54 protein-coding genes and 1 pseudogene (1 of these 55 cut by a window edge) are annotated in these 57,441 nt (G+C 50.7%); 34 read left to right on the top strand and 21 right to left on the bottom strand.

Going from position 1 to position 57,441, the window contains the following annotated elements; all coding sequences use genetic code 11:
* From N7268_RS21975 to N7268_RS21985, 3 genes are all read left to right on the top strand, one after another.
* Nucleotides 1–240 carry the 3' portion of a carboxypeptidase M32 gene (locus N7268_RS21975; RefSeq protein WP_260864474.1) on the top strand. 1,248 nt of this gene lie to the left of the window's left edge, so the window shows 240 of its 1,488 coding nt (coding positions 1,249–1,488); its start codon lies off the left edge, out of view; the stop codon is at nt 238–240.
* 137 nt (nt 241–377) lie between these two features.
* Complete coding sequence (asr, locus tag N7268_RS21980; RefSeq protein ID WP_260864709.1) at nt 378–773, top strand: acid resistance repetitive basic protein Asr; 396 nt, start codon at nt 378–380, stop codon at nt 771–773.
* 270 nt (nt 774–1,043) lie between these two features.
* Nucleotides 1,044–1,865, top strand: coding sequence for a trypsin-like serine peptidase (locus N7268_RS21985; protein ID WP_260864475.1), 822 nt, complete (start codon nt 1,044–1,046; stop codon nt 1,863–1,865).
* 35 nt (nt 1,866–1,900) lie between these two features.
* Here N7268_RS21985 and mdtI read toward each other — a convergent pair whose 3' ends face one another.
* Nucleotides 1,901–2,230, bottom strand: a complete 330-nt coding sequence (gene mdtI / locus N7268_RS21990) for a multidrug/spermidine efflux SMR transporter subunit MdtI (RefSeq protein ID WP_260864476.1) — start codon at nt 2,228–2,230, stop codon at nt 1,901–1,903.
* Complete coding sequence (gene mdtJ / locus N7268_RS21995; protein ID WP_260864477.1) at nt 2,217–2,579, bottom strand: multidrug/spermidine efflux SMR transporter subunit MdtJ; 363 nt, start codon at nt 2,577–2,579, stop codon at nt 2,217–2,219. Before mdtJ ends, mdtI begins: the two co-directional genes overlap by 14 nt.
* 420 nt (nt 2,580–2,999) lie before the next feature.
* Here mdtJ and N7268_RS22000 point away from each other — a divergent pair, with 420 nt between their 5' ends.
* Entirely contained in the window at nt 3,000–4,034 is a 1,035-nt protein-coding gene (locus N7268_RS22000; protein WP_260864478.1) for an AI-2E family transporter, read from the top strand.
* Between the two features lie 76 nt (nt 4,035–4,110).
* Here the strand turns inward: N7268_RS22000 and pntB are convergent, their stop codons facing one another.
* Together pntB and pntA are read right to left on the bottom strand one after the other, a co-directional pair.
* Nucleotides 4,111–5,499: a Re/Si-specific NAD(P)(+) transhydrogenase subunit beta gene (gene pntB, locus N7268_RS22005; protein ID WP_260864479.1), complete on the bottom strand. Its 1,389-nt coding sequence runs from the start codon at nt 5,497–5,499 to the stop codon at nt 4,111–4,113.
* A gap of 10 nt (nt 5,500–5,509) precedes the next feature.
* Nucleotides 5,510–7,039, bottom strand: coding sequence for a Re/Si-specific NAD(P)(+) transhydrogenase subunit alpha (gene pntA, locus N7268_RS22010; protein WP_198904265.1), 1,530 nt, complete (start codon nt 7,037–7,039; stop codon nt 5,510–5,512).
* A gap of 524 nt (nt 7,040–7,563) precedes the next feature.
* Here pntA and ydgH point away from each other — a divergent pair.
* From ydgH to folM, 3 genes are all read left to right on the top strand, one after another.
* Nucleotides 7,564–8,508 (top strand): DUF1471 family protein YdgH, encoded by a 945-nt coding sequence (ydgH, locus tag N7268_RS22015; RefSeq protein ID WP_260864480.1) that lies wholly within the window; start codon nt 7,564–7,566, stop codon nt 8,506–8,508.
* Nucleotides 8,509–8,774: 266 nt separating this feature from the next.
* Nucleotides 8,775–10,157, top strand: coding sequence for an amino acid permease (locus tag N7268_RS22020; RefSeq protein WP_198904267.1), 1,383 nt, complete (start codon nt 8,775–8,777; stop codon nt 10,155–10,157).
* Nucleotides 10,158–10,194: 37 nt separating this feature from the next.
* A complete protein-coding gene (folM, locus tag N7268_RS22025) occupies nt 10,195–10,917 on the top strand; it encodes a dihydromonapterin reductase (RefSeq protein ID WP_260864481.1) in 723 nt (240 codons plus the stop codon).
* Here the strand turns inward: folM and N7268_RS22030 are convergent.
* Complete coding sequence (locus N7268_RS22030; RefSeq protein ID WP_016153026.1) at nt 10,914–11,249, bottom strand: GlpM family protein; 336 nt, start codon at nt 11,247–11,249, stop codon at nt 10,914–10,916. The genes folM and N7268_RS22030 overlap by 4 nt on opposite strands.
* A gap of 126 nt (nt 11,250–11,375) precedes the next feature.
* Here N7268_RS22030 and rstA point away from each other — a divergent pair, with 126 nt between their 5' ends.
* Both rstA and N7268_RS22040 read left to right on the top strand, forming a co-directional pair.
* Nucleotides 11,376–12,110: a two-component system response regulator RstA gene (gene rstA, locus N7268_RS22035; RefSeq protein WP_260864482.1), complete on the top strand. Its 735-nt coding sequence runs from the start codon at nt 11,376–11,378 to the stop codon at nt 12,108–12,110.
* A gap of 285 nt (nt 12,111–12,395) precedes the next feature.
* The gene (locus tag N7268_RS22040; protein ID WP_260864483.1) at nt 12,396–13,736 is read left to right on the top strand and encodes a cation:dicarboxylate symporter family transporter; all 1,341 of its coding nucleotides are present in this window, start codon (nt 12,396–12,398) and stop codon (nt 13,734–13,736) included.
* Nucleotides 13,737–13,802: 66 nt separating this feature from the next.
* Here N7268_RS22040 and N7268_RS22045 read toward each other — a convergent pair whose 3' ends face one another.
* Nucleotides 13,803–14,831: a HoxN/HupN/NixA family nickel/cobalt transporter gene (locus tag N7268_RS22045; protein WP_260864484.1), complete on the bottom strand. Its 1,029-nt coding sequence runs from the start codon at nt 14,829–14,831 to the stop codon at nt 13,803–13,805.
* A gap of 462 nt (nt 14,832–15,293) precedes the next feature.
* Here N7268_RS22045 and N7268_RS22050 point away from each other — a divergent pair, with 462 nt between their 5' ends.
* The 3 genes from N7268_RS22050 to tus all read left to right on the top strand — a co-directional run bounded on the left by N7268_RS22050 (nt 15,294) and on the right by tus (nt 19,215).
* Nucleotides 15,294–16,658 carry a GGDEF domain-containing protein gene (locus N7268_RS22050; RefSeq protein WP_260864485.1) on the top strand — a complete coding sequence of 455 codons (1,365 nt, stop codon included), beginning with the start codon at nt 15,294–15,296 and terminating at the stop codon, nt 16,656–16,658.
* A gap of 252 nt (nt 16,659–16,910) precedes the next feature.
* Nucleotides 16,911–18,212, top strand: coding sequence for a two-component system sensor histidine kinase RstB (gene rstB, locus N7268_RS22055; protein WP_260864486.1), 1,302 nt, complete (start codon nt 16,911–16,913; stop codon nt 18,210–18,212).
* A gap of 73 nt (nt 18,213–18,285) precedes the next feature.
* Nucleotides 18,286–19,215 carry a DNA replication terminus site-binding protein gene (gene tus, locus N7268_RS22060; protein ID WP_260864487.1) on the top strand — a complete coding sequence of 310 codons (930 nt, stop codon included), beginning with the start codon at nt 18,286–18,288 and terminating at the stop codon, nt 19,213–19,215.
* On the opposite strand, the gene fumC is transcribed toward tus, so the two are convergent.
* Both fumC and fumB read right to left on the bottom strand, forming a co-directional pair.
* Entirely contained in the window at nt 19,212–20,615 is a 1,404-nt protein-coding gene (gene fumC / locus N7268_RS22065) for a class II fumarate hydratase (RefSeq protein ID WP_260864488.1), read from the bottom strand. The two genes, tus and fumC, sit on opposite strands and share 4 nt — an antisense overlap.
* Nucleotides 20,616–20,757: 142 nt before the next feature.
* Nucleotides 20,758–22,404: a class I fumarate hydratase gene (gene fumB / locus N7268_RS22070; RefSeq protein ID WP_260864489.1), complete on the bottom strand. Its 1,647-nt coding sequence runs from the start codon at nt 22,402–22,404 to the stop codon at nt 20,758–20,760.
* A gap of 263 nt (nt 22,405–22,667) precedes the next feature.
* Between fumB and manA the strand changes: the two genes are divergently transcribed.
* Both manA and N7268_RS22080 read left to right on the top strand, forming a co-directional pair.
* Nucleotides 22,668–23,843 carry a mannose-6-phosphate isomerase gene (gene manA / locus N7268_RS22075; protein ID WP_260864490.1) on the top strand — a complete coding sequence of 392 codons (1,176 nt, stop codon included), beginning with the start codon at nt 22,668–22,670 and terminating at the stop codon, nt 23,841–23,843.
* Nucleotides 23,844–23,950: 107 nt separating this feature from the next.
* Nucleotides 23,951–25,459 carry a YdgA family protein gene (locus tag N7268_RS22080; protein ID WP_260864710.1) on the top strand — a complete coding sequence of 503 codons (1,509 nt, stop codon included), beginning with the start codon at nt 23,951–23,953 and terminating at the stop codon, nt 25,457–25,459.
* 58 nt (nt 25,460–25,517) lie between these two features.
* Here N7268_RS22080 and N7268_RS22085 read toward each other — a convergent pair whose 3' ends face one another.
* The gene (locus N7268_RS22085) at nt 25,518–26,546 is read right to left on the bottom strand and encodes a Mal regulon transcriptional regulator MalI (protein ID WP_260864491.1); all 1,029 of its coding nucleotides are present in this window, start codon (nt 26,544–26,546) and stop codon (nt 25,518–25,520) included.
* A 171-nt stretch (nt 26,547–26,717) separates the two neighbouring features.
* On the opposite strand from N7268_RS22085, the gene malX reads away from it, so the two are divergent.
* The 3 genes from malX (at nt 26,718) to N7268_RS22100 (ending at nt 29,814) form a co-directional block, all read left to right on the top strand.
* Nucleotides 26,718–28,310 (top strand): maltose/glucose-specific PTS transporter subunit IIBC, encoded by a 1,593-nt coding sequence (gene malX / locus N7268_RS22090; RefSeq protein ID WP_260864492.1) that lies wholly within the window; start codon nt 26,718–26,720, stop codon nt 28,308–28,310.
* 10 nt (nt 28,311–28,320) lie between these two features.
* On the top strand, nt 28,321–29,493 hold the full coding sequence (locus N7268_RS22095; RefSeq protein WP_260864493.1) for a MalY/PatB family protein: 1,173 nt from the start codon (nt 28,321–28,323) through the stop codon (nt 29,491–29,493).
* A 150-nt stretch (nt 29,494–29,643) separates the two neighbouring features.
* Nucleotides 29,644–29,814 carry a YnfU family zinc-binding protein gene (locus N7268_RS22100; protein WP_260864494.1) on the top strand — a complete coding sequence of 57 codons (171 nt, stop codon included), beginning with the start codon at nt 29,644–29,646 and terminating at the stop codon, nt 29,812–29,814.
* A gap of 194 nt (nt 29,815–30,008) precedes the next feature.
* On the opposite strand, the gene cspA is transcribed toward N7268_RS22100, so the two are convergent.
* Nucleotides 30,009–30,224: an RNA chaperone/antiterminator CspA gene (gene cspA / locus N7268_RS22105; RefSeq protein ID WP_260864495.1), complete on the bottom strand. Its 216-nt coding sequence runs from the start codon at nt 30,222–30,224 to the stop codon at nt 30,009–30,011.
* Between the two features lie 301 nt (nt 30,225–30,525).
* Between cspA and cspH the strand changes: the two genes are divergently transcribed.
* Nucleotides 30,526–30,738 (top strand): cold shock-like protein CspH, encoded by a 213-nt coding sequence (gene cspH / locus N7268_RS22110; RefSeq protein WP_198904279.1) that lies wholly within the window; start codon nt 30,526–30,528, stop codon nt 30,736–30,738.
* A 27-nt stretch (nt 30,739–30,765) separates the two neighbouring features.
* Here the strand turns inward: cspH and N7268_RS22115 are convergent, their stop codons facing one another.
* From N7268_RS22115 to N7268_RS22125, 3 genes are all read right to left on the bottom strand, one after another.
* A complete protein-coding gene (locus N7268_RS22115; RefSeq protein ID WP_260864496.1) occupies nt 30,766–32,379 on the bottom strand; it encodes a mechanosensitive ion channel family protein in 1,614 nt (537 codons plus the stop codon).
* A gap of 111 nt (nt 32,380–32,490) precedes the next feature.
* Entirely contained in the window at nt 32,491–33,540 is a 1,050-nt protein-coding gene (locus N7268_RS22120; protein WP_260864497.1) for a diguanylate cyclase, read from the bottom strand.
* A 40-nt stretch (nt 33,541–33,580) separates the two neighbouring features.
* Nucleotides 33,581–35,554 carry an alkyl/aryl-sulfatase gene (locus N7268_RS22125; protein ID WP_260864498.1) on the bottom strand — a complete coding sequence of 658 codons (1,974 nt, stop codon included), beginning with the start codon at nt 35,552–35,554 and terminating at the stop codon, nt 33,581–33,583.
* 567 nt (nt 35,555–36,121) lie between these two features.
* On the opposite strand from N7268_RS22125, the gene N7268_RS22130 reads away from it, so the two are divergent.
* Both N7268_RS22130 and N7268_RS22135 read left to right on the top strand, forming a co-directional pair.
* Nucleotides 36,122–36,412 (top strand): Bor family protein, encoded by a 291-nt coding sequence (locus tag N7268_RS22130; RefSeq protein ID WP_260864499.1) that lies wholly within the window; start codon nt 36,122–36,124, stop codon nt 36,410–36,412.
* A gap of 463 nt (nt 36,413–36,875) precedes the next feature.
* On the top strand, nt 36,876–37,958 hold the full coding sequence (locus N7268_RS22135; protein WP_260864500.1) for an FUSC family protein: 1,083 nt from the start codon (nt 36,876–36,878) through the stop codon (nt 37,956–37,958).
* 259 nt (nt 37,959–38,217) lie between these two features.
* Here the strand turns inward: N7268_RS22135 and N7268_RS22140 are convergent, their stop codons facing one another.
* Complete coding sequence (locus N7268_RS22140) at nt 38,218–38,499, bottom strand: hypothetical protein (RefSeq protein WP_260864501.1); 282 nt, start codon at nt 38,497–38,499, stop codon at nt 38,218–38,220.
* A 315-nt stretch (nt 38,500–38,814) separates the two neighbouring features.
* On the opposite strand from N7268_RS22140, the gene add reads away from it, so the two are divergent.
* Nucleotides 38,815–39,816, top strand: coding sequence for an adenosine deaminase (add, locus tag N7268_RS22145; protein WP_260864502.1), 1,002 nt, complete (start codon nt 38,815–38,817; stop codon nt 39,814–39,816).
* A 46-nt stretch (nt 39,817–39,862) separates the two neighbouring features.
* Here the strand turns inward: add and N7268_RS22150 are convergent, their stop codons facing one another.
* A complete protein-coding gene (locus N7268_RS22150; protein WP_260864503.1) occupies nt 39,863–40,903 on the bottom strand; it encodes an oxidoreductase in 1,041 nt (346 codons plus the stop codon).
* A 241-nt stretch (nt 40,904–41,144) separates the two neighbouring features.
* Here N7268_RS22150 and blr point away from each other — a divergent pair, with 241 nt between their 5' ends.
* The 12 genes and pseudogenes from blr to gstA all read left to right on the top strand — a co-directional run bounded on the left by blr (nt 41,145) and on the right by gstA (nt 51,492).
* A complete protein-coding gene (blr, locus tag N7268_RS22155; protein WP_198904285.1) occupies nt 41,145–41,270 on the top strand; it encodes a division septum protein Blr in 126 nt (41 codons plus the stop codon).
* A 298-nt stretch (nt 41,271–41,568) separates the two neighbouring features.
* Nucleotides 41,569–41,784, top strand: coding sequence for a transcription modulator YdgT (ydgT, locus tag N7268_RS22160; protein ID WP_045442575.1), 216 nt, complete (start codon nt 41,569–41,571; stop codon nt 41,782–41,784).
* A gap of 91 nt (nt 41,785–41,875) precedes the next feature.
* A complete protein-coding gene (locus N7268_RS22165) occupies nt 41,876–42,316 on the top strand; it encodes a DUF2569 domain-containing protein (RefSeq protein ID WP_260864504.1) in 441 nt (146 codons plus the stop codon).
* Nucleotides 42,317–42,392: 76 nt separating this feature from the next.
* Nucleotides 42,393–42,974: an electron transport complex subunit RsxA gene (gene rsxA / locus N7268_RS22170; RefSeq protein WP_005121199.1), complete on the top strand. Its 582-nt coding sequence runs from the start codon at nt 42,393–42,395 to the stop codon at nt 42,972–42,974.
* Nucleotides 42,974–43,552: an electron transport complex subunit RsxB gene (rsxB, locus tag N7268_RS22175; RefSeq protein WP_260864505.1), complete on the top strand. Its 579-nt coding sequence runs from the start codon at nt 42,974–42,976 to the stop codon at nt 43,550–43,552. Before rsxA ends, rsxB begins: the two co-directional genes overlap by 1 nt.
* Nucleotides 43,545–45,659, top strand: coding sequence for an electron transport complex subunit RsxC (rsxC, locus tag N7268_RS22180; RefSeq protein ID WP_260864506.1), 2,115 nt, complete (start codon nt 43,545–43,547; stop codon nt 45,657–45,659). The genes rsxB and rsxC overlap by 8 nt, the downstream gene beginning before the upstream one ends.
* Nucleotides 45,660–46,712 (top strand): electron transport complex subunit RsxD, encoded by a 1,053-nt coding sequence (gene rsxD / locus N7268_RS22185; RefSeq protein ID WP_260864507.1) that lies wholly within the window; start codon nt 45,660–45,662, stop codon nt 46,710–46,712.
* A 9-nt stretch (nt 46,713–46,721) separates the two neighbouring features.
* On the top strand, nt 46,722–47,342 hold the full coding sequence (gene rsxG / locus N7268_RS22190) for an electron transport complex subunit RsxG (protein WP_198904290.1): 621 nt from the start codon (nt 46,722–46,724) through the stop codon (nt 47,340–47,342).
* A 3-nt stretch (nt 47,343–47,345) separates the two neighbouring features.
* Nucleotides 47,346–48,041 (top strand): electron transport complex subunit E, encoded by a 696-nt coding sequence (locus tag N7268_RS22195; protein WP_260864508.1) that lies wholly within the window; start codon nt 47,346–47,348, stop codon nt 48,039–48,041.
* Entirely contained in the window at nt 48,038–48,673 is a 636-nt protein-coding gene (gene nth, locus N7268_RS22200) for an endonuclease III (protein WP_198904292.1), read from the top strand. Before N7268_RS22195 ends, nth begins: the two co-directional genes overlap by 4 nt.
* 614 nt (nt 48,674–49,287) lie before the next feature.
* Complete coding sequence (gene dtpA, locus N7268_RS22205; protein WP_260864509.1) at nt 49,288–50,793, top strand: dipeptide/tripeptide permease DtpA; 1,506 nt, start codon at nt 49,288–49,290, stop codon at nt 50,791–50,793.
* Nucleotides 50,794–50,897: 104 nt separating this feature from the next.
* Nucleotides 50,898–51,492 (top strand): annotated as a pseudogene (gene gstA / locus N7268_RS22210) (glutathione transferase GstA).
* Nucleotides 51,493–51,539: 47 nt separating this feature from the next.
* Here gstA and pdxY read toward each other — a convergent pair.
* The 5 genes from pdxY to anmK all read right to left on the bottom strand — a co-directional run bounded on the left by pdxY (nt 51,540) and on the right by anmK (nt 56,120).
* A complete protein-coding gene (pdxY, locus tag N7268_RS22215; protein WP_260864510.1) occupies nt 51,540–52,400 on the bottom strand; it encodes a pyridoxal kinase PdxY in 861 nt (286 codons plus the stop codon).
* A gap of 64 nt (nt 52,401–52,464) precedes the next feature.
* Entirely contained in the window at nt 52,465–53,739 is a 1,275-nt protein-coding gene (gene tyrS / locus N7268_RS22220; RefSeq protein ID WP_260864511.1) for a tyrosine--tRNA ligase, read from the bottom strand.
* 126 nt (nt 53,740–53,865) lie between these two features.
* The gene (gene pdxH / locus N7268_RS22225; RefSeq protein ID WP_260864512.1) at nt 53,866–54,522 is read right to left on the bottom strand and encodes a pyridoxamine 5'-phosphate oxidase; all 657 of its coding nucleotides are present in this window, start codon (nt 54,520–54,522) and stop codon (nt 53,866–53,868) included.
* 59 nt (nt 54,523–54,581) lie between these two features.
* A complete protein-coding gene (gene mliC, locus N7268_RS22230; RefSeq protein ID WP_198904298.1) occupies nt 54,582–54,911 on the bottom strand; it encodes a C-type lysozyme inhibitor in 330 nt (109 codons plus the stop codon).
* Nucleotides 54,912–54,998: 87 nt separating this feature from the next.
* Nucleotides 54,999–56,120: an anhydro-N-acetylmuramic acid kinase gene (gene anmK / locus N7268_RS22235; RefSeq protein WP_260864513.1), complete on the bottom strand. Its 1,122-nt coding sequence runs from the start codon at nt 56,118–56,120 to the stop codon at nt 54,999–55,001.
* 275 nt (nt 56,121–56,395) lie between these two features.
* On the opposite strand from anmK, the gene slyB reads away from it, so the two are divergent.
* Entirely contained in the window at nt 56,396–56,863 is a 468-nt protein-coding gene (gene slyB, locus N7268_RS22240; protein ID WP_260864514.1) for an outer membrane lipoprotein SlyB, read from the top strand.
* 47 nt (nt 56,864–56,910) lie between these two features.
* On the opposite strand, the gene slyA is transcribed toward slyB, so the two are convergent.
* Nucleotides 56,911–57,351, bottom strand: coding sequence for a transcriptional regulator SlyA (gene slyA / locus N7268_RS22245; RefSeq protein ID WP_260864515.1), 441 nt, complete (start codon nt 57,349–57,351; stop codon nt 56,911–56,913).
* Nucleotides 57,352–57,441 lie beyond the last annotated feature (90 nt).

A 57,441-nucleotide genomic window follows, 5' to 3' on the forward strand; every position in this document is an offset into this window, starting at 1 on the left:
CCTTCTTATACCCTGGGAGCCATGTATGCAGCACAGTTGTTTAGTGCAGCGAACCGCGCATTGCCCGGTTTAGAACAGGCCATCGCACAAGGGGACTACAGCGGACTCTTTGAGTGGCTGCGCCAGAATATCTGGCAGCATGGCAGCCGTTTCACCACCGAACAACTCATTACTCAGGCCACCGGAGAGCCTCTGAACAGTCGTTATTTCCGCGCGCATCTGGAAGCCCGCTATTTGTAATCTCATACCGTGAGTCGTTGTACATATCGTTACACGCCGATACCAATGACTCACGGAAGCCCTGTGATAACAGCGATATAGTTATTTCAACGGCCCCGCAGTGGGGTTGAATGAAAAACCAAATCGAGGGTATGAGAATGAAAAAAGTATTAGCTCTGGTTGTTGCCGCTGCTATGGGTCTGTCTTCTGCTGCTTTTGCTGCTGAAACAACTGCTACCACTACTCCGGCTGCAGCTGCAACCACCAAAGCAGCACCGGCAAAAACCACACATCATAAAAAACATCACAAAGCCGCTGAGCAGAAAGCCCAGGCCGCTAAAAAGCACACCAAAAAAGCAGCAACTAAACCTGCTGTAGAACAAAAAGCACCAGAGCAGAAAGCTCAGGCTGCTAAAAAACACCATAAAAAAGCAGCCACTAAACCTGCTGTAGAGCAAAAAGCACCAGAACAGAAAGCGCAGGCTGCTAAAAAACATACCAAAAAAGCCGTAAAACACGAAGCCGCTAAACCCGCTGCTCAACCGGCTGCATAAGTCTGATGTAACAACCCTGGCGCCCCCCGCGCCATCGCATACGGCGCTAAATCGTCCTGATTTAGCGCCGCCTTTCGGAGGGTAAAATGGTGTCACATTACCGCTTTGAGTTCATTTTTATTACACTGATAATTTGTGCCCTGATCGCCACACATTTTTATCTTTCCTGAGTGTAGTTGACTGATTTTGCTCCCACTTTCCCACCGTCCCGTCTATAGTATTCATTGAGGGTTTGCTTTTAATAATCATAATTCCCCACCAGAGTGTGATATGCATAAAACCACTGCGGTATTACTGGGTTCAATTTGTTTTCTTCCTGTCGTTGCACATGCGGATCAGCCCGCAACGACCAGCACTGATGCTGATGACATAAAAACGCTGTTCTTTGGGCATGACGATCGCGTTCAAATCCCGGACCCAACACAGTCCCCCTGGGACGCCATCGGACAACTGGAGACCGCCAGCGGTAACCTGTGTACGGCCACGCTTATTTCACCTCATCTTGCCCTGACTGCCGGACACTGCCTGTTAACCCCACCGAAAGGCAAGCCGGATAAAGCCGTTGCACTGCGGTTTGTGTCAAAAAAAGGCGTCTGGCGCTATGAGATTCACGGTATTGAAGGACGCGTTGATCCTTCGCTCGGCAAGCGTTTAAAAGCGGATGGTGACGGCTGGATTGTTCCTCCCTCAGCAGCACCCTGGGATTTTGGTCTGGTGGTCTTACGTTACCCGCCATCAGGGATCACACCACTTCCTTTATTTGAAGGTGATAAAACGGCGTTAACTGCGGCATTGAAAGCTGCAGACCGTAAAGTGACTCAGTCAGGCTACCCGGAGGATCATCTGGACGATCTGTATACGCATGAGAATTGTGTTGTTACCGGTTGGGCGCAAAAAACGGTGTTGTCACATCAGTGCGACACGCTTCCCGGCGACAGCGGTTCCCCATTGATGCTGAAAACAGAGTCCGGCTGGCAATTGATTGGCGTTCAAAGCTCCGCACCGGCGGCAAAAGATCGCTGGCGGGCCGATAATCGCGCAATTTCGGTGACCGGATTTCGCGATAAACTGGAAGAACTGGCGAAAGAATAACACGATGCTGCCTGCGTTTGCAGGCAGCACGGGAATCAGGCAAGTTTAATCATAACCATGCCGGCCAGAAGCAATGCCACGCCAATCCAGCCTTTATTATTCAGGCGCTGGCCGAACAATACCCATCCGGCAGCCAGCGTTGCGGCGATCCCAAATCCGCCCCACAGTGCGTACGCAACCGAAAGGTCGATCCCCTTTACGGCCTGGGACAGCGCGCTAAACGCGGCAAGTACGGCAGCCAGCGACAGCACGCCATATGTTTTGCGGCGAAAACCATCCGAAAACTTCAAAAAGACGTTAGCGGCAATTTCCAGGACGATGGCTAATCCTAACCAGGCGCCGTGAACCCACTCAAACTGCTGCATGAGTCACCTCATTTCTTGCTTTCGTCGGCTTACGCGTACCGGATTTAATCAGCACAATACCTAACACCAGCGAAACCAGACCGGCTACCTTCATCGCAGATAACGTTTCATCAAATAACAGCACGCTAAACAATGTAATAAATAAAATACCGATGCCTTCCCATAAAGCATAGGCTACGCCAAGGGCGATTTTCTTAACGGCAAAGCTGAGAAAAATATATGACAAGGCGATCATGACCAGCATTAAAATAAAACCAGCATGACCATTACCGACGCTCGCCCATTTCATTGACAGCGTTCCGGTAATTTCAGCCGCAATGGCCAGACCTAATAAAATCCAGTAAAACATGGTGCTTCTCCTGCTTGAGAATAAAATCCTTTGGGCCTACTGCACGCAGCAAACCAAAAAATAAAATGAGATAGCTCAGCGCATAACGCCAGCTCAGGCAGAAGAAGGGACTAAAGCGCGTTGCGCCAGTGTTGCTCACCCGCAAGCAGGAAAGTGGAAGAGGTACGAAGAAGTGTAGGTAAACGCAAAAACATCCTGAACATATTGTCCATAATATTACAATTATCCGCAGTGTTGCTTCTCGTCATCGCGGATGATAATTGTCCTCGGTAGTTAAACACAGCAGATTTGTATCATAGCTTCAATACGAACTCAAAACCTTTTCACTTCTTTACCCGGTCCGTTTGATTTTTGTTAGAACTGTTCGAGGCAAGTCACATTATTATTTCGGGTATATTGAGGAAAAATTCAGGAATAAACATGGCGAAACCGATCATCACTCTTAACGGCCTAAAGTTAGTCATCATGCTGGGTATGCTGGTTATCATACTGACCGGCATCCGCTTTGCCGCCGATATCATCGTCCCCTTTATTCTGGCGTTATTTATTTCCGTGGTACTCAATCCCGTGGTGCAACGCATGGTGAAACTGCGTGTCCCTCGCGTATTAGCGGTATCATTGCTGATTGTTATTATTGTCATGCTAATGGTGCTGCTTTTGGCTTATTTAGGGACATCCTTAAATGAACTGGCGCGCACGTTGCCGCAATACCGTTCTTCGTTAGTGATCCCGTTAAAAAATATTGAGCCCTGGCTACAGCGCGCAGGCATCGGCGTTTCCGTGGATGAGCTCGTCAAATATATCGATCCTAACGCGGCCATGACGCTGGTGACCAATTTGTTGGCACAACTGTCCAATGCCATGTCGTCGATCTTTTTACTGCTACTAACGGTGGTGTTTATGCTGCTGGAGGTTCCACAACTCCCCTGCAAGCTCAAACAAATGATGAATCGACCACTCGAAGGAATGGCGGCTATTCAACGCGCCATCGACAGTGTATCGCACTACCTGGTGCTCAAAACGGCGATCAGCATTGTCACCGGACTTGTCGCATGGGGGATGCTGGCCGCGCTCGACGTCCGTTTCGCATTTGTCTGGGGATTACTGGCTTTCGCCCTGAACTACATACCTAATATCGGTTCCGTACTGGCGGCGATTCCGCCCATTGCACAGGTGCTGGTATTTAGCGGATTTTATGATGCGCTGGTGGTGCTGGCGGGCTATCTGGTGATTAACCTGGTCTTCGGCAATATTCTCGAACCGCGCATTATGGGACGTGGGCTGGGGTTATCCACGCTGGTGGTATTCCTGTCTTTGATCTTTTGGGGCTGGCTACTGGGGCCGGTGGGAATGCTGCTTTCGGTACCGCTGACCATCATTGTTAAAATTGCACTTGAGCAAACCGAAGGTGGGCAAAGCATCGCCGTACTGCTGAGCGATCTCAACAAAGCCTGACATAACGCTCAACTGTCATTTACAGGGGAAGTAAACAGACTAACGGCCTCCGGGGAGGCCGTTAGTCTGACAAGCATTACAGCGCTTTTAGAATGGCATCCACGCTGGCTTTGGCATCACCAAACAGCATATGGGTGTTATCTTTGAAGAACAGCGGGTTCTGCACACCAGCATAGCCGGTATTCATCGAACGCTTGAACACAATGACGTTCTGCGCCTTCCACACTTCCAGCACCGGCATGCCAGCGATAGGGCTGCGCGGATCGTCTTGCGCCGCCGGGTTTACCGTATCGTTCGCGCCAATAACCAGTACCGTGTCGGTCTCGGCGAAATCTTCATTGATCTCATCCATTTCCAGCACAATGTCATACGGCACTTTGGCTTCCGCCAGCAGCACGTTCATGTGACCAGGCAGACGCCCCGCCACCGGGTGAATACCGAAACGCACCTTGATGCCACGCGCGCGCAGTTTCTCGGTAATTTCTGCAACCGGATACTGCGCTTGCGCCACAGCCATGCCGTAGCCTGGGGTGATGATCACAGAGTGTGAATTCTTCAGCATATCCGCTGTGTCTTCCGCACTAATTTCGCGATGCTCACCCGCTTCTTCCGCGTCGCCTGTAGAAGAACCATCGGTGCCAAAACCACCGGCAATCACGCTGATGAACGAACGGTTCATCGCCTTACACATGATGTAAGACAGGATCGCACCCGAAGAACCCACCAGCGCGCCGGTGACGATCAACAGGTCATTGCTCAGCATAAAGCCCGCTGCCGCTGCTGCCCAACCTGAATAGGAGTTCAGCATTGAAACCACAACCGGCATATCCGCACCACCGATTGACGCCACCAGATGCCAGCCGAACGCCAGGGCAATAATGGTCATCACCAGCAGCGCCAGTACCTGCAGCCCAACGCTTTCAGTACGAACAAACACCACCAGCAACAGGAACGATACCACCAGCGCCGCCAGGTTCATTTTGTGACGATTTGGCAGCATCAGCGGCTTAGAGGAGATCTTGCCGCGCAGTTTACCAAACGCCACCACAGAACCCGTGAACGTCACCGCACCGATAAAGATGCCCAGGAACACTTCCGTCAGGTGAATGTTCACCAGAATCGGTTCCAGACCGGTATCGTGATACAGGTAGCTGTTAAAGCCGACCAGCACCGCAGCCAGGCCGACGAAGCTGTGCAGAATCGCCACCAGCTCCGGCATCTCGGTCATCTCAACTTTCTTCGCCAGGCGAATACCAATCGCGCCGCCGATGATCATTGCGACCAGAATCCACGCAACGTTGCCGGTATCCGGGCCAAAAATCGTCGCGATCAGCGCAATCGCCATCCCGGCGATACCGAAGTTGTTACCCTGCTGGGACGTTTCGTGTTTCGAAAGTCCTGCAAGGCTGAAAATAAACAGGATCGCGGCAACAATGTATGCAGCTGTAACTAATCCTCCAGACATGTGTTACCCCTTAGTTTTTCCGGAACATTTTCAGCATGCGCTGAGTCACGGTGAAGCCACCGAAAATATTAATGCTGGCAATAAGCACCGCGATAAAGCTCAGGAAACTCACCCAGCCCCCCTGGCCGATCTGCAATAATGCCCCCACAACGATAATCCCTGAAATGGCGTTGGTTACCGACATCAACGGCGTATGCAGCGCATGCGACACGTTCCATACCACGTAATAACCCACCACGCAGGAGAGCGCGAACACGGTGAAGTGACCGAGGAACTCTTTTGGCGCGACATCCGCAAGCCAGCCAAACAGAATAACCACCAGCGCCATCAGCGCGTATTTGCGCCATGGGGATACTGGTTTCTTCTCTTCTACGGGTGCAGGCGCTGCTTTTGGCGCAGCCTGAGGCTGAGCTGAAACCTGGATAGGTGGCGCAGGCCATGTGATTTCACCTTCGCGAACCACTGTCACGCCGCGCACGACAACGTCGTCGAAATCAACGGTGATATTGCCGTCTTTCTCTTTGCACAACAGCTTGAGCAGGTTAACCAGGTTGGTACCGTACAGTTGCGAAGACTGCGTCGGCAAACGTCCCGGAAGATCGGTATAGCCGATAACCTTGACGCCGTTTTCGGTAGTGGTGACCTGGTTGGCAACGGTGTACTCACAGTTACCGCCGTTTTGCGCCGCCAGATCGACAATGACGCTACCCGATTTCATGGAATCAACCATTTCGCGCGTGATCAGTTTCGGCGCAGGTTTGCCCGGGATCAACGCGGTCGTCACGATAATATCGACATCTTTCGCCTGAGCGGCAAACAGTTCCATCTCAGCTTTGATAAACGCTTCAGACATGACTTTGGCATAACCATCGCCACTGCCCGCTTCCTCTTTGAAATCCAGCTCGAGGAATTCAGCGCCCATACTCTGAACTTGTTCTTTCACTTCCGGGCGCGTATCAAAAGCGCGAACAATCGCGCCAAGGCTGTTTGCCGCACCAATTGCAGCAAGCCCCGCAACACCGGCGCCGATAACCATCACTTTCGCAGGCGGAACTTTACCGGCAGCGGTGATTTGGCCAGTAAAGAATCGGCCAAACTCATGCGCGGCTTCAACAATGGCACGATAACCCGCGATGTTGGCCATCGAACTTAAAGCATCCAGAGACTGCGCACGCGAAATACGCGGTACCGAGTCCATCGCCATGACCGTTACATTTCGTTCAGCGAGCTTCTGCAACAACTCAGGATTTTGCGCAGGCCAGAGAAAACTCACCAGCGTGGTACCCGGATTCAACAACGGAATTTCGAACGCTTCCGGCGCATTTACCTTCAGGATAATCTCTGACTGCCAGACGGCATCCCCGTCAACAATTTCTGCGCCCGCCTGCACAAACGCCTTATCGTCAAAACTTGCCAGTTGACCTGCGCCGCTTTCAACCGCGACGCTAAAACCCAGCTTCAGCAGCTGCTCAACCGTCTTCGGCGTTGCTGCGACACGGGTTTCATTGGTTAACCGTTCTTTTGGTATGCCAATTCGCATAATGTTCCCTTCCATCTGTATTTTTGATGATGGTTTATCAATGTTCGCAAGTGGCATATGCGCACTTACGTAAGAGGTAAGTTTTACCTCAACAAAATAAAACAGTAACAAACTCTGTATAACGTACTGAAATTAGCGCCTGTGATCTAGCGCCAAAAAACAGTATTTATTATGAAATTCGTAAAACAGGGATGAATTTACCCGTAGACAGGGATAATGCCCATGAAATAGCCCACAAAGGCCGATAATTCGCTCAAGCGAAGCGGCAAAACATGATTAAGCGCCATCCAAAAACAATTAATTAACATTAAATTAACTTATGAAATTCAACTGCTTTATCAGTTTTGCTGTCAAACGCCCAATTTTTGGACATTTAAGCAAATGTTATCGCTGTTGTTACTTCACCTGGCACGATGAGTGAAAAATGACGCAGACACTGACACAATTTAAATGCAATAATCAGCCACGTTTCTAGTCAATAACAATACCAGTACCTGGTTTGCGCAAGGCGAAGGATTATTTTTATGAAGCTTAAGAACACTCTCCTGGCGTCCGCACTTCTTTCTGCGACTGCTTTTTCTGCAAGTGCAGCAACAGAATTGACGCCGGAGCAAGCGGCTGCCCTGAAACCCTATGACCGCATTGTGGTTACCGGTCGTTTTAACGCTATCGGCGACGCGGTTAACGCAGTTTCCCGCCGTGCAGATAAAGACGGTGCAGCCTCATTTTATGTTGTTGATACCTCAGACTTTGGCAGCGGTGGTAACTGGCGCGTTGTGGCCGACGTCTATAAAGCCGACGCTGAAAAAGCGGAAGTCACCAAAAATCGCGTGATCAACGGCATTATCGAATTACCAAAAGATCAGGCCGTTCTGCTGGAACCTTTTGATACCGTTACGGTGCAGGGTTTCTACCGCAGCCAGCCAGAAGTCAATGACGCCATTACTAAAGCAGCAAAAGAGAAAGGCGCGTACTCTTTCTATATCGTTCGTCAGGTTGATGCCAACCAGGGCGGCAACCAGCGTATTACCGCATTTGTCTATAAAGCCGATGCGAAAAAACGTGTTGTCCAGAGTCCTGATGCCATCCCGGCGGATTCCGATGCAGGTCGCGCAGCATTAGCGGCGGGCGGCGAAGCAGCGAAGAAAGTTGAGATCCCGGGCGTTGCGACGACCGCTTCTCCAAGCGCTGAAGTGGGACGCTTCTTCGAAACGCAGTCAACCAAAGGCGGACGTTACACTGTCACGTTACCGGATGGGACTAAAGTCGAAGAGCTGAACAAAGCGACCGCTGCCATGATGGTGCCGTTCGACAGCATCAAGTTCACCGGTAACTACGGCAACATGACCGAAGTGTCCTATCAGGTTGCCAAACGTGCAGCGAAAAAAGGCGCGAAGTACTATCACATTACCCGCCAGTGGCAGGAACGTGGTAACAACATGACCATCAGCGCCGATCTGTATAAATAAAACCTGATCGCCGGATGACGGTATTAATGCCTTATCTGGTCTACAGTCCTCTGTAGGCCAGATAGTTCGTCAAGGCAAGGCTATCCGCCAGGGCGAAAACATCACAATTAAGACAACTTTTCACACTATCAGTCACAAATATCTTCATCCCCATTGCATGCGCTCCCTTCTCTCCGTAAAATCCCGCGCCTTAGTGGCTTTCACCATTTTTATGCGGTTTGCCAAAATAATTATTCTTCCACACTCGTTTTTGTCACTGGATACAAATGGAAAAGAAATTGGGTCTGAGCGCACTGACCGCGCTGGTTTTAAGCTCAATGCTTGGCGCGGGCGTTTTCAGCCTGCCACAAAATATGGCAGCCGTCGCCAGCCCGGCCGCACTGATGATTGGTTGGGCGATTACCGGCGCGGGAATACTTTTGCTCGCGTTTGCCATGCTTATTCTGACGCGCATCCGCCCGGATCTGGATGGCGGTATTTTTACCTACGCACGTGAAGGCTTTGGTGAACTGATCGGTTTCTGCTCCGCGTGGGGATACTGGCTGTGCGCTGTTATCGCTAACGTCTCTTATCTGGTTATCGTTTTTTCCGCCCTCAGTTTCTTTACTGACACCCCTGAATTGCGACTTTTCGGCGACGGCAACACCTGGCAGTCTATTGTCGGCGCATCGGTGCTACTGTGGGTGGTGCATTTTCTGGTTCTGCGCGGCGTACAGACAGCAGCCAGTATTAACCTGGTTGCCACGCTGGCGAAGTTATTACCGCTGGGTCTGTTCATTGTGCTAGCGTTTATGCTGTTTAAGCTCGACACCTTTCGCCTGGACTTCACCGGAGTGAAGTTGGGCGTCCCCGTCTGGGAACAGGTTAAAAACACCATGCTTATCACGCTGTGGGTGTTCATCGGCGTGGAAGGTGCGGTCGTCGTCTCAGCCCGCGCACGTAACAAACGCGATGTAGGTCGTGCCACGCTGCTGGCTGTCCTCGCCGCGTTGGGTGTTTATCTGCTGGTGACCCTGCTTTCTCTTGGCGTTGTCGCTCGTCCTGAACTGGCTGAGATCCGTAACCCATCGATGGCGGGCCTGATGGTTAAAATGATGGGGCCATGGGGTGAGATTATTATTGCCGCGGGTCTGATTGTTTCCGTGTGCGGCGCATATTTGAGCTGGACAATCATGGCGGCAGAGGTGCCATTCCTGGCCTCCACGCACAAAGCATTCCCGCGTATTTTCGCGCGTCAGAATGCACAGGGCGCGCCATCAGCCTCTCTGTGGCTGACCAACATCTGCGTCCAGGTGTGCCTGGTGCTGATTTGGCTCACGGGTTCTGATTACAATACGCTGCTGACCATTGCTTCAGAGATGATTCTGGTGCCCTATTTCCTGGTCGGTGCCTTCTTGCTGAAAATAGCCACCCGTCCAATTCATCAGGCTGTCGGTGTCGGTGCGTGTATTTATGGCTTATGGTTATTGTATGCGTCAGGCCCGATGCACCTGTTGCTGTCGGTTGTACTGTATGCACCAGGGCTGCTGGTTTTCCTTTACGCCCGTAAAACAATCACGCACGATAACGTATTAAAACGCCAGGAAATTGCGTTGATCGGTCTGCTGCTTGTCGCCGCCGTTCCGGCAACCTGGATGTTGATGGGTTAAGTGTCATTCCCATCGTTTGATACATATGGAGATTACGATGGGTAAAAAACCCGTTTTACCAATTCTTATCACCGGCGGAGGTCGTCGAATCGGCCTCGCCATCGCATGGCATTTTCTTAATCAAAAACAGCCTGTTATCGTAAGTTACCGCACCCATTATCCTGCTATTGATGGCCTGCAAGAGGCGGGCGCGTTATGTCTTCAGGCTGATTTTTCAACCGATGAAGGTGTACTGGCCTTTGCCGATGAGGTTAAAGCGCATACCCATGGATTGCGCGCTATCGTGCACAATGCCAGCGCATGGATAGCGGAAAAACCCGGCATTGCGCTGTCTGACGTGCTGTCCAGTATGATGCAGATCCACGTCAACGCCCCCTACCTGCTCAACCACGCGCTGGAAGATAGACTACGCGGTCACGGTCATGCGGGCAGCGACATTATCCATTTCACGGATTACGTCGTGGAGCGCGGCAGCGACAAACACATTGCTTACGCCGCAAGCAAGGCTGCACTGGACAACATGACCCGTTCATTCGCCCGCAAGCTGGCACCGGAAGTCAAAGTTAACGCCATCGCCCCCTCACTGATTCTGTTTAATGAGGGCGATGATGCCGAGTATCGTCAGCAGGCGCTAAACAAGTCACTGATGAAGACAGCCCCAGGTGAAAAAGAAGTCATTGATTTAATAGACTATCTGTTGACCAGTTGCTTTGTCACCGGGCGTAGTTTTGCCGTTGATGGCGGCCGCCACCTGCGCTAGTGCAGTTTTATCCAGCAGAAAATCAGTAACCATGCGCTCAGGCCCCAGCACACAACCGACCCGCCGAGCGCAACGGGTAAACGCATAAAACCGGTGAAGTACCAGAGCGAAACGAGGTAGACAAAATACGGGATAATCGACCACATGCTGAACACAATGGTGGTTCGTAACGCCTCAATTCCGCGTTCGCTGGCCACAATATAGTGCGCGATCAACGCAAATGTCGGGAACAGCGGAATGAGTCCCGCAATATAGTAATTCTTTGTTTTAGCCAGTACACCTATCAACACCACGACCAGCGCACCCAGCGCCGCTTTGATAACAAGCCCCATCACTTTGCCTTAACACATCAACAACATCAGCCTCTAGCATAACGGAAGCGTTCTCGTTTATAAAAGATTAATGGCAGGAAAAACGGGGGCGGTGTATGTTGGCGTTTTATATTCAAAATGAATGATATGAACACCATCGTATTTGTTGAAGATGATCCTGAAGTAGGCTCGCTGATTGCTGCCTATCTGGCCCGGCATGATATTGAGGTTGTCGTGGAACCTCGAGGCGATCTGGCCGAAGAGAAGATCTTGCAGGTTCAACCGGATTTGGTGCTGTTAGATATTATGCTTCCGGGCAAAGATGGTATGACTATCTGCCGCGATTTACGTGGACGCTGGCAAGGACCGATTGTTCTGCTCACCTCGCTGGATAGCGACATGAACCATATTCTGGCGCTTGAAATGGGTGCCTGCGACTACATACTGAAAACAACGCCCCCCGCCGTACTGCTGGCCCGCCTGCGTCTGCATTTGCGTCAGAATGAACAGTCTACCCAGTCAAAAGGGATTCAGGCGGCTACGGTGACGCCGCATACCACGCTGCGCTTTGGCACTCTGACTATCGACCCAACCAACCGTTCTGTCCTGCTCGCGGGTGAACAAGTCTCTCTCTCTACCGCTGATTTTGAATTGCTCTGGGAACTGGCCACTCATGCCGGGCAGATTATGGATCGCGATGCGCTACTGAAAAACCTGCGCGGCGTAAGCTACGACGGTATGGATCGCAGTGTGGATGTGGCGATTTCACGATTGCGTAAAAAACTGCTCGATAATGCGACCGAACCCTACCGAATCAAAACGGTACGTAACAAAGGTTACCTGTTCGCACCGCACGCCTGGGATGACGAGCAACACAAATAGCCACTTCCGGCTGGTGTAATCAACCAGCCTGTGAAGTGACTCTCTGCTCTTTAACGATCTGTTTTTGTTGATACACACCCCATAAAAGTTACGTTGTCACTTAATTGTATGCAGGATAAGCGCCCAAACCTTGCATATGGCAGAACCACACTTTTTGTGTGGCCGCGGGTTCCCCCTCTCCCTATAATCCGTTCCGGTCCTGACCCCTGAGGGTTTATAGGTTTATTTTTAAAAACAAATCTCTTTCCGGCATTTCAGGTGCTGAATGAGGCAAGAGGCTACAATATGTTCGTTACTCCCGCGTATATCGCGTTTTTTTTGATTTGTTCATGGACAATATTCAAGAACAACCAAAAAAGCCATTCCCTTTCTAAAAGTGTCTTCATTGCTATTTTTCTGGGTGCCATTATCGGCTTATCCCTTCATCTTATCGCTTCCGACCACAGCAAAACGGTTATTGACTGGTACAATATTATCGGTAATGGCTACGTAAATTTGCTGAAACTGGTGGCGGTTCCACTGATCTTTATCTCTATACTCTCTGCCATCAATAAGCTCGAAAACAGTGCCGGCATTGGGAAAATGTCGTTGACCATCGTCGGATGTATGCTCTGCCTGGTCATGATTGCAGGGTTTATTGGATTACTGACAGCGCATGTGTTAGGGCTGGATGCCAGTGCTTTTGGCCATATGCAATCAACGCTGACGGCAGATGATGTCAGTAAGACCGCGTCGGTTTCACTGCCTAAACTGATCACTTCGCTGATCCCCACTAATATCTTCCAGGACCTTACCGGCGCAAGAAGTGTTTCCGTTATTGGTATTGTGATTTTCACGCTCCTCGCCGGTGTTGCATTACTAAAAGTCAAACAAGACGCACCAGAGGAAGGTGAAAAATTAAGCGCGGGTATTAATGCCATCCAGATTTGGGTGATGAAAATGGTGCGAATTGTTATTGCCCTCACGCCCTACGGCGTAATGGCATTAATGGCCGGTGTATTTTCCGCTTATCGGCTGGAACAATTTGCCAGTCTGGTAGGTTTTATTGGCGCCTGTTACATCGCGATACTGATGATGTTTATTGTTCACGCGCTAATACTCCTTCTGAGCGGTAACAATCCCGTTCATTATTTTAAAACCGTCTGGCCGGTCCTCACCTTTGCGTTTGTTTCACGCAGTAGCGCAGCGTCTATTCCGCTGGCAATTACCGCGCAGGAGAAATTTGGCGTACAGAGTACAATTGCTAATATCGCCGCCTCATTTGGTTCCAGCATGGGTCAAAATGGATGCGCCGGGATCTATCCTGCCATCATGGTGGCAATGATTGCGCCAACAATGGGAATTGATCCGTTTTCTGTCCACTTTCTGCTTGCCATGCTGCCGGCAATTGCGCTGGGTTCAATTGGTGTAGCAGGCGTTGGTGGAGGTGGCACTTTTGCTGCATTGATCGTCCTTTCAACGCTTAATTTCCCGGTTGCGCTGGTGGGGATTTTCATTGCGATCGAACCCATTGTCGATATGGCCAGAACCGCCTTAAACGTCAACGGTTCAATGATGTCTGGGGTACTCGCCAATCGTATTTTGCATAAGGCATCCACGACATCACAGCGTGTTAACGCTGAATAAGCGATAATTTTTCATCAATGAAAGCCTTCCTGTTTTCTGGAAGGCTCTTCTCGCGTATCTTTTTCGTCAACCGAATGTCAGCCCATCATATTTTTTCCAGCGGTAATTCAACGCCGAGATGATCCAACAGGTGATGAATACACCAATGATAATAAAGCCCACGTTGCCCATATGATCACTCAACCGGCTGACGGTGTCCCAGAGCCCGCCCTGCAGTGAAAATGTGTCTGACATCAGGCCCAACGCCTCCAGCCCACCGATAAACAGGGCGACAATCACGGAGGTTCCGGTAATCGTCATGTTGTAATACAGCTTCCGCTGCGGCTTATTAAACGCCCAACCGTAGGCCTCAACCATCAGAATACTGTCGAGACAATCTATCAACGCCATACCGCAGGTAAACAGCGCAGGGAAAACCAAAATAGACCAGATGGACATTCCACTGGTAGCGCTTGACGCTGAAATCCCCAACAACGAAATTTCCGTCGCGGTATCAAAACCCAGGCCAAACAAAAAGCCGACAAAATACATATGCCAGTCTTTTCCTACGAGCCTGAAGGCGGAACGAAAAAGCCAGCTCAAAGGCCCAGAGACGGTGACATCTTCTGTGCTGTGATCATAGTTGCCAGTGCGTTTCAGATGGCGAAATGCTTTCCAGACATGGCAGAAAATAATGAGGTTAATGATGGCCAGAATAAGCAGGAACGCCGCAGAAACAGCAGTACCTATTATCCCACCCACATTCTGAAACCATGCCATGTGCTGTTTAAACGCGCTGGTGGTAAGGGCGATACCAATACTTGCCAGCACCACGATGGTGGAATGTCCGAGTGAAAACCATGCGCCCGTCGTCAGCGCACGTTTTTTTTGCTGCATCAGTTTTCGTGTTGCACTGTCGATAGCAGCGATATGATCGGCATCCACGGCATGACGCAAACCATAGCACCACGCAATGAGACAGAGCGCCAAAAGCGAGGAGTTACTGCTAAATACCGTGAATGCCCAAAGCCAGGCCAAAATGTTAACTGCAGTCAAAAAAGCCACCAGCAGCATGCTATTTGGGCGCTTTTTAATCAACGACAACAATGAACTCATCGTTTACGCCCCATTAATTTTGTAATAAAAGACACCCGTTAACCGCCGTTCATTGATTGATAAGTAAAACCTGTAGCCGATAAATAATAACGTTTAAAAATCATCTGCCCAGTGTCTTAGATCAAAGTCAGATATCGCCTCAGACTTGCGCTATACACATTACTCCATATTGCAGGCGGTTCACGCAATCCGGGCAAGCTAGCCCCACTCCGGCAACACGAATGTAGATGACGAGATACTGCAGTGATTGTTGCAGTTGTCATTGTGGGAACGATTATGATTAACAACCCAATCGACCAAAAAGACACATACTTTAGGGAAGGATGATGAGTATCATGTCTTATTAACTTATTAAAATTGTTTTGATTTATTTGATTGTTACAATTCATAAAAAGTAAAAGTCATCAAAAATATATTATTCTAAATCATCATAATATTATAAATTTGTTTATGAGCATTCTAATGATCACAACACAGCAAAAAAATAACAAAAAGAATATAACGTTTTTCTTACTATTATCTCTTGGTGCATTCCTGCTTCTGTGGCTCTCCCCTCTGAACCCTAACCATTACTCGCTTTCACTCTACCCGGTCATTGCCACGTTTACTGGCGCTCTGCATATTCAGATTGGTTGCTTTATGATTATGAACTACTTAAGCTACCGAAAAAATAAACATCTGTTACCTCTGGCGTGCGCGTTTCACAGTTCAGGTATACTCCTGTTAATCGCGCTGTACATTTACTTTTCGCATTCAGTTCCGCAAGGCATCATTTTTAATGACATTGCTATCTTGCATTCGCTAAGAATCATTCTCACCACCGGTTTATTTTTGGTTGCTCTTTACTTATATAAAAACGAAAAGAAACAACAAAAATACAATCAAGCCATTGTCTGCTCTGTTTTTCTGTGGTGTTTTTTACATCTGGCTGTCGCCATTTTTTATTCAACCCACCCAACATCACCGTCTTTACAGATGATCAATCTCGCCACATATGAGTGGCTGTATCCAGCACATGGGTTGTTCACAGCATCTTTCCTTCTCCTTTGGTTAGGAATCGTGTTTTTCATCATCCGTCTGACCCAACTTAAAAACCAGTTCTGGTTGAGTATGTCGCTGGTAGCACTGAGCAACCTGGTGATTCTTATGACGCTGTTTAAATACTCTTACATGAACTCCTTTGGCTGGTTTGTTGCGCGCGGTGTGGAATGCCTGGGCTCGATGGCGGTAATGACGGTTTTAATGTCAGATATATTTCATCGTTTTAAGGCGTCACGTCAGGCCTATGAACTTTCCTATGAAAACTCAGTTCGCGATCCAATGACCCGGCTTTACAATCGGGGATATTTTTATAACTCACTCAGCAATGAAATTAAAAAAAGCCATCAACGTAACCCCATTAGCATTATTTTTTGCGACATTGACCACTTTAAATCGGTGAATGATACGTGGGGACATTTGCAAGGTGACAGAGTGATCATCAAACTTGCTGAATTAATGCTCAGCCAGGTCCGCGACCTCGATGTGGTTGCCAGAATTGGTGGTGAAGAGTTTGCCGTGATGCTTCCTGATTGTAGTGTGGAAAATGCCCAGGATATTGCCGAGCGGATGCGAAAACACATTGAAAGAGCAACACCCGCCTCTACGAACGATGATTTTCCGCGCCCTATTACGGTCAGTCTTGGTATCGTTTCCTCAGTAGATTGCGAGATTGCAGCTGAAGAACTGGCTGATAGAGCAGATCGCGCACTTTATGCGGCAAAAAACCAAGGACGTAACCGTAGCGTTATCTTTACCGGAGACTTGATGCCGTCGCCGGTCGTTTGATACGCAATTTAGCGATTCGTAAACCCTACGGCGCCCGACTGCTCGGCGCCGTCCCCGTGAAATCATTCATCTATTTCTCACCGGGCGAACAGGCCAGTACATGCAGAAATGGTTTATACAGTGTACTCTGCGTGGATAAGTGCGCTTGAGGGGGTGAGAACACATTTCTGCCCCCCGCTTTCGGTGGGCACGTACAGACCCACCAACGTCAAAAGTACATTATTCAACCTATTGAGCGTCCGGTGATTTTCCATGAAAAAACTGTTTGTGCAGTTTTACTTATTACTGTTTGTCTGCTTTCTGGTCATGACATTACTGGTCGGCCTGGTGTACAAATTCACCGCAGAGCGCGCAGGCAGACAATCGCTTGATGATTTAATGAAAAGCTCGCTGTACCTGATGCGCAGTGAATTGCGCGAGATCCCGCCTCGAGACTGGGGGAAGACGCTCAAAGAGATGGATTTAAACCTGTCCTTTGACCTTCGCGTTGAACCGCTGAATAAATACAATCTGGATACCCCAACCATGCAACGCCTGCGTGAGGGCGATATTGTTGCACTGGACGATCAATACACCTTCATTCAGCGTATTCCACGCAGCCATTACGTGCTTGCCGTCGGTCCGGTCCCCTATCTCTATTTTCTGCATCAAATGCGCTTACTGGACGTCGCGCTGATGGCATTTATCGCTATTTCTCTGGCCTTCCCGGTGTTGATCTGGATGCGCCCGCACTGGCAGGAGATGCTAAGACTGGAAGCCGCCGCGCAGCGTTTTGGTGAGGGACATTTAAGCGAACGGCTACATTTTGACAGCGGCTCCAGTTTTGAACGTTTGGGCGTGGCGTTTAACCAGATGGCGGACAATATCAATGCGCTAATCGCCAGCAAAAAACAGCTGATAGATGGCATTGCCCATGAGCTTCGCACACCGCTGGTACGACTACGCTACCGGCTGGAGATGAGTGATAACCTTACTGAACAAGAGTCTCAGGCCCTGAACCGCGATATTGGGCAACTGGAAGCGCTGATTGAAGAACTGCTCACCTACGCCAGGCTGGATCGCCCGCAGAATGAACTGAAGCTCAGCGTACCAGATTTACCCGTCTGGCTGACAACGCATCTGGAGGATGTCCAGAGCGTGACGCCTGATCGTTCGGTACGTCTGCGCCATCTTGCTACGGGTGATTACGGTGCACTGGATATGCGTCTGATGGAGCGCGTACTGGATAATTTGCTGAATAACGCCCTGCGCTACTGTCAGTCTACGGTGCAAGTCAGCCTGCGACTGCAGGGAAATCAGGCGACACTGATTGTCGAAGATGATGGTCCCGGTATCGCACCTGATGCCCGTGAGCAGATTTTTGAGCCGTTTGTTCGCCTCGATCCAAGCCGTGACCGTGCGACGGGCGGCTGTGGGCTTGGACTTGCTATCGTCCACTCTATCGCGCTGGCAATGGGCGGTACCGTTGTTTGCGATGAGAGCGAATTGGGCGGCGCAAGGTTCACGTTTAGCTGGCCCGTCTGGCATAACATTCCTGAATTTTCAGCTGCCTGACCCCTACCGCTCGGTGGTCAGGGGGGAAATGTTATGCTATAAAAAAGTATGTTGTAACTAAAATGGTAAACATATGGCTCGTTACGATCTCGTCGAACGTCTGAACGGCACTTTCCGCCAGATGGAACAGGAACTGGCGCATCTGACCGACACGTTGCAACAGCAGCCGCTGCTGATTGCACGCGTATTCTCCCTGCCTGAAGTGGCAAAAGAGGCAGAGCACGATCCGCTTGAGACCATTGATGTGAGACAGCACCTGGGCAAAGAAGCCGAAACGCTGGCGCTTCGCCACTACCGCCATTTGTTTATCCAGCAGCAATCGGAGAATCGTAGCAGTAAAGCCGCTGTACGCCTCCCGGGGGTATTGTGCTACCAGGTGGATAACCGCGCGCAGGCCACACTTGAAGAGCAAATACTGCGTATCAATCAACTGAAAACGACCTTTGAGCGCATCGTTACCGTGGAATCGGGACTGGTTCCGACGGCGCGTTTTGAATGGGTGCACCGGCACTTGCCGGGACTGATTACGCTGAACGCCTACCGCACATTAACCGTTGTCCGCGAGCCCGCCACCTTACGATTTGGCTGGGCTAACAAGCACATCATTAAAAACCTGAAACGTGATGAAGTGCTGGCACAGTTGGAAAAGAGCCTGACATCGCCACGCAGTGTGCATCCCTGGACGCGTGAGGAGTGGCACGCCAGGCTGGAGCGCGAATATCAGGATATCGCCGCGTTGCCGCAGCAGGCGAGATTAAAGATTAAAAGACCGGTAAAAGTACAACCCATCGCCCGCGTCTGGTACAAAGGAGAACAAAAACAGGTGCAATACGCCTGCCCGACCCCGCTGATCGCGTTGATTAACAATGACAATGGGATGACGGTACCGGATATCGGTGAGCTGCTGAATTACCAGGCGGATAACGTCCAGCACCGTTATAAACCTCAGGCGCAGCCGCTAAGGCTGATCATCCCGCGACTGCACCTGTATGTTGCGGATTAACGTCCCGGTCGCATGCTACCGACCATCAATTCCGGGCGTACCCAGCTGTCGAACTCCGCTTCGCTAAGGTAGCCCAGCGCGAGGGCGGATGCTTTCAGCGTCAACCCTTCTTTGTGCGCTTTTTTGGCAATCTCGGCCGCTTTATCGTACCCGATATGGGTATTGAGCGCGGTCACCAGCATGAGCGACTCGTTGAGCAGTTGATCGATTCGCTCACGATTCGGTTCAATCCCGGTCGCACAATGTTCGTTAAAGCTTTCCATACCGTCAGCCAGCAGGCGTACGGATTGCAAGAAATTATGGATAACCATCGGTCGGTATACGTTGAGCTCAAAATTCCCCGATGCCCCTCCCATATTCACGGCAACATCATTGCCCATGACCTGGCAGCACAGCATAGTCAGTGCTTCACACTGCGTGGGATTGACCTTACCCGGCATGATTGAACTGCCCGGCTCATTTTCAGGAATCGCTATTTCGCCAATACCACAGCGCGGGCCGGATGCCAACCAGCGGACATCGTTGGCAATTTTCATTAGCGATGCCGCCAGTCCTTTTAACGCCCCGTGGGCGTGCACCAGCGCATCGCAGGTTCCTAACGCTTCAAACTTATTGGGTGCGGTAATAAACGGCGCGGAGGTCAACGCCGCCAGCTCGTCCGCCACGCGTACCGCATATTCAGGGTGCGTGTTAAGTCCGGTGCCCACCGCCGTGCCGCCGAGCGCCAGTTCAGCGACGTGCGGTAAGCTGTGTTCAATGTGTTTCAGGTTATGTTCTAACATCGCAACCCAGCCAGAAATTTCCTGACCCAGTGTTAGCGGTGTCGCGTCCTGCAGATGCGTACGACCGATTTTTACGATATCCGCGAAGGCATGCGATTTTTCGCGCAGCGTCGCCGTCAACACGTTCAATTGTGGAATAAGGTGCTCACGCAGAGCCAATAGCGCAGCAACGTGCATCGCCGTAGGGAACACATCGTTGGAGCTTTGGCTTTTATTCACATCATCATTCGGGTGAATTTTGCGTTCCATGCCTCGCACACCGCCCAGCAATTCACTGGCCCGGTTTGCCAGTACCTCATTCATATTCATATTGCTTTGCGTGCCGGAACCGGTTTGCCAGATAGCCAGCGGAAACTCATCACGATGCTTATCGGCTAATACTTCATCTGCCGCCTGCATGATGGCGTTCGCTTTATCTGCGGCCAATAACCCCAAATCCTGATTCACCTTCGCAGCGGCGCGTTTCGTCAGCGCCAGCGCATGGATCAGCGAGACCGGCATTTTCTCCGTTGAGATACGAAAATGCTCCAGCGATCGTTGGGTTTGCGCGCCCCAGAGTTTATCAGCCGGAACATCAATCGCCCCCATTGAATCATTTTCGCGGCGTACCGTTACCATTACCTGCTCCTTATATTATCTATTGATTAGGTTATGTTTCGACATTGCCCACTTGCCATTGGTCTTATGAGTATTAACGAGGATTACACGGTTGTTTGGTGGTTCGTGCGGTAAAAAAAACCGCCCCGAAGGGCGGCTGACGTTACTTAACGCAGCGTGCGCACTGCGACGTCTGAATCTGCTGGAAGAAATCATTGCCTTTGTCATCCACAAGGATGAACGCCGGGAAATCTTCCACTTCAATTTTCCAGATGGCTTCCATCCCCAGTTCCGGGTATTCCACACATTCCAGACTCTTGATACTGCCCTGCGCCAGCACAGCAGCAGGACCGCCAATGCTGCCTAAATAGAAACCGCCGTGTTTCTGGCAGGCATCTGTCACCTGCTGGCTGCGGTTTCCTTTTGCCAGCATAATCATACTCCCGCCCTCGGACTGAAGCTGATCGACATAGGAATCCATACGCCCGGCGGTTGTTGGACCCAGTGAACCCGAGGCATAGCCTTCCGGTGTTTTGGCGGGGCCAGCATAATAGATCGGGTGATCTTTAATATACTGCGGCAAACCTTCGCCGTTATCCATCCGTTCTTTCAGTTTCGCATGCGCGATATCACGTCCAACGATAATCGTCCCGTTCAGCGACAGACGCGTGGAAACAGGATATTGGGACAACTGAGCCAGAATCTCTTTCATCGGGCGATTGAGATCCACGCGTACCGCTTCACCTTCCCCCGCCTGACGCAGCTCTTCCGGGATATATTTGCCCGGATTATGCTCCAGCTTCTCGATCCAGATACCGTCACGGTTGATCTTTGCTTTGATATTGCGATCGGCAGAACAGGAGACACCCATTCCAACCGGGCACGACGCGCCGTGGCGCGGCAGGCGGATCACGCGGATATCGTGGGCAAAATATTTCCCACCGAATTGCGCACCTAATCCCAGATTCTGCGCTTCGGCCAGCAACTCTTTTTCCAGCCCGACATCCCGGAAGGCCTGCCCATGCTCGTTACCTTCCGTCGGCAACTCATCATAATATTTCGCAGAGGCCAGTTTGACGGTCTTCAGTGTGGCTTCCGCTGACGTCCCGCCAATCACAAAGGCGATGTGATACGGCGGACACGCTGCGGTTCCCAGCGTACGCATCTTCTCAACCAGATAATTTTTGAGTTTACCCGGCGTTAACAGCGCTTTAGTTTCCTGGTACAGATAGGTTTTGTTCGCCGAGCCGCCACCTTTGGCGATACACAGGAATTTGTACTCATCGCCGTCCACGGTATACAAGTCTATCTGCGCAGGCAGGTTAGTACCGGTGTTCACTTCTTTATACATATCCAGCGCGGCGTTTTGCGAATAACGCAGATTGTCTTCGATATAGGTGTTATAGACACCCCGCGCCAGCGCCGCTTCGTCACCGCCGCCGGTCCAGACTCGTTGCCCTTTTTTACCCACGATAATCGCGGTCCCGGTATCCTGACAGGTCGGCAAAATACCTTTTGCCGCGATATCTGAGTTACGCAGGAATTGCAGGGCAACATATTTGTCGTTTTCGCTGGCTTGTGGGTCGCGCAGAATATCGGCGACCTGCTGCTGATGTGCAGGACGCAGCATAAACGACGCATCATGAAAAGCCTGACGTGCAACGAGGGTTAACGCTTCCGGGGCGACTTTGAGAATTTCCTGTCCTTCAAATTCGGCAACAGAAACATGGTCGCTGGTCAGCAGATAGTATTCGGTATCATCCTTTTTGAGGGGAAAAGGATGCTGATAATGAAAGGGTTTGTTTGACATTGTGCTCTCACTTACAGCTCGGTCTGGTTATTCTCTGGGCAGATGTTCCGTTGCCCTGTTTCCCTGCCGCAAGTCGGGTTGCGGGACATATGACTCTCCTGCAACCGGAATTGCTCAGGGTATTAAAAGCGAGTCACCATATCCTACACAATTTTTTAACAAAAACTGAGACAAGTACGACTTTTTACATGTGCAGGTTACTTCACTCAGGGTTTCTTGGTTTAATAGCCGTAGAAAATTCCACATTGAAACAGGGCTTGATAATGCAAAAACTCATCAACTCAGTGCAAAACTACGCCTGGGGAAGTAAAACTGCGTTAACGGAACTTTATGGTATTGCCAATCCTTCCCAACAGCCGATGGCTGAACTCTGGATGGGTGCGCATCCAAAAAGCAGTTCTCAGGTTCAGAACGCGGATGGCCAGGCAATCTCGCTGCGTGAAGTCATCGATCAAGATAAGTCTGCGCTGTTAGGTGATGCCGTAGCAAAACGCTTTGGTGAACTGCCCTTTTTGTTCAAAGTGCTCTGCGCTGCTCAACCTCTTTCCATTCAGGTTCATCCCAACAAACATAACTCTGAGTTAGGGTTTGCCAAAGAAAACGCGGCAGGGATCCCGATGGATGCCGCCGAGCGTAACTACAAAGATCCGAACCACAAGCCAGAGCTGGTTTTTGCCCTGACCCCTTTTCTGGCCATGAACGCCTTTCGCGAGTTCAAGGATATTATGGCGTTGTTACAACCGGTTTCCGGCGCACACCCGGCCATTGCCCATTTCCTGCAGGAACCGAGCGCAGAACGTCTGAGCTATCTGTTTGCCAGCCTGCTGAATATGCAGGGTGAGGAGAAATCCCGTGCGCTGGCGGTGCTGAAATCCGCGCTGAACAGCCAACAGGGCGAACCGTGGCAAACGATCCGTCTTATCGCTAACGTCTATCCTGATGACAGCGGTCTTTTCTCTCCGCTGCTGCTCAATGTCGTTAAGCTCAATCCTGGCGAAGCGATGTTCCTGTTTGCCGAAACCCCACACGCTTACCTGCAAGGTGTCGCGCTTGAGGTGATGGCCAACTCAGATAACGTTCTGCGCGCTGGGCTGACCCCCAAATACATCGATATTCCTGAACTGGTTGCCAACGTTAAGTTCGAGGCTAAACCCGCAGACCAGTTACTCACTACCCCGGTGAAAACCGATGGCGAGTTGGACTTCCCGATCCCGGTTGATGATTTTGCGTTCTCCCTGCATGAACTGTCTGCCGATGAAGCAACCGTGAGCCAACAAAGCGCAGCCATTTTGTTCTGCATTGAAGGTGAAGCCGTGCTGCGTAAGGGCGAACAGCGTCTGGTGCTGAAGCCGGGTGAATCAGCATTCATTAGCGCGAATGAATCGCCAGTCAATGTCAGCGGCGCAGGCCGTTTAGCTCGGGTTTACAATAAGCTCTAGCAAGATACTGATATTTGTAACAACTCTTGCTAAGCTAGTAGTGAGTCAACGACATGTCACTCTTCCAGGCGCTTTTAAACGCCTGGATTTATTTTATGGATATTGAAATGAAAAAATCGCTGGTAGCTGCGGGTGTAGTGGTTGCGCTGGGTATCGTCTGGACCGGTGGCGCCTGGTACACGGGCAAGAAACTCGAAACCCATCTCGCCGAGATGGTGACGCAGGCAAATGATCAGATCAAACGCCTTTCTCCTGAGGCAGGTATTGAGCTGGGTTATCAAAACTACCAGCGCGGTGTGTTCTCCAGCCAGTTACAACTGGTGGTGAAACCCATCGCAGGCCAGGAAAATGGCTGGCTGAAGCCAGGGCAAACGCTGATCTTAAATGAGTCTGTGGATCACGGTCCCTTCCCGCTCGCTCAGCTTAAATCATTGAATCTTGTCCCATCAATGGCGTCGGTACAAACCACGCTGGTGAATAACGACGTCACAAAACCGCTGTTTGACATTGCGAAGGGTGAGTCACCTTTCATTATTCATTCCCGTGTTGGTTATGGCGGCGACACCCGTTCAGATATCTCCCTGAAACCGCTGAACTACGAAAAAGGTGATGAAAAAGTCGCCTTTAGCGGCGGCGAATTCCAGCTCACTGCAGATAAAGCCGGCAATGCGGTCTCCCTGACGGGTACTGCGCAAAGCGGCATGGTGAATGCGGTAAACGAGTACAACCAGAAGGTACAAATCACCTTTAACAACCTAAAAACGGATGGCTCCAGCGAAATAGCCAGCTTTGGCGAGCGTATCGGCGATCAGAAGTTGTCACTCGATAAGCTGTCCATTTCTGTCGAAGGCAAAGAGTTGGCCGTTCTGGAAGGCATGGGAATCGACGGTAAATCCGATCTCGCTAACGAAGGAAAAACCGTCAACAGTCAGCTGGATTACACGCTAAATAGCCTGAAGCTGCAGGGGCAAGATCTCGGTAGCGGCAAGCTGACGCTGAAAGTCGGGCAGATCGATGGTGAAGCCTTACATCAGTTCAGCCAGCAATACAGCGCCCAAACCCAAGCGCTGATGGCGCAGGTTGATGTGGTCGAAAACCCTGAGCTTTATCAGCAAAAAGTAACCGAAGCGTTCTTTAGCGCCCTGCCTGTGCTGATGAAAGGCGAACCGGTTATTACGATTGCACCGCTGAGCTGGAAGAATGCCAAAGGTGAGACAACCTTTAATTTGTCACTGTTCCTCAAAGATCCAACTGCAACCAAAGAAGAGCCGCAAACGCTGGCGCAGGAAGTGGATCGTTCAGTGAAATCACTGGACGCGAAGCTGGCGATCCCGATGGATATGGCCGTTGAGTTCATGACGCAGATTGCCAAACTGGAAGGATACCAGCAGGAAGAAGCTGAAGGTCTTGCGAAGCAACAGGTCAAAGGTCTGTCTGCAATGGGGCAAATGTTCCGTGTCACAACGCTGCAGGACAACACTATCGGATCAAGCCTGCAGTATACGAATGGCCAGGTCACGCTCAACGGGCAAAAAATGCCGCTGGATGAGTTTGTCGGCATGTTTGGTATGCCAACCCTGTCTGAACCGGATGCACCAGCCGTTCCGCAGCAGTAATTCTTATCCATATCAGGCCCGATAAGATCGTTTATCGGGCTTTTTGATCGTATGCTGACTACTTCTGCGTCACCAGCCTCGCGGAAAGTGTCAGGTTTCGCAAATGACTCTCGTCTTGTCCAATTCGCTGCAGCACACGTTCTGCTAGCATATACCCCATTTCGCGCGCTGGCGTACTGGCCCAGGTAATCGGCAGATCGTCCAACGCGTTTTCCGCCACATCGGCAAAGGCAGCCAGCGAAACCTGCTGTTCAAAATAACGATCGACACCGCTTTCGCCACTCTGACGCCCTGCTCTCATCAAACCAAACCAGGCACCAACCGCGATGGTCTCGTTGTAACACACGACCGCGCTAATCGTCGGGTTATGGCGTAAAAGTGCCGTAACGGCTTCTGCGGCCTGCTTCTGGCTGGAGGAACATTCCAGCACCCAGTCACTGTGAAAAGGTAAACCAAATTTCAGCAGCGTCGCGCAATAGCCTCCGACACGCTCCGCGCGTGTCAATGAAGAACTTTGCCCCCCCAACCACGCGATCCGCTGATGACCATGACGAATAAGGTGTTCGACCAGAAGCTGCGAGGCCTGCATATTGTCAGGCCTGACGGTATCGACATCATCCAGGTAGCTGGCCCGTGAGGCAAACACGACGGGGATCCCTTTGTCATTCGCCAGTTGCCGTAACGCATCGCTACTGCCCGCAGCCCCGGCGATTATCACGCCATCAACCCCTTGATTGAGCAACATCGCAAAGCGCTGCGCCAGTTGTTCACCGTCTTTACCTCCATGTAATAAAAACACCATCCGTCCCTGCGCTTCTAACGCTTCTGTCAGCCCGGCCGTGAGTTCAGCATAAAAAGGCGTGGAAAGATCGCGAACGATCAAACCAATGACCCCGCTCTGCCCGCCCCGTAGCACTGACGCCTGGCGATTGCGCACAAACCCCAGTTGTTCAATGGCCGCATTGACCCGCTCACCGGTGGCTGATGAGATTCGTCCTTTTCCACTCAGCACCAATGAAACTGTACTGACAGAAACGCCTGCAGCAAGCGCAACATCATGGATGGTTATTTTTTTGGCTATAGCCATAAAAACAGAAAACTCCCTGATAACGTGACGGATAAAACGTTTTATCAATCGCTTATATTTATACGCGCTATTATCGTTCGGTAATGTGATTTGTGCCGCACTAAAATTAGGTAAAACGTTTTATCTTCTCGCCATCATAAGTTCATCAGTCTGTTTACGAGGAGTCGTTTGATGACGGCGAGAACCACACCAAAAATAACGTTATGGGAATTTTTCCAGCAATTGGGCAAAACATTTATGCTGCCCGTCGCGCTTCTTTCATTTTGCGGGATCATGTTAGGGATCGGCAGTTCGCTAAGCAGCCATGATGTCCTGACGCTGCTCCCGGCACTGGGAAACCCGGTGTTACAGGCCATTTTTACCTGGATGAGCAAAGTGGGCTCTTTCGCGTTTAGCTTCCTGCCCGTCATGTTCTGTATCGCGATTCCGCTTGGTCTGGCGCGCGAGAACAAGGGTGTGGCGGCATTTGCCGGATTTGTCGGTTATGCGGTAATGAACCTTGCCGTCAACTTTTGGTTAACGGCAAAGGGTATTTTACCGACCACAGACGCGGCGATCCTCAAAGCCAACAACGTGCAAAACATCCTCGGGATCCAGTCGATCGATACCGGGATCCTCGGTGCGGTGATTGCCGGGATCATTGTCTGGATGCTTCACGAGCGTTTCCACAATATTCGTCTTCCTGATGCGCTGGCATTCTTCGGGGGTACCCGCTTTGTCCCTATTATCTCCTCCGTGGTGATGGGACTGGTTGGGCTGGTGATCCCGCTGATCTGGCCTGTTTTCGCAATGGGTATTACCGGACTGGGCAACATCATCAATAGCGCCGGTGAATTTGGCCCGATGCTGTTTGGTACCGGTGAGCGTCTGCTGTTGCCTTTTGGCCTGCATCACATTCTGGTGGCGTTGATTCGTTTTACCGAAGCGGGCGGTACGCAGGAAGTGTGTGGCCATAGCGTAAGCGGCGCACTGACCATTTTCCAGGCGCAGTTGAGCTGCCCGACTACGCAAGGTTTCTCTGAAAGCGCCACGCGTTTCCTGTCGCAGGGGAAAATGCCCGCGTTTCTTGGTGGTTTACCGGGTGCTGCGTTAGCGATGTACCACTGCGCGCGTCCTGAGAATCGTCATAAAATTAAAGGGTTATTAATTTCCGGTCTGATTGCCTGCGTGATTGGCGGAACCACCGAACCGCTGGAATTCCTGTTCCTGTTCGTTGCGCCGGTACTGTATGTGATCCACGCGTTGCTGACCGGTCTGGGCTTCACCGTGATGGCCATTCTGGGCGTGACTATCGGTAACACTGACGGCAACCTGATTGATTTCGTGGTGTTCGGTATTCTTCATGGTTTGTCCACCAAGTGGTATCTGGTTCCGGTTGTTGCCGCCATCTGGTTCGCGGTGTACTACGTCATTTTCCGCTTCGCGATCACCCGCTTTAATCTGAAAACGCCAGGTCGTGATGTTGAGATTGCCAGCAACATTGAAAAAGTCATGGCGGGAGCGCCGGGAAAATCGGGCTACAACGTGCCCGCGATTCTGGCCGCACTGGGTGGCGCTGAAAACATCGTCAGTCTGGATAACTGCATCACACGTTTGCGTTTGTCAGTGAAGGATATGTCGCTTGTTAACGTTCAGGCGCTGAAGGACAATCGTGCAATTGGTGTCGTACAACTCAATCAGCATAACCTTCAGGTCGTTATTGGTCCGCAGGTCCAGTCCGTTAAAGACGAAATCGCGGTTCTGATGAATACCGTACAGGCTTAAGGACAACGATATGTTTGATTTTTCAACGGTGGTGGACAGGCATGGCACATGGTGCACCCAGTGGGATTACGTTGCCGATCGTTTCGGTACGGCCGACCTGCTGCCGTTCACCATCTCTGATATGGATTTTTCCACCGCACCCTGCATTCTGGAGGCGCTGACACAGCGCCTGTCACACGGCGTGTTGGGCTACAGCCGCTGGAAGAATGATGAGTTTCTAGCGGCGATTAGCCACTGGTTTCTTACCCGTCACGCCACCAGAATTGATCCGCAGTCTCTGGTTTATGGCCCTTCCGTCATCTATATGGTGTCGGAGCTGATCCGCCAGTGGTCGTCTGTCGGCGATGCCGTGGTTATCCATACGCCCGCTTACGACGCGTTTTATAAAGCGATCGAGGGTAACCAGCGTACGGTGCTGCCTGTTGAACTGGAGAAACGTACCGACGGCTGGTATTGCGACATGGCAAAACTGGAGGCCGTACTCTCACGGCCTGAGAGCAAAATTCTTCTGCTCTGCAGCCCACAAAACCCGACGGGCAAAGTCTGGACGCGTAACGAACTGGAAGCCATGGCACAGCTGTGCCATCGTCACGGCGTAAAAGTTATTTCCGATGAAATTCATATGGATATGGTATGGGGAGAACAACCGCATATCCCCTGGAGTCACGTCGCACAGGGGAGCTGGGCACTGCTTACTTCAGGCTCCAAGAGTTTTAATATTCCGGCATTAACCGGGGCTTATGGAATCATTGAAGATGCGGCCAGCCGCAACGACTATCTCAATGCCTTAAAAGGGCGTGACGGATTGTCTTCGCCTGCAGTGTTGGCGCTGACGGCGCACATTGCCGCTTATCAGGATGGCGCAGGCTGGCTTGATGCTTTGCGGGATTATCTTGCCAGCAATCTGCATTATGTCGCCAGTACCCTCAATGCTGCATTCCCTGAGCTCAACTGGCAGGTACCACAATCCACATATCTCGCATGGATTGATCTGCGCCCGCTCAATATTGATGACCAGGCATTGCAGGATGCATTGATCCACCAGGAAAAAGTCGCCATCATGCCAGGGTATACTTACGGGGAGGAAGGCCGTGGGTTTGTCCGTCTGAATGCCGGATGTCCACGTTCAAAACTTGAAAAAGGCGTACAGGGATTGATTAACGCGATCCGCTCCGTTCGTTGATGTGTTCGCGCAATGCATCGAGCATTGCGCAACATTCTCATTTTTTGCCAGGTGCGCGACTAATTTGTCTCAACAAGGTTCTGAGAGTAAAAGAGGTTATTTGCTTACTGATAGTGTATAGTGCCCTTCCACTCAAATCAGGAAGTGCCTATGTCAGAACGTAAAAATAGTAAATCCCGCCGTAATTTTCTTGTCAAATGTCTTTGTCCAAATTGCACCGCATCATCAGAACACAGCCACTCTCGGGTACAAAAAGGTGCAATGTTAATTTGCCCTCATTGTAATAAGTTATTCCAGTCCGACGCTAAACTCGTTGCGTAATTTATTATTACGATAACTGCTGCTCAAAAATATAATGATGAAAAGCGGTTATCTATTCTATTTGTCAGCCAAATAGCAAAAAACCCGCTATTCGCGGGTTTATACTTAAGCATTTAACATTCCAGTGCTTGTGCCTGTTTGTCTACTCAGGTCTATGCCGTCATCGTTGTCGCAAAAGGCAAAAGCGGAAATGATTACTCTGCTACTACGACATTCGCCGCAGCCGGGCCTTTGGCGCCATTCTCAACAGAGAACTCAACCTTCTGCCCTTCCAGCAAGGTACGGTAGCTGTTTGACTGAATAGCAGAGAAGTGTACGAAGACATCTTTAGTACCATCCGCCGGGGAGATAAAACCAAACCCTTTATCAGCGTTAAACCATTTTACTAAACCAGTCATTTTATTAGACATATTAAATATTCCTTAACTTGAGCCTTTCGGCGAACAGGGGCTTTATTACAGAAACTACGTAGTGCTTAGTGGAGAGACTCAAGGAAGGAATTACTGAAAATACCTGGTGATGAGAACTGCTTTAGTAAACTACTTTGTATGCTGTCTGTCTTTCAAACCGACGCCGCTATTAACTCACAACGTTCCCAGTCACGCAACAATTATTTTAGCCGTCTGGCTGTCCTTATCGCTAAAAAATAAAACTGGTGTTATTTCTGCTCACAGGTATAGTGCAGCTCGTTATATGTATTAAGGAATTTATTTGTCTCGTAAAATGACAGGAATTGTCAAAACCTTTGACTGCAAGAGTGGCAAAGGTCTTATTATCCCATCAGATGGTCGTAAAGATGTACAGGTTCACATTTCAGCATTAAGCCTCCATGAATCAGAAGTTCTCACTCCAGGCCTGCGCGTAGAGTTTTGCCGGATCAATGGATTGAGAGGCCCCACCGCAGCCAACGTCTATCTTTCGTAACGCAGCCCAGAAGCCTCCATTTCGGCACTATTTGCCCTCATCAGGCGGCGTTGCCGGAGCAGGATACCAGTGCTCTTTTGCCACCATCACCGCGCCTTCCGGCTGCATAACAAAGTTTGGCGACATGATCTGCACGTTAAATTCATTGAAAACATCCTGAATGTGACTGTACAACGCATTACGCGCGCCAGCCAACGATTCGCCCGGACGCAACCGCACCTGCAGTTCATAAGAAATATACCAGTCCATCAGAGCCAGCTGACGAACGAGTGGCGGCTGAGAGGTATCGATGCCCTCTGAGCGCATGGCCGCCAGTTCCAGCATCGCCTGAACCTGTCGCCAGGGGGTATCGTACCCAATGGTCACCCCCACCGTCAGATTGACGCCACCATCTGTGCTTTGCGAACTAAGATTGGTTATTTTCCCACTGACCACAACGGCGTTAGGAAGCGTCACGATGTAATTTTCGCGGGTAATGATTTTCGTGGCGAGCATCCCTATCTCGCTAACCAGCCCCTCGTTATCGGCCACCCGGATAACATCCCCCTTGCGTAGCGCACGGGAGTAGATCAGCACCAGCCCGCTCATGGCATGGTTCATGACTCCCGCAGAACCCAGCGTAAGCATCAGGCCAAAAAAGACGCTAATGCCTTTAAACGCCAGGGAATTCGCCCCCGGTAAAAAGGGATAAGCGGCGGAGAGCGCAAACAACCACACCACGACGGAAATGAGTTTGCGAGTCGCGCCTACCGTATCGGGATGTATCCCCGGTAGCGACAAGCGCCCTGCTTCAATCTGATTGAGTACCACTTTCAGAAGCTTCAGAATAAACGCGGTGATGAGGAAGATAACCAGTACAATCATCAACCCTGGCAATGCAGAGAAGATAGAAAGTGCAATTTCGCGCAGGACACGTATCGCCCATTCGCCCAACGATTCTCCCCAAATACGCGTCCAGGGAAACAGACTGAATACCCAGCTTAGCCACGCATACAGCGCCACGATCCCGACGACAATCATCAGCAAAGCGTATAAACGGCTTTCAAATATCCCGATAAAATCCCGCCAGCGCGGCGGCACCCAGCTTCGTTTCTCCCGGATACGCCGCTGGTAAAAGTGCGTCACCCATTGCCATGACCGATATGCGCCGTACCAAAAAAACGCCAACACCAGCATACCGACGGCCGTTTTCACCACCGAAAGCACTAGCCAGCCGCTGTCATACTGATCCCGCAGCGCCGCTCGCTGAGCCTCCATACGCGCCAATACGCGCTGAGCCGCCTGATCAAGAGTGAGATCATCACCTTCGTCCAAATCGTTTTCAGCCAGCAGCATTACCGGTTTGTCGTTCATTACGATGAGTCTTCCCGGTTGGTTATAGCGTGTAACCGGAATAATTTTTAAGGGCTGCTGTACATCAGCCTGCGTAAAGTTACGCAGCGTATTGCGAATGCGTAATACCCGTTCTTCTGGCGTGGTGAGACCAAATTTTGCCTGAAGCATCACGACAGGATGATGGAAGATATAAACCGTGCGGGCACGTTCCTGCTCGGTGGGCTCCTGACGAGGTTCGGCAGCAAGCGTGGTAAAAGCCGATAAACAGATACAACACGTCAATAACGCGAGCACTATCCTGTTCATACTCACCATCCAGGGACGCGGGAATTAGGGTGATTTGTGAGAAAGCCGTCTACGGGCTAATTTTTTGAGCATAGACCAGGGGATTCATTTTGTAAGAATTGGCGTCGCAATTCAGTGAGACCACCGGTTGCGGCCTGCTTCTTTCGCGCGGTACAGCGCCGCGTCCGCCACAGCGATCAGCGCACTGACCGTCTGTCCCTCTGTCAGGCTGGCGATGCCCATACTAACCGTGACGTTGTCACTTACCATTGATGCGGCATGCGGTACAGCCTCGGCCTGCAATTGCGCCTGTATCCGTGTTGCAACCAGTTCTGCACGCTTTTCCGTCGCCCCGAAAAGGACAATCAGAAACTCCTCTCCACCATAGCGCGAAACCAGATCATCGGGATTGCGCACACATTGTTTCAGTACTTTTGCTACGGTCATCAGGCACTCATCGCCCGCCTGATGACCGTAATAATCGTTGTAACGTTTGAAGTGATCCACATCCAGCATAATGACCGCAAGTGCTTTACTCTGACTTACGGCGTTGTCCAGAATGCTCTCCATCGCCCGGCGGTTTGCCGTTTCAGTTAACGGATCCTGGTGCGCCAGTGCATCAAGACGCGCAATGAGCAGTTGGTTTTGCCGGATACGTTGCCAGGCCTCATCAAACCAGCGTTGCAGAATAATGCGGCCATAGAGAAGAATCAGCGTAAAGATCAGCCATGACGCGAAAAAATGCACACTGATACTGCGGTTGAGTATCAGGCTGGCCACCGGCATCATCCCCCATAATGGCAGGGCGTAACTGAGCAGCGCAGGCGGATGAAAATAGAGCGCTGCCATCGCGGTGAGTAACAGAATAGCGCATAGCGGCCAGGCGAAAGGTAACTTAAAAACCGTGACAAATGCCAAAACAGATCCCGCCCAGATCGCCCCCGTAAGCAAAAGTGGCAGGCTGATTCCGCCTGAACGTCGCCAGACAAGATACCCGGAAAGGGAAAGCAGCAAAATAATGCTGATCATTGCGCCGTCCAGCAGGTAGGCGTCAATGTCAGCGAGTTGATACTGACCATCAATGTGGTCAAAGAGATCATTGCGCAGCAATACCATCAGCGCAAAACTGATATTCACCAGCGCAAACCAGGGCAAGCTGATCGCCAGGCCGCGCGCTATCATGTCCCTGCGGGAGAAAGGCTCCCCCCGCAGGGATGAAGGTTTACGGCGTGACAATGTTGAACCAGAACTCAAATTTATCCATGTAGCCAAGCATCGCATCCAGCTTGGTACCATCGCCCGTTATTTTGACGTCACCTTTATCCTGTGCCTGTTTCAGCGTCACCTCTTTCAGGATAATTTTGTTCAGCGTATCGCGATTCAGGGTGATGGTCGCGTCGGCGTTTTGTGCCTCTGCATTCGCGGTGTGGTTAAGGACGCCGTTTTCCAGCTCCAGTTTGTATTTACCCCCATCGCTGCCCAAATCAATGTTAAATACCGATTTCGCATCCCCTGCTTTCTGGCCATTAATATGCACAGCCAGATAGTCAAAGAACATTTCAGGCGTCATTGCCCGCACAGTATCCGGGCTGGCGGTATTCGGGGTTGGCCCTTTGACCACGCCGTTACGCAGCTCCTGCGCTCCGGTCAGATAGAAGTTACGCCATGGGCCAGATTCAGCCTGGTAGCCCAGTTGTTCCAGCGCGTCGGCTTCAAGATTACGTGCCGCCTGGTTATTCGGATCGGCGAACACCACTTTGCTGACCACCTGCGCAACCCAACGGTAATTCCCCTGGTCAAAATCGGTTTTCGCTTTCTGCAGGATGGCATCCGCGCCACCCATGTACTCAACAAACTTCTTCGCCGCCTCTTCCGGTGGCAGTTCGTCCAGCGTTGCCGGGTTACCATCAAACCAGCCGAGATACAGCACGTAGGTCGCCTTAACGTCGTGGCTTACTGAGCCATAGTAACCGCGGTTGGCCCAGGTATGCGCCAGCGAGTCCGGCAGTTTAAAGTTGGCGGCAATTTCATCACGGGTCAGGCCTTCGTTTGCCATTCGCAGGGTCTGGTCGTTGATATAACGATACAAATCGCGCTGGCTCTTCAGCAGTTTGACCACATTGTCATTACCCCAGGTCGGCCAGTGGTGCTGCGCCATCAGGATTTCTGCTTTATCCCCCCAGCGGACAATGGCCTCGTTGATGTATTTTGACCACGGTAGCGGTTCACGAATTTTGGCGCCACGCAAAGAGTAGGTGTTATGCAGGGTGTGTGTGACATCTTCTGCGGATTCAATGAGTTTCTTCTCTTCGATAAACCACAGCATTTCAGAAGGCGCTTCAGAGCCCGGCGCCAGCATAAAGTCATAGGTCAGGCCGTCGATCACCTCTTTTTGACCGTCTTTCTCAATGATATTCGTCGGGGCAATGAGCGTTACGGTACCCGCCGATGTGGTTGTCCCCAGACCGGCACCGACCTGTCCTTTGGCATCCGGTTTCAGCAGGTTGCCATACATATAGCTGGCACGACGGCTCATCACATTGCCAGCCATAATGTTTTCTGCCACTGCAGCTTCCATAAACCCGGACGGTGCATACACCTTCACCTTGCCCGCTTTCACGTCCGCTTCATCTACCACGCCGCGCACACCGCCATAATGGTCAACATGGCTGTGGGTATAAATCACCGCGACGACCGGTTTGGTACCGCGATTTTTGAAATAGAGATCCATCCCGACTTTTGCCGTTTCCGCAGAAACCAGCGGGTCAACCACGGTTACACCTTCCTTGCCCTCGATGATGGTCATATTCGACAAATCGAGGTTACGGATCTGATAAACCCCGTCGGTCACCTCAAACAGGCCGCTAATGTTGATCAACTGAGACTGACGCCACAGGCTTGGATTGACCGTATCCGGGGCTTTGTCGCCTTCTTTAATGAACGCGTATTGCTGCGGGTTCCAGATAACGTTGCCCTGCTCGCCTTTGATCACATCCTGTGGCAGTGGCGCAATAAAGCCTTTATGCGCATCGGTAAAATCCGTGTTATCAGAGAATGGAAGCTGGTTATAAAGTGCATTATTGGCTTGTTGGGTAGCCGCGGCTGCATCTTTCGGCGCTTCTGCCGCCAGGACTGATCCAGAGGAAACGAGCAGACCAGCAAGTGCGAGACTTCTGGCTATCAAATTGAATTTCATCCTAAAACCTCTCAGTGAAATACGACGTCGTTATGAAAACTTCGTGGCCTGGCTGAAAAATGTTTCAAGGAGTGCAAAGGAAAGTGCGTGTTAATGAATAAATATAATTCGATACACTCATTCAGCAAGTGAATGAGTGAAAAACAACTTATTGAATTAAAAGGCAGGATAGACTACGCCACACAGTACCGGCAGATGACTATTCGCATAATGTTGCTGTTTGCCCCTTATGACTCGATAAAGATGAGCCATATAAAAACCATTACTGGCGTTTTTGCGGTGCTTTATGTCGTCTCCTGGAGGTTGTCTTGTACACATTGATACAATCGACAAAAGCATTCACAATCGCATCAATATATTAATATCTACATTCCCGAAATCCTGACGAATTGTATGCGTCATTTTTATGGCTAATAAAAAAAGCTAAGCATGTCGTGACGTCATGACTTAAATAAACAATCACTAAACAACTTCACAAATTCTGCTTACTGAATAACTGGTCGGATATGCCCTGAACACAATAAAGACGATTATCTATTTCCTATCCCTCACCATGAAATGATAAAAATGAAAAAGTTAATAGCGGCAATAGCTGTAGCGACAGCATTATCTGGCTGTGCACAGCAAACATTTGAAATAAATCGTGGTATTGCAGAAAAACCGACGCAAGAAACCAAGCAGTCATTCTTTGTTAACGGCATTGGCCAGGCGAAAACCATCAATGCAGCGCAAGTGTGTGGTGGTGCTGACAAAGTAATTCGTACCGAAGTACAAGAGTCGGGCATGAATGTTTTCTTTCGCATCATTACTCTTGGTATCTACACACCACGAGAAGCCAGAGTTTATTGCGCTAAATGATCATTATCAGCAGGTATTCCGCGAATACCTGCTGTACTTCCACCCACTAACATACCTTGATTTATCAACATATTATCATTACCACTCTCAGTATTTAATCCATAATAACATCAACAGACTCCCCTCCCGTTCGCATCTGAAACATTATGTAATAATTAAGCATTTTAGCATCGCTATTTTTTATTTGATGTTGACATTTATATCTGTCATTACTAAAAGTCCCGTTACTGAGGAGGTTTCCAATGCAAAAATATTTCCATTATCACTCGCAATACTGGGTATTCCTTGCCGTTGCACTTGTTATTTACACACTCGTATTCCGTTAATACATGTCATTAACTTACCGCCTACACCATAATAAAACAGATAAAACTATCCGCTGTATATATGCTCTGGCCAACACCAGAGCGAATAACAATGATGCTCCCTGGTTATTTGAACTCCGCTTATAAACTCATTTGAAATGACAAAATCATTCTTTTCAGTGCAACGTGACAGACCTATTACCCCATTAGAGTTAAAGATTTATCGCAACTATCGTGTCGTTCATGGGATACGCATTGCAGTAGCCTTTGTGTTAACTTTTTTACTTATCAGAATGATGAACTTACCCGATCATTCCTGGCCGCTTATTACACTTATCGTGGTCATGGGGCCAATAAGTTATCTGGGTAACGTAATTCCGCGAGCGTTTGAGCGCATGGCCGGTACCGTAACGGGGGCGCTACTCGGGATCATTGCATTACACATTGAAGTTTACTCCCTGCCCCTCATGTTATTGTGGTGTGGTTGTGCGGCTTTCTTTTGTGGCTATCTGGCGATGAGTAAACGTCCCTATGCTGCATTACTGGTAGGGATTACGCTGGCGGTCGTGAGCAGTGCGCCAGCCGGCGATATGCAGACGGCATTATGGCGGAGTACCAATATTATTTTTGGTTGTATTCTGGCAATGCTGTTTACCAGCATCTACCCGCAAAGGGCTTTCATAAACTGGCGTATTCAACTTGCTGACTTTCTCGCTGATTATTTAAAAATCAATTCTGCGGGGGTATCAAGGAACGTACTTAATCCACCTAAGATGACCAGCCTCCAGACGCGTGCGTTGAATAAAGTCGTCAAAATGCGCAGTCTGATCACACCGGTCAATAAGGAAACAAAGATCCCAGTAAAAGTGCTTGAAGAAATTCAGTCAATTACACGTGATATGGTTGCCGCGCAAAAGTTTCAAATCAACGCTCACTGGGCCTCACGTGGAAGCCGTTTTCTGATACTGAATTCACATGCACTTTCCGAGATGCAACAAATGACGCAGAAGACACTTCAGGCGTTGTCTCTTGCTCTGCATGAAGGCAACCCATCGCCTATCGCCTCTAACAGTGAGCGTCTGACTGAAATTGCGAATGAACTTCATGGTCTATTACTGTCCTGCGAAAGCGATGATGTGATGGAAAGTGCCGTTCATGGCTATGTCTGGTTGAGTCTTCAGCTTACTGTTCAGCTTGAAGCATTATCTTCGTTAATCACCAGAGCGCTGACAGAGAAATAAAAGACGACTGAATTAATTATGCTCGTACGTTAAAAAGCCCACTGACGTGGGCTTTTTAACGTTGATGTAGGGTAGGCATAGCAGATTATTCCATTAATGTTTAGATCTATTCTGGTCACGATCCCTGAAAAAATGCAATTTCACAAAAAATGGGCAATCAGATAGGCATATTCCACGATACCGATCAAAACCACGACGCTAATAAGTATTCTACTTGTACGAATTGTTGCAGCACTGTTCATAATGACATCTCTGTAAGTTAACGAATTCGGGTAAATTGAAAGGAGTACACAGACTTATCTTTATCCGACCAGTTCACCTGTGAACTGTCTCCCACATCCATTTCGGCATAAATAGCCTTTGTACGTAAGTGTTCCAGTCTTTTTCCCAATAACTGTGTAAATCCAGCCAGACTGGAATAACGTTTTGTTTCGCCATCCGGGAAAGTGACGGTGACAGAGTAAGCCCGCTGGCACATTGCAATACGAATTGCAGGATCGAATGGCGCATAGGTTCTGAATGCGCTGGTCGTTAATGGCATACATCATTCTCTTGCCGTTGACTGAGATTCGAACATAGCAATACTCGCGGAGAGAATTTTTGACAGATATCAACTTACAATCTATTTGTCATACAAATAACCAAACCCAAATTATTCCCCCCTGCAAATGGAAGTCAGATAGTCAGTTCTGAAGTACAAAGCCCTCACCGGTCAGGCTTTTCTCAAAAGAAATTGAAACAAACGCCCACAATATGCCTCGATTACAACGTGATAGCGCGCTTTTATCAAAGTTAATAGATGATTATGATTCTGTTGTATAATGATGCGCACTTTAACTAAAAAATGAGTGCGACCATGATTGATACTTCCCTTCCTTTAACCGACGTCCATCGCCACCTTGACGGCAATATCCGTGCGCAAACGATTCTCGATCTTGGTCGGCAGTTCAATTTGACACTTCCGGCACAGACGCTTGAAATGCTGATCCCCCATGTGCAGATCACGTCTACAGAGCCCGATTTAGTCAGTTTTTTGTCAAAACTTGACTGGGGTGTCAAAGTGCTCGCCTCTCTGGATGCCTGTCGTCGCGTGGCCTTTGAGAACATCGAAGATGCTGCTCGTAACGGACTGCACTATGTTGAACTGCGCTTTTCACCAGGTTACATGGCGATGACGCATCAGCTTCCTGTTGCAGGGGTGGTTGAAGCGGTGATTGCCGGTGTACGTGAAGGCTGTAAGACGTTCGGCGTTGAAGCCCGCTTAATTGGCATTATGAGCCGTACCTTCGGTGAAGCAGCCTGTTTGCAGGAGCTGGATGCTCTGTTGGCGCATCGTGATCATATTACCGCGCTGGATCTGGCCGGTGATGAGCTGGGCTTCCCGGGGAGTCTGTTCCTGTCTCACTTCAATCGTGCACGCGACGCAGGCTGGCACATTACGGTACATGCTGGCGAAGCGGCCGGCCCGGAAAGCATCTGGCAGGCCATCAGAGAACTGGGTGCAGAACGTATTGGTCACGGTGTGAAAGCCGTAGAAGATCCTGCGCTGATGGATTTTCTCGCCGAACAGCGTATCGGGATCGAATCCTGCCTGACGTCAAATATTCAGACCAGCACCGTGGCCTCACTGGCAACCCATCCGCTGAAAACGTTCCTTGAACAGGGTGTTCTGGCCAGTCTCAATACGGACGATCCGGCAGTTCAGGGTGTGGACATTATTCATGAATACACTGTTGCAGCACCGGCTGCAGGATTGACGCGCGAGCAGATCCGTCAGGCGCAAATCAATGGCCTGGAAATGGCGTTTCTGAGTCATGAAGAAAAACGTGCGCTGCGTGAGAAAGTAGCTGCAGCATAACGACGTGAGTAAGATGCGGCAGCCGGGGCTGCCGCCGTTAGTGTTCTCAGGCCAGGCACAGCGTAGAGCGGTGTTTGGCTGATTCAATTCCCAGTTCAATCAGTTCCATGATTTGAATAGCCTGTCTGGCCGGAACCGGGTTTTCTCCATTACCGTTCAGCGCATCACGGATGCCTGCATAGTAAGCCGGATAATTCCCTGGAACGGTTAACCAGGTTTCTTCCACGCGCTCTTCACCTTCGACCCGCGTTAATACGCCATCACGCATGTCATAGCCCCAGTCTTCTTGTGGCAGGCGCTCGCCATTTTTGAGGCGCTCTTCCTGCGGATCAAGACCGTATTTCACATAGCTGCCGCGCGATCCGTGAACGATATAACGGGCAGACTCGGCGGCGGCCAGCATGGTGCCGTGTAACACCACCCGACGCTGCGGATACGTCAAAATGGCATGGAAGTAATCCGTCGATTGCGCGCCTGGGCGAAGCTGAGCCAAATCCACGGTCAGGCTGACCGGCAAACCAAACAGGTTAATCGCCTGATCCAGAAGGTGCGGCGCCAAATCATACCAGATACCACTCCCTGGGCCGCCCTGTTCACGCCAGCGGTCGCGGACCTGAGGACGAAAACGGTCAAAGTGAGATTCAAAATAGGCCACTTCACCCAATACACCGTCTGCCAGCAGAGCTTTCAGTGTCAGAAAATCACTGTCCCAGCGACGATTATGAAAAACAGAAAGCACACGCCCCAGGCTACGCGCCAGCGCATCCAGTTCGCGAGCTTGTGACAGTGTCACGGTAAAAGGTTTATCCACAACCACATGTTTTCCCGCTTCCAGAGCGGCTTTCGCCAACGGGAAGTGCGTATCATTGGGTGTCGGAATCACGATCAAATCGATATTCGGATCGTTAAAAAGATGCTTGGGCTCAGTAACAACGGTTACCGAAGGCCAATCCGCCTTCACTTTTGTTTCATCACTACTGGACACCGCAGCCAGTTCAAGACCCGGTGTACCGACAATCAGGGGGGCATGGAAGGTTTTGCTGGCATAACCATAGCCAATTAGCCCAACGCGGATGTTGTCACTCATGTTATCGCCTCTCATCTCTGGACCGACCTATTTCACACCATACATCACACCGTCACAATAGTTTAATAACCCTTGTGCGATGAAGGTTGTTACTTAACTTAAGTCAAACATATGCTACTTAGCGTTAACTTGCTGCGAATTAGTCGCAGAAATCGTTCCCATTGCTCTTGCCGTCGTATTTATTGATGAGTAACATTTACTTCCTGTGTTTATGGATAAATCAAAGCAAATGTCGTCAGTAATGAATCGTCTTATTGAATTAACAGGTTGGATTGTTCTCACGGTCTCTGTCATTCTCCTGGGTGTTGCCAGTCATATTGATAACTACCAGCCGCCGGAACCTGCGGCTTCGGTGCAGAAGAAATAACGTCCCGCACGCCCAGCATAGCCCGGCAGCGATAACCTTAGACATTGCCGGGCTGGCAGCAAAAGATGCAATTCTGTCAAAAAGAGCGAATTATGCGGCATCCCACGCTGGCGCATATTGCCTGCGATTGCGAAGCGCGTTACCCTTTCCGCAGGTGCTGAGCGCACCTGGTTTTCTACCTATACGAAAATTCTTTTTTTACATTTGCGCACAAATTCGCGTTTACCTGTGCAGCGTTGTTTATTTTTTAATATTCACTACTCCGTTGGTATTATTTTATTAATATGGATATCCATTTATGACCGTTCAGGATTACTTATTAAAATTCCGCAAAATCAGCTCACTCGAAAGTTTGGAAAAGCTGTTCGATCATCTTAACTACACGCTGACTGACGATCGCGACATTATCAATATGTATCGCGCAGCGGATCACCGCCGTGCTGAGCTGATTTCTGGCGGGCGCTTGTTCGATGTGGGCCAGGTGCCAAAATCAGTCTGGCATTACGTGCAATAAACAAGAAAGTAGCGCTCATCGCTAAAAGCTTTATAATCATTGCCCCAAAATGAACGGCACGTCTGTTCATATGTGTAAACCTGGAGAAGAGATGACTACAACACCGGCACAACGTATCGGAGGCTGGCTACTTGGGCCACTGGCCTGGCTGTTAGTCGCGTTGTTGAGCGCATCGCTGGCGTTATTACTTTATCTCACTGCACTGGCCACACCGCAGACGTTTAAAACGCTGGGTGAGCAAAGCACGGCGAATCTGTTCTTATGGGGTATTTCCTTTATTACTGCCATTGCCATGTGGTACTACACGCTGTGGTTGACCATCGCGTTTTTCAAACGCAGGCAGTGCGTACCGAAGCACTATATTATCTGGCTCCTGATTTCCGTGCTGCTGGCGATTAAAGCCTTTGCCTTCTCGCCTGTCCCGGATGCGTTTGCCGTGCGTCAGTTGTTGTTCCCATTATTGGCTGCCGCGCTGTTAGTGCCCTATTTCAAGCGCTCGCAACGCGTGAAGACGACGTTTGTGAACCCGTAATAACCCTACAGTTAACCTGTTGTCGCCTGTTGTAGATTGACAGATAATAGGCGGCTTTTTTATTTCAGGCCGAAAAATGACTGATTACCTGCTGCTGTTTGTCGGAACTGTACTGGTCAATAACTTTGTACTGGTCAAGTTTCTGGGCCTTTGCCCCTTTATGGGTGTTTCCAAAAAACTGGAAACCGCAATGGGTATGGGCCTTGCCACGACCTTTGTAATGACGCTGGCCTCTATTTGCGCATGGCTGATTGACACCTGGATCCTCATCCCGCTCGATCTCATCTATTTGCGTACGCTGGCCTTTATTTTAGTCATCGCCGTGGTCGTGCAATTTACCGAAATGGTGGTACGCAAGACCAGTCCTGCATTGTATCGCCTGCTGGGGATCTTCTTACCGCTGATCACCACTAACTGTGCAGTGCTGGGCGTAGCCTTGCTGAATATCAACCTCGGCCATAACTTTTTACAGTCGGCGTTATACGGTTTTTCCGCTGCCGTCGGCTTCTCGCTGGTGATGGTCTTGTTCGCCGCCATTCGCGAGCGCCTTGCCGTGGCGGATGTTCCGGCCCCGTTTCGCGGTAATGCGATTGCGCTGATTACCGCTGGTTTAATGTCTCTGGCCTTTATGGGCTTTAGTGGTTTGGTGAAGTTGTAATGAATGCTATCTGGATTGCCGTTGCCGCAGTAAGTCTGCTGGGTCTGGCGTTCGGCGCTATCCTGGGTTATGCCTCTCGCCGTTTTGCCGTTGAGGACGATCCGGTGGTGGAGAAAATTGATGAAATTCTCCCGCAAAGCCAGTGTGGACAATGCGGTTATCCTGGCTGTCGCCCTTATGCTGAGGCGATAGGTTGTCAGGGCGAAAAAATTAACCGTTGCGCGCCCGGTGGTGAAGCCGTGATGTTGAAAATCGCCACCCTGCTTAACGTTGACCCGCAGCCGATTGATGGCGATGAGCAAGACGTGACGCCGGTGCGTATGCTGGCGGTCATTGACGAAAACAATTGTATCGGCTGCACCAAGTGTATTCAGGCCTGCCCGGTCGATGCCATCGTCGGTGCGACGCGTGCGATGCACACGGTAATGAGCGATCTCTGCACGGGATGCAACCTGTGTGTGGATCCGTGTCCGACGCAATGTATTGAACTACGTCCAGTCGCCGAAACACCTGATAGCTGGAAGTGGGATTTGAACACTATCCCCGTGCGCATCATTCCCGTGGAACAACATGTTTAATCTATTCTCTGCATTCAGAAAAAACAAAATCTGGGACTTCGATGGCGGCATTCACCCACCGGAGATGAAGACCCAGTCAAATGGTACGCCATTGCGACAGGTGCCACTGGCGCCGCGTTTTATCATCCCCTTGAAGCAGCATATTGGCGCTGAAGGTGAACTGTGCGTCAACGTCGGCGATCACGTTCTGCGTGGTCAGGCGCTTACCCACGGGCGAGGCCGGATGCTGCCGGTCCATGCCCCTACCTCAGGTACGGTGGTCGCCATTGCACCGCACTCCACGGCGCACCCTTCCGCATTAGCCGAACTGAGCGTCATTATTGATGCCGATGGCGAAGATCGCTGGATTGAACGCGACGGATGGGCAGATTATCGTTCCCGCAGCCGTGAAGAGTTGATTTCACGGATTCACCAATACGGCGTCGCTGGATTGGGTGGCGCAGGTTTTCCCACCGGCGTGAAATTGCAAGGCGGCGGAGATAAAATTGAAACGCTGATCATTAACGCTGCAGAGTGTGAACCCTACATCACCGCGGATGATCGCCTGATGCAGGATTGCGCGGCGCAGGTGGTGGAAGGTATTCGGATACTCGCGCATATTCTGCAACCTCGCGAGATACTGCTCGGCATTGAAGATAACAAACCGCAGGCCATTTCCATGCTGCGTGCGGTACTGGCTAACTCGCACGATATCAGTTTGCGTGTGATCCCGACAAAATACCCGTCAGGCGGGGCCAAGCAACTGACGCAAATTTTGACCGGAAAGCAAGTTCCCCACGGTGGACGCTCCTCAGATATCGGTGTACTGATGCAAAACGTCGGTACCGCCTATGCGATCAAACGTGCAGTCATTGACGGGGAGCCGATCACCGAACGTGTCGTCACGTTGACAGGCGAAGCCGTCAGCCGTCCCGGCAACGTCTGGGCGCGATTAGGTACCCCGGTGCGTCATTTGCTCAATGATGCGGGCTTTTGCCCTTCTGCTGAACAGATGGTTATTATGGGCGGCCCGTTGATGGGCTTCACCCTTCCCTGGCTTGATGTTCCCGTGGTGAAGATCACCAACTGTCTGCTTGCTCCGTCGGCCAGCGAAATGGGTGCGCCGCAGGAAGAAAAAGGCTGTATCCGCTGCAGTGCCTGCGCTGATGCCTGCCCCGCTGATCTTTTGCCTCAACAGCTTTACTGGTTCAGTAAAGGGCAACAGCACGACAAAGCAACAACCCACAATATCGCTGATTGCATTGAATGCGGTGCGTGTGCCTGGGTCTGTCCAAGCAATATTCCCCTGGTGCAATATTTCCGTCAGGAAAAAGCGGAAATCTATGCAATCAGTCAGGAAGAAAAACGCGCAGCGGAAGCAAAAGCGCGGTTTGAGGCCAGACAAGCTCGCCTGGAGCGTGAAAAAGCCGCGCGTCTTGAACGTCATAAAAGTGCTGCGGTACAGCCTGCGGCGAAAGATCATGATGCGATTGCCGCCGCCCTTGCCCGCGTAAAAGCCAAACAGACACAGGCGATGCAGCCGGTGGTTATTCAGGCAGGCGAAAAACCGGACAACAGCGCTGTTATTGCGGCCCGCGAGGCGCGTAAAGCGCAGGCGCGCGCTAAACAAGCTGAAAATTCGCAGACTGAACCGAACAGCGCTGAGGCAGATCCACGCAAAGCCGCCGTTGAAGCAGCAATTGCCCGTGCCAAAGCGCGCAAGCTTGAACAACAAACCCCTGCTGAAACAGCCGAACCGGTTGACCCGCGTAAAGCGGCCGTTGAAGCAGCGATTGCCCGCGCCAAAGCGCGCAAGCTTGAACAACAAACCCCCGCTGAAACAGCCGAACCGGTTGACCCGCGTAAAGCGGCCGTTGAAGCAGCGATAGCCCGTGCCAAAGCGCGCAAGCTTGAACAACAAACTCCCGCTGAAACAGTCGAGCCGGTTGACCCGCGCAAAGCGGCCGTTGAAGCAGCGATAGCCCGAGCCAAAGCACGTAAGCTTGAGCAGCAAGCCAACGCTGAAACGACCGAGCAGGTCGATCCCCGCAAAGCAGTCGTCGCGGCCGCTATTGCACGTGCGCAGGCCAAAAAAGCCGCTCAGCAGCAGGTTGTAAACGAGGACTAAATGGTATTCAGAATAGCAAGCTCCCCCTATACCCATAACCAGCGCCAGACATCGCGAATCATGCTGCTGGTGTTAATTGCGGCATTGCCGGGGATCGCCGCACAGCTGTGGTTCTTTGGCTGGGGAACGTTGTTCCAGATAATCCTGGCCTCCGTCAGCGCTATCATCGCTGAAGCCGGTGTGCTTAAGCTGCGTAAACAACCCGTTGTCGCTATCTTAAAAGATAACTCCGCCTTGCTTACAGGGCTGCTGCTGGCTGTCAGTATCCCCCCGCTTGCACCGTGGTGGATGGTCGTACTCGGTACCGTTTTCGCGGTGATCATTGCCAAGCAACTGTATGGTGGTCTGGGACAGAACCCGTTTAACCCTGCGATGATTGGCTATGTCATTCTGCTTATCTCATTCCCGGTTCAGATGACCAGTTGGCTTCCGCCGCATGAAATTGCGGCCACGGTGCCAGGGTTCTTTGATGCGCTGAACGTTATCTTTACCGGCCATACCGCTGTCGGCAGTGATATGAACGCGTTAAGAATGGGGATCGATGGTATCAGTCAGGCGACACCGCTCGATACGTTCAAGACCTCGCTGCACGCAGGGCGCACCGTTGAACAAGTGATGCAGTACCCGATATACAGCGGGATGTTCGCAGGCGCGGGTTGGCAGTGGGTGAACCTTGCCTGGCTGCTCGGCGGCGTCGTGTTATTGTGGCAAAAAGCCATTCGTTGGCATATTCCGGTCAGCTTTCTGCTATCACTCGCTTTCTGTGCGACATTGGGCTGGCTTTTCTCTCCAGAATCGTTGGCTTCGCCACAGTTGCATCTCCTCTCTGGTGCAACCATGCTTGGCGCATTCTTTATTCTTACCGACCCCGTTACGGCATCAACCACGAATCGCGGGCGTCTGATTTTTGGTGCACTTGCAGGTTTATTAGTGTGGCTGATTCGCAGTTTTGGTGGGTATCCAGATGGTGTGGCCTTTGCGGTATTACTGGCAAATATCACCGTTCCGCTGATTGATTACTACACCCGCCCGCGCGTGTACGGACATCGCTAAGGACACATCATGCTGAAAACGATTCGTAAACACGGTATCACTCTGGCACTGTTTGCCGCGGGATCTACGGGGTTAACCGCGGCAATCAATCAGTTGACCAAGTCCACTATTGATGAGCAGGCTACGCTTCAGCAACAAGCGTTGTTTGATCAAGTTCTGCCTGTTGGCAGCTACAATAACAACCTGCGCAACAGTTGCTATCTGGTCAACGCCCCGGCCCTGGGCAAAGGTACACACCGTGTTTATATTGCCCGTCAGGACGATCGTCCTGTTGCGGCCATTCTGGAAGCTACCGCACCTGATGGTTATTCCGGCGCGATTCAACTGCTGGTCGGTGTGAATTTTAGCGGGACCGTACTGGGTTCACGGGTCACAGAGCATCATGAAACGCCTGGACTGGGTGACAAAATTGAGTTGCGTCTTTCCGACTGGATAACCCATTTTAGTGGCAAAACCATTAGCGCAGAAAATGATCCCCACTGGGCGGTGAAAAAAGACGGTGGCGACTTCGACCAGTTCACGGGGGCGACCATCACGCCCCGCGCGGTGGTGAATGCGGTGAAACGCGCCGGTCTGTTTGCGCAAACGCTGCCTGCGCAGCTTCCTCAACTTACCGCCTGTGGAGAATAAACCATGAGCGAAATTAAAGACGTTATTGTCCAGGGATTATGGAAAAACAACTCCGCCCTGGTACAGTTACTCGGTATGTGCCCGCTGCTGGCGGTAACCTCGACCGCCACCAATGCACTGGGTCTGGGATTAGCAACAACACTTGTACTGACGCTGACTAACCTGACCATCTCAGCCTTGCGTCGCTGGACGCCGTCTGAAATCCGTATTCCGATATATGTCATGATCATCGCCTCGGTAGTCAGTGCCGTACAGATGCTGATCAACGCGTATGCCTTTGGCTTGTATCAGTCCCTGGGGATCTTCATCCCGCTGATTGTCACCAACTGTATTGTTGTCGGTCGCGCTGAAGCCTTTGCCGCCAAAAAAGGCCCGGCACTCTCTGCGCTGGATGGTTTTTCCATCGGCATGGGTGCGACAGGTGCCATGTTCGTTCTGGGTTCATTGCGTGAGATTATTGGTAACGGGACATTGTTTGATGGCGCAGACGGCCTGCTGGGTAACTGGGCTAAAGTGCTGCGCGTCGAAATTTTCCATACTGATACGCCTTTCCTGTTGGCTATGCTGCCGCCGGGTGCGTTTATTGGTTTGGGGCTGATGCTGGCCGTTAAGTATCTTATTGATGAGAGAATGAAAAAACGTCGTGCCGAAGCTGTCGTGGCCGACAGCCCGGCAGGTGAAACAGGGAATGTGTCATGAACAAAGCAAAACGGCTGGAAATACTCACGCGTCTGCGTGAGAACAATCCACATCCTACAACCGAGCTCCATTTTACGTCGCCGTTTGAACTGCTGATTTCCGTGTTGCTTTCAGCACAGGCGACTGACGTTAGCGTCAATAAGGCAACGGCGAAGCTGTATCCGGTTGCCAATACCCCTGCCGCCATGCTGGAGCTTGGCGTTGAAGGGGTTAAGTCCTATATCAAGACTATTGGCCTGTTTAACAGCAAAGCGGAAAACGTGATTAAAACCTGTCGTATCCTGCTGGAACAGCACAATGGAGAAGTACCGGAGGACAGAGCCGCGTTAGAAGCCCTACCGGGCGTCGGGCGCAAGACGGCGAATGTCGTGCTCAACACCGCTTTTGGCTGGCCCACCATTGCCGTTGATACCCATATCTTTCGGGTGTGTAACCGAACACAATTCGCCCCGGGTAAAAACGTCGAGCAGGTCGAAGAGAAGCTGCTGAAAGTCGTTCCGAGTGAATTTAAAGTCGATTGCCATCACTGGCTGATTCTTCATGGCCGCTACACCTGCATTGCCAGAAAACCACGCTGTGGCTCCTGTATCATCGAAGATCTCTGTGAATTCAAAGAGAAAGTCGATATCTGATGCTGATGGGGCACACCAGGCTGCCCCAACCTTTCATAACGCTTAGTTATGCACTTCTGAAGCGTTGATTTTCCGACAATGATGCCAGGCTAATGGGCATATCTAATGTAATATTCTTGTGAATTAACACCTGAGCAGGTTAATCGTTTTTTTGATAGTAGAAATTTCTATCTATACGTGATCAAGATCACCTCGATAACTTAATGTTAAAAATTTTTTATTTTGTCGTTAAAATGACAATGAGATGACCTGACCCCGCCGTTTCAATACAAAAGATTACACTGGCTATTTTTCAGATAATGGCCTATATCACTGGATTCAACCTTGAATAGCAGAACATATCGCCACATTGCGGTTTTCGCCCCTACTTAACAGTGTAAAAATCTGCCATTTTTCAATAGAAGAAATTTAACGCTAGATAACATTTCTTAGCCCCGACGATTTCACCACTTAAGATATATGTAACAGATTATTACAAAGCACTTGTTTGAAGGGTCAAGATAGTGAACATTACTTGCCGTTTCCCCTCCCACTATAACAATCGGACGGATGAGCTTGACTTATCACGTACCTGAACACCCCCGTTGATATGGGATGTAAAAAAAGAGGTAAAAGTGTCTACTGCAAACAATAAACCAACTGAAAGCGTCAGTTTAAACGCCTTCAAACAACCAAAAGCGTTCTATCTCATTTTCTCTATTGAGCTGTGGGAACGTTTTGGTTATTACGGCCTGCAAGGGATTATGGCCGTCTACCTGGTTAAACAACTGGGTATGTCAGAAGCGGATTCCATCACCCTTTTCTCATCCTTTAGCGCCCTGGTTTACGGCCTGGTAGCCATTGGAGGCTGGTTAGGTGATAAAGTTTTGGGTACCAAGCGCGTCATTATGCTGGGCGCAATCGTCCTGGCCATCGGTTATGCACTGGTTGCATGGTCCGGTCATGACGCGGGTATCGTTTATATGGGTATGGCGGCCATCGCGGTCGGTAACGGCCTGTTCAAAGCCAACCCGTCTTCTCTGCTCTCTACCTGCTATGCAAAAGATGACCCGCGTCTTGATGGTGCATTTACCATGTACTACATGTCCGTCAACATCGGTTCATTCTTCTCTATGCTGGCAACACCGTGGCTGGCTGCCCGTTACGGCTGGAGCACTGCGTTTGCACTGAGCGTCGTCGGTATGCTGATCACCGTAGTTAACTTCGCATTCTGCCAGCGCTGGGTTAAACAGTACGGTTCTAAACCTGACTTCGAGCCGGTCAACTTCCGTAACCTGCTGCTGACTATTGGTGGCGTTGTGGTGCTGATCGCTGTTGCGACATGGCTGCTGCACAACCAGGGTATCGCACGTATGGTTCTGGGCGTTATCGCTCTGGGTATCGTGTTTATCTTCGGTAAAGAAGCCTTCTCTATGCAGGGTGCTGCGCGTCGTAAAATGATCGTTGCCTTCATTCTGATGCTGGAAGCGATTATCTTCTTCGTTCTGTACAGCCAGATGCCAACGTCACTGAACTTCTTTGCGATTCGTAACGTTGAACACTCAATTCTGGGTATCGCGTTCGAACCTGAGCAATACCAGGCACTGAACCCGTTCTGGATCATCATCGGCAGTCCAATCCTTGCCGCCATCTATAACAAGATGGGTGACACCCTGCCGATGCCGACTAAGTTCGCAATTGGTATGGTGCTGTGCTCCGGTGCGTTCCTGGTTCTGCCGCTGGGTGCGAAATTCGCGTCCGATGCAGGTATCGTTTCCGTTAACTGGCTGATCATTTCTTACGGTCTGCAGAGTATCGGTGAACTGATGATCTCTGGTCTGGGTCTGGCGATGGTTGCGCAGCTGGTTCCGCAGCGCCTGATGGGCTTCATCATGGGTAGCTGGTTCCTGACCACTGCGGGTGCGAACATTATTGGTGGCTACGTAGCCAACATGATGGCGGTACCTGAGAACGTGACCGACCCGCTGATGTCACTGGAAGTCTATGGCCGTGTATTCCTGCAGATTGGTGTAGCCACGGCAGTTATCGCTGTTCTGATGCTGCTGACAGCGCCGAAACTGAACCGTATGACTCAAGATGATAATGTAAACGAGAAAGCCTCTAAGGCCGCAACCGCGTAATTCTCAGGGAAACTTATTTTCGGGCCGCTAACTGATGTTAGCGGCTTTTTTTTTGTCTGAGGTAGCACTACCATACGATATACCTCAGCCAAAAGGAGTTACCGATGAAACTGTTCTACAAACCGGGCGCGTGTTCTCTTGCTTCCCACATCACCCTTCGTGAGAGCGGTAAAGATTTTACGCTGGATGGAGTTGATCTGATGAAGAAACGCCTGGAAAACGGCGACGATTTTTTCGCGGTAAACCCAAAAGGACAAGTCCCCGCCCTGTTGCTTGATGACGGTACACTGCTGACGGAAGGAGTGGCCATCATGCAATATCTGGCCGATACCGTGCCCGATCGCCAGCTTCTTGCCCCTACCAGCAGCCTGTACGCTCGAGTGGCTCAATTTCATTGCTACAGAGCTGCACAAAGGTTTTACCCCGCTGTTTCGCCCTGATACGCCAGAGGAGTACAAGCCAACGGTTCGCGCACTGCTGGAGAAAAAACTGCAGTATGTGAATGAATCACTGAAAGACAATCCGTGGATTTGCGGCCAGCGTTTCAGTATTGCGGATGCTTACCTGTTCACGGTATTGCGTTGGGCTTATGCTGTAAAACTGAATATGGAAGGGCTGAACCATATCGAGGCCTATATGGCGCGTATGGCTGAACGTCCGGCGGTTGCCGCGGCGTTGAAGGCTGAAGGACTGCACTAAGCATTTGTGCCGGATGGCGGGAGCGTCATCCGGCATTGACGACAGAACTACAGTTGCGTCGCGCTAAAATAGTGTTCCGGTTTAGCGATACGATCCTGAGCGGCAACCACCTGCAGCTCATATTCCTGCATCTGCTGCGTGGCGATCATAATTTCGTATACCGCCGCGGTCACATGTTCAAGCGCCTGTTGTAACGACGCGCCCTGCAACAGTTTTACCAACAGCAAACCGCTGGTAACGTCACCGACACCGACAGGTTGACGCGCGCCAAAATCCACCAATGGACGACTGATGTGCCACGCCTGATCGGCTGTAACCAACAACATTTCAAAACGGTCAGTGCTGATACCCGCGCGGGCAAGATGCTTAACCAGCACCACTTCTGGTCCCTGGGCGATCAGTTCGCGGGCAGCCGCTACCGCCTCATGCACATTGTTAACCGCATGCTCACACAGAATTTCAAGCTCGACCAAATTAGGGGCGATAATATCGCTGGCCGGCAGCGCATGACGCACATGAAACTCTGCAACACCCGGCGCGACAATACAGCCTTTTTCAGGATGTCCCATCACCGGATCACAGAAATATTTCGCGTGTGGATTGGCCGCTTTAACTTTGCGGACAATACCCAGAATATGCTCACCCTGCTCAGCTGAACCCAGATATCCGCTCAGTACCGCGTCGCACTGCTGGAGCTTATCGATATCGGCAATACCCTGAACGATTTCGGTCAGGTGGCTCGGCGGCATAACGCAGCCTGTCCATTTACCGTATTGCGTATGGTTGGAAAACTGAACGGTGTTGAGCGGCCAGACATTCGCGCCAAGACGACGCATCGGAAACTCTGCTGCACTGTTGCCCGCATGACCAAAAACAACGTGGGACTGGATGGCGAGGATATTCTTCATTTTACTTACCACAACCCTAAAATAATAAAGGGGCGTAGTTTCCCACGCCCCTGCTCACTTTTTCTTATTTCCAGCAAATCAAACAATAGTTCTTTTTGCCGCGACGCAGTAATGTGTAGCGCCCAAATAAAATATCACTGTCCTGGAAGAAATATTCCGGGTCGGATTGTTTCTCACCGTTGATAGTGACCGCGTTAGACGCGATAGTCTTACGCGCCTGACCGCGGGATGGTTGCAGTTCGGAGTCAACCAGCGCCTGCATCAGGTCAGCACCTTTTTCCATTTCGATCATCGGTACGCCATCCTGCGCCAGCTGTTCGAAATCGGCTTCGCTCAGGGAGGCTAGATTACCGTTAAACAGGCTTTCGGTGATGCGTTTTGCCGCAACCAGACCTTCTTCACCGTGAACCAGACGCGTGACCTGCTCAGCCAGAACATACTGGGCACGTGGCGCTTTACCGCTGTTCTTGTCTTCTTCTTCCAGCGCATTGATCTCTTCAATGTCCATAAAGGTGAAGAACTTCAGGAAGCGATACACGTCCGCATCCGCGGTGTTGATCCAGAACTGGTAGAATTTGTACGGGCTGGTTTTCTTCGGATCCAGCCAGACTGCGCCACCTTCGGTTTTACCAAACTTGGTCCCGTCTGCTTTGGTGATCAGCGGAACGGTCAGGCCAAAGACCTGGTTCTGATGCAGACGGCGGGTCAGATCGATACCGGAGGTAATGTTGCCCCACTGGTCAGAACCACCAATTTGCAGCGCCACACCGTGCAATTTGTTCAGGCAAGCGAAGTCGTAGCCTTGCAGCAGGTTGTAAGAAAACTCAGTAAACGAGATCCCCTGATCGTCACGGTTCAGACGTTGCTTCACCGCTTCTTTGTTGATCATCTGGTTTACAGAGAAGTGCTTACCGATATCACGCAGGAAAGTCAGTACGTTCATACCGCCAAACCAGTCGTAGTTGTTTGCCGCAATGGCTGAGTTGTCGCCACAGTTGAAATCGAGGAACGGCGCAACCTGTTTGCGGATTTTATCCACCCACTCCTGCACGGTATCTTCGGTATTCAGTTTACGCTCTGCGGCTTTGAAGCTCGGGTCACCAATCAGACCGGTTGCACCACCTACCAGTGCGACAGGCTTATGCCCTGCCTGCTGGAAGCGTTTCAGGCATAACAATGGAACCAGATGCCCCAAATGCAAGCTGTCAGCGGTAGGGTCGAAGCCGCAATAGAGCGCGATCGGGCCTTGCGCCAGTCGCTCTGCTAACGCTTCTTCGTCCGTCACCTGGGCCACCAGCCCCCGCTCTTGCAATTGTTTAATCAAGTTACTGCTTGCCATCAAAATCTCCATGTATAAAACGACTGCACCTTTGCCGGTACACGACTTTTCGCCTGATGCGAAAGAAACATAGAATAAAGCGCCGGATTCATCTGTACCAGCGCTTAAAACAAGAATTTTGCATCTTTAGGGAGCGAGGCGATCAATTTTCCACGCGTTATCTTCACGTTGGTATAAAAAACGATCATGCAGACGGTTTTCACCCCCCTGCCAAAACTCCATTTGCTCAATGCTCACGCGAAAACCGCCCCAGAAGCTGGGTAAAGGGACTTCCCCTTGCTGAAACTTCTGCTTCAGCTCAAGAAATTTACTTTCAAGAATACCGCGAGCGGAGATCCGGCTGGACTGTTTAGAGACCCAGGCGCCAATCTGGCTGTCACGTGGTCGGCTATGGAAATACTTCACCACTTCAAGGGTAGAAAGACGTTCTGCCTTGCCGATAACCATGACCTGCCGTTCCAGCGTATGCCACGGGAATAAGAGACTGATACGGGGATTGTGTTCAATCTGATGCGCCTTACGGCTGCCCAGGTTGGTATAAAACACCAGCCCTTTGTCATCATAATGTTTAAGCAACACGATGCGCTGGTAAGGTTGACCATTCTCATCAACAGTGGCCACAACCATTGCGGTAGGATCTGCCAGTTTGGCATCACAGGCTTGCCCCAGCCAGCGCTCAAAAAGCGCGAGGGGTTCTGCTGGAAGGTCGCGGCGGCGAAGACCGCCTTTCGTGTATTCACGGCGCAAATGCGCGATTTGCTGCAATTCGTCGTTATCAGACATGATGTTGGGCTACGGATTGTCAGTGGGTAACGCTATTGTGCGCCGCCCTGCTGGAAATCTCAACGCTTCGGATTCTGTAACTGACAGTTATTTAACACAACGCTATCGCGTTTATAGACCGTTGCACTGTCACCTTTCGACCAGAAGACGTAGATGCCATCCGTGTATCGCGCGCCAGATGCCGACACGCCTTGTTTAAGATTGACCAGCTTATTGTCATAAACAAAGCTCGCCGTTTGTTGGGTATTGTTCAATTTGACGGTAAGCGGTTTTTCATCACAGCGGTATTCGAGCGTATCCGTTTGCATACGCTCGACAAATTGGTTGTAAACACTACACCCAGTGAGCAATACGGGCAGACATACCATTAACAGTTTTTTCATAGCCATATCCTGAAGACTTTCCTGGTCCCGGAGGGCAATAACACCCTCCCTAACATCCCTAGTTTACCGGCATCCTGGCCAGGATAATTTCAGTTAACTCTGAGTTCGTGGGTTCGCGGGGAAAATAGCCCCTAAAACACTGGACTCTGCTGCACCGGTCACAGAAGGGAGATTACCCGGCAACCCTGCCAGCGTACGCCACGCCAACCATGCGAAAGCTAACGCTTCCATATCGTCGCCGCTGATGCCCGCTTCATCGGTCGAGGTCACTTCCGTTCCCGGCAGCAATGCCGCCAGACGCATCATAATCAGCGGATTACGACTTCCTCCCCCGCACACCATTAATCGCTCGCAGCCGCCACTCAGCAATACCTGTTCTGAAATGGTCACCGCGGTGAGTTCGGTGAGCGTTGCCTGAACATCGCGCGGGGAAATCCCAGGGAACAGCGCCAGATGGCGTTCAATCCAGCCATAATTAAAGTACTCCCGCCCCGTGCTTTTTGGCGCGGGTGCGGCGAAGTAAGGATCGCTAAGCATATTTTGCAGCAGAGGGAGAATCACCGTTCCTTCACTGGCCCACTGCGCGTCTTTGTCGTAAGGCTTACCGCATTGCCGCCAGATCCATGCATCCATCAGCATATTACCAGGCCCGGTATCGTATCCCCGAACCGGCTGCCCCGGAATAAGCAGAGACAGATTGGCAATCCCCCCAATATTCAACACCATCCGGCGCTCACCTGGATGCGCCAACAGAGCCTGATGGAATGCAGGAACCAGTGGCGCACCTTGCCCGCCCAACGCGATATCGCGTCGACGGAAATCGCCGACCACCGTAATACCGGTGAGCGCCACAATCTGATTGTTATCGCCAATTTGCAGCGTATGCGGCGCCGCGCCGGTGGGCTCGTGCCAGACGGTCTGTCCGTGGCAACCAATTGCGACGATATCCTGGGGTTTTAATTTTTGCTGCGCCAACAGCGCATTCACCGCCTCGGCAAACAAGCGTCCCAGTCGTGTGTCTAACTGGCCATACTGAGACAGCGTCAGTTGCTGCCCCTGACAGATGTCCAGGATTGCCTGTTTCAAATGGATGGGTATCGGCCAGGTGAGACTCGCCTGTTGCGCAACCATCGTTTCATCTATTGCTGCCAGCACAACATCAACACCATCAAGGCTGGTTCCAGACATAACACCGATAAAACGGCCCGATTTCATACGTCATCCTTTTAAACATGTTAGCCTTGACACTCAACCATAAAGTGCCGCGTAATTCCATGCTTCGTTAATGATTTTTACGGGTAACTCATGACAATGAGCCATGATTTTCAATCAATATGATGAATGATTCGTTTATACTCGGTTAACCCGGACCCGATTATGATTTTCATATTGTTCCAGTAGAACATGTGACCTTGGGCTCACAAATGCCATATAATTTAGCCATGAGGGATGCTTGATTAGCGTTTCGTGGTGTAAAGGAGAGTTATAAAATGATTAAACGTGTGCTGATTGTTTCACTAATGGGGTTATCTTTAGCCGGTTGCGTTAACAATGACAGCCTTTCCGGTGACGTATATACCGCATCCGAAGCGAAACAGGTTCAGAACGTCACCTATGGCACGATTGTTCACGTTCGTCCGGTTCAAATCCAGGGTGGCGATGACGCAAACGTCATTGGCGCGATTGGTGGTGCGGTACTTGGCGGGTTCCTCGGTAACACCGTTGGCGGTGGTACGGGTCGTTCATTAGCAACGGCTGCAGGTGCGGTTGCCGGTGGCGTAGCGGGTCAAGGCGTACAAGGTGCGATGAATAAAACACAGGGTGTAGAACTGGAAATCCGTAAGGATGACGGTAATACCATCATGGTAGTGCAGAAACAAGGTGCGACCAAATTCGCCGCAGGTCAGCGCGTCGTGATGGCGAGCAATGGCCGGGAAGTGACCGTTTCTCCGCGTTAATCGAATTTACGTGTGGTCAGATACTGGCCACACGTAATTTTTCCGCATTAGTCCTGAGACTGCAGCTCAATGATATTGTGTTCCAGTCGGGCAACCAGTTTAATCAGCAGATCAATTTCCTCAGCTGAAATCCCTTCCAGAATTTCTCCACGCGTTTTGTTGATCACCGCTTCCATATCCGCGATAAGCGGCTCTGCTTTCTCGGTCAGTTTAATTCTCTTTGCCCGACGATCGCTGGCGCAAGTCTGTCGTGAAATGAGTCCCTTTTCTTCCAGTTGGTCAAGCGTACGCACCAGTGACGGCTGCTCAATGCCGATCGCTTTAGCCAGCTGAATCTGCGATTGATCCGGTGGCAACTGATGGATGTTGTGCAGCGTAACCCAATGCGTCTGCGTCAACTCCAGAGGCTTCAGGCGATGGTCAATCAGAGCACGCCAAATGCGCACCAACCGTGCCAGATCAGAACCTAGTGGCGATTCCAATTTCATCTCCTTATAATTAGCTTGCTAAGTTATTATACTGATTTTAGAATAGTGTGCAGCATTTGTATTCCCAAAACAAATGTATTGCCAAATTTG

The organism is Citrobacter sp. Marseille-Q6884, assembly GCF_945906775.1.
In the GTDB taxonomy this organism is placed as follows: domain Bacteria; phylum Pseudomonadota; class Gammaproteobacteria; order Enterobacterales; family Enterobacteriaceae; genus Citrobacter.

Excerpts from the sequence above, each read along its gene's own strand:
- asr (WP_260864709.1), top strand. The coding sequence starts at position 378 with ATGAAAAAAGTATTAGCTCTGGTTGTTGCCGCTGCTATGGGTCTGTCT.
- N7268_RS21985 (WP_260864475.1), top strand. The coding sequence starts at position 1,044 with ATGCATAAAACCACTGCGGTATTACTGGGTTCAATTTGTTTTCTTCCT.
- mdtI (WP_260864476.1), bottom strand. The coding sequence starts at position 2,230 with ATGCAGCAGTTTGAGTGGGTTCACGGCGCCTGGTTAGGATTAGCCATC.
- mdtJ (WP_260864477.1), bottom strand. The coding sequence starts at position 2,579 with ATGTTTTACTGGATTTTATTAGGTCTGGCCATTGCGGCTGAAATTACC.
- N7268_RS22000 (WP_260864478.1), top strand. The coding sequence starts at position 3,000 with ATGGCGAAACCGATCATCACTCTTAACGGCCTAAAGTTAGTCATCATG.
- pntB (WP_260864479.1), bottom strand. The coding sequence starts at position 5,499 with ATGTCTGGAGGATTAGTTACAGCTGCATACATTGTTGCCGCGATCCTG.
- pntA (WP_198904265.1), bottom strand. The coding sequence starts at position 7,039 with ATGCGAATTGGCATACCAAAAGAACGGTTAACCAATGAAACCCGTGTC.
- ydgH (WP_260864480.1), top strand. The coding sequence starts at position 7,564 with ATGAAGCTTAAGAACACTCTCCTGGCGTCCGCACTTCTTTCTGCGACT.
- N7268_RS22020 (WP_198904267.1), top strand. The coding sequence starts at position 8,775 with ATGGAAAAGAAATTGGGTCTGAGCGCACTGACCGCGCTGGTTTTAAGC.
- folM (WP_260864481.1), top strand. The coding sequence starts at position 10,195 with ATGGGTAAAAAACCCGTTTTACCAATTCTTATCACCGGCGGAGGTCGT.
- N7268_RS22030 (WP_016153026.1), bottom strand. The coding sequence starts at position 11,249 with ATGGGGCTTGTTATCAAAGCGGCGCTGGGTGCGCTGGTCGTGGTGTTG.
- rstA (WP_260864482.1), top strand. The coding sequence starts at position 11,376 with ATGAACACCATCGTATTTGTTGAAGATGATCCTGAAGTAGGCTCGCTG.
- N7268_RS22040 (WP_260864483.1), top strand. The coding sequence starts at position 12,396 with ATGTTCGTTACTCCCGCGTATATCGCGTTTTTTTTGATTTGTTCATGG.
- N7268_RS22045 (WP_260864484.1), bottom strand. The coding sequence starts at position 14,831 with ATGAGTTCATTGTTGTCGTTGATTAAAAAGCGCCCAAATAGCATGCTG.
- N7268_RS22050 (WP_260864485.1), top strand. The coding sequence starts at position 15,294 with ATGATCACAACACAGCAAAAAAATAACAAAAAGAATATAACGTTTTTC.
- rstB (WP_260864486.1), top strand. The coding sequence starts at position 16,911 with ATGAAAAAACTGTTTGTGCAGTTTTACTTATTACTGTTTGTCTGCTTT.
- tus (WP_260864487.1), top strand. The coding sequence starts at position 18,286 with ATGGCTCGTTACGATCTCGTCGAACGTCTGAACGGCACTTTCCGCCAG.
- fumC (WP_260864488.1), bottom strand. The coding sequence starts at position 20,615 with ATGGTAACGGTACGCCGCGAAAATGATTCAATGGGGGCGATTGATGTT.
- fumB (WP_260864489.1), bottom strand. The coding sequence starts at position 22,404 with ATGTCAAACAAACCCTTTCATTATCAGCATCCTTTTCCCCTCAAAAAG.
- manA (WP_260864490.1), top strand. The coding sequence starts at position 22,668 with ATGCAAAAACTCATCAACTCAGTGCAAAACTACGCCTGGGGAAGTAAA.
- N7268_RS22080 (WP_260864710.1), top strand. The coding sequence starts at position 23,951 with ATGAAAAAATCGCTGGTAGCTGCGGGTGTAGTGGTTGCGCTGGGTATC.
- N7268_RS22085 (WP_260864491.1), bottom strand. The coding sequence starts at position 26,546 with ATGGCTATAGCCAAAAAAATAACCATCCATGATGTTGCGCTTGCTGCA.
- malX (WP_260864492.1), top strand. The coding sequence starts at position 26,718 with ATGACGGCGAGAACCACACCAAAAATAACGTTATGGGAATTTTTCCAG.
- N7268_RS22095 (WP_260864493.1), top strand. The coding sequence starts at position 28,321 with ATGTTTGATTTTTCAACGGTGGTGGACAGGCATGGCACATGGTGCACC.
- N7268_RS22100 (WP_260864494.1), top strand. The coding sequence starts at position 29,644 with ATGTCAGAACGTAAAAATAGTAAATCCCGCCGTAATTTTCTTGTCAAA.
- cspA (WP_260864495.1), bottom strand. The coding sequence starts at position 30,224 with ATGTCTAATAAAATGACTGGTTTAGTAAAATGGTTTAACGCTGATAAA.
- N7268_RS22115 (WP_260864496.1), bottom strand. The coding sequence starts at position 32,379 with ATGAACAGGATAGTGCTCGCGTTATTGACGTGTTGTATCTGTTTATCG.
- N7268_RS22120 (WP_260864497.1), bottom strand. The coding sequence starts at position 33,540 with ATGATAGCGCGCGGCCTGGCGATCAGCTTGCCCTGGTTTGCGCTGGTG.
- N7268_RS22125 (WP_260864498.1), bottom strand. The coding sequence starts at position 35,554 with ATGAAATTCAATTTGATAGCCAGAAGTCTCGCACTTGCTGGTCTGCTC.
- N7268_RS22130 (WP_260864499.1), top strand. The coding sequence starts at position 36,122 with ATGAAAAAGTTAATAGCGGCAATAGCTGTAGCGACAGCATTATCTGGC.
- N7268_RS22135 (WP_260864500.1), top strand. The coding sequence starts at position 36,876 with ATGACAAAATCATTCTTTTCAGTGCAACGTGACAGACCTATTACCCCA.
- N7268_RS22140 (WP_260864501.1), bottom strand. The coding sequence starts at position 38,499 with ATGCCATTAACGACCAGCGCATTCAGAACCTATGCGCCATTCGATCCT.
- add (WP_260864502.1), top strand. The coding sequence starts at position 38,815 with ATGATTGATACTTCCCTTCCTTTAACCGACGTCCATCGCCACCTTGAC.
- N7268_RS22150 (WP_260864503.1), bottom strand. The coding sequence starts at position 40,903 with ATGAGTGACAACATCCGCGTTGGGCTAATTGGCTATGGTTATGCCAGC.
- blr (WP_198904285.1), top strand. The coding sequence starts at position 41,145 with ATGAATCGTCTTATTGAATTAACAGGTTGGATTGTTCTCACGGTCTCT.
- ydgT (WP_045442575.1), top strand. The coding sequence starts at position 41,569 with ATGACCGTTCAGGATTACTTATTAAAATTCCGCAAAATCAGCTCACTC.
- N7268_RS22165 (WP_260864504.1), top strand. The coding sequence starts at position 41,876 with ATGACTACAACACCGGCACAACGTATCGGAGGCTGGCTACTTGGGCCA.
- rsxA (WP_005121199.1), top strand. The coding sequence starts at position 42,393 with ATGACTGATTACCTGCTGCTGTTTGTCGGAACTGTACTGGTCAATAAC.
- rsxB (WP_260864505.1), top strand. The coding sequence starts at position 42,974 with ATGAATGCTATCTGGATTGCCGTTGCCGCAGTAAGTCTGCTGGGTCTG.
- rsxC (WP_260864506.1), top strand. The coding sequence starts at position 43,545 with ATGTTTAATCTATTCTCTGCATTCAGAAAAAACAAAATCTGGGACTTC.
- rsxD (WP_260864507.1), top strand. The coding sequence starts at position 45,660 with ATGGTATTCAGAATAGCAAGCTCCCCCTATACCCATAACCAGCGCCAG.
- rsxG (WP_198904290.1), top strand. The coding sequence starts at position 46,722 with ATGCTGAAAACGATTCGTAAACACGGTATCACTCTGGCACTGTTTGCC.
- N7268_RS22195 (WP_260864508.1), top strand. The coding sequence starts at position 47,346 with ATGAGCGAAATTAAAGACGTTATTGTCCAGGGATTATGGAAAAACAAC.
- nth (WP_198904292.1), top strand. The coding sequence starts at position 48,038 with ATGAACAAAGCAAAACGGCTGGAAATACTCACGCGTCTGCGTGAGAAC.
- pdxY (WP_260864510.1), bottom strand. The coding sequence starts at position 52,400 with ATGAAGAATATCCTCGCCATCCAGTCCCACGTTGTTTTTGGTCATGCG.
- tyrS (WP_260864511.1), bottom strand. The coding sequence starts at position 53,739 with ATGGCAAGCAGTAACTTGATTAAACAATTGCAAGAGCGGGGGCTGGTG.
- pdxH (WP_260864512.1), bottom strand. The coding sequence starts at position 54,522 with ATGTCTGATAACGACGAATTGCAGCAAATCGCGCATTTGCGCCGTGAA.
- mliC (WP_198904298.1), bottom strand. The coding sequence starts at position 54,911 with ATGGCTATGAAAAAACTGTTAATGGTATGTCTGCCCGTATTGCTCACT.
- anmK (WP_260864513.1), bottom strand. The coding sequence starts at position 56,120 with ATGAAATCGGGCCGTTTTATCGGTGTTATGTCTGGAACCAGCCTTGAT.
- slyB (WP_260864514.1), top strand. The coding sequence starts at position 56,396 with ATGATTAAACGTGTGCTGATTGTTTCACTAATGGGGTTATCTTTAGCC.
- slyA (WP_260864515.1), bottom strand. The coding sequence starts at position 57,351 with ATGAAATTGGAATCGCCACTAGGTTCTGATCTGGCACGGTTGGTGCGC.